This window comes from Methanosarcina sp. KYL-1, assembly GCF_024372725.1.
Lineage (GTDB): Archaea > Halobacteriota > Methanosarcinia > Methanosarcinales > Methanosarcinaceae > Methanosarcina.
Map to the genome: position 1 here is coordinate 57672 of NZ_VOUA01000001.1, position 55436 is coordinate 113107.

Genomic DNA, 55436 nt, shown 5'->3' on the forward strand with positions numbered 1-55436 from the left:
TTCTTTTTTCCCTGCTTTCCTCCCTCTCCACTTTTTACTATTTTCTCTAAATACACAATTAAAATTTTGATTATTATGGCATGAAGGTAAACTAATACCTCGATTCCAAAAGAAGCACACATATTTTGGGAAAAGTTGCCTTTCAGGTTTTGGCTGTATAATCCGAAGTTCAGGTTTTAATTCTTATCTTCAGGGATTTACTTCTGGGAAAAGCCGGCCAATTCGGGGCCGTTGAGAGCCCCGGTACCCGGAACTCAGATTGAAAACGGTTTTCAGGGACAACAGGGGGAAGGAATTCCGGTGGCAGATATTCTGGAATCATATCGCTAGCAGGTATTAAATTAGTACGGAGATAACCTTTTCCTGCGGGCGTTTTCTCAATTTCAGTTCCTGCATGAACGGGTATTTTATTTGAACTTCCGGATGTTGCATGAAAGTTTACTTTCCTGAAGTTCACTACTTCTCGATAATAAGGTATATCTAGAACAAATTATATTTATATTCAAGTTGATCTGAATTAGATAATTTATATATTTCCGGGCATATAATTCGTAACTTGCCCGGGTTAATCCAAAGTTAATTTAATAAAATTCAGAATTATAGTTGCATATATTTAATTAAATTCTTATCGGCACATATTTAATTTACATTCGGTATATTTGCTTTACTTTACCAGGTGGAACATGTCCGAAATAATAAGTGTTAGCGGCGGTCCGACAAAACCGGAAATAATTGCGGTGTCCCTCTTTAAGCTCGGGCTGCAGGATGGGGACCGGTTTGCAGACGTAGGCTGCGGCACGGGATCGGTGTCCATTGCAGCAGCCCGGATTGCCCGGGACCTGAAAATCTACGCAATCGATGCCCGTGAGGAAGCCCTTAAAGCTACCGAAACGAACTTCAGGAATTTCAATGTCGGGAATGCCAGGCTTTTTGCCGGGGAAGCCTCTGAAATCCTGGGCTCGGAAGAACTCATCGATTCAATAGACTGTGCTTTTGTCGGCGGGACGAAAAACATTGAATCCGTGCTTGAGAATCTGGTCAAAAAGAATGCCCGGAGCATTGTGGTAAACGCCGTCCGCATCGAGACCGTAGTAAGGACGATTGAAGCCATGAAAAAGCTTGGGATTTTTGATGAAGTCGTCCATGTGGCTGTTTCGAGGAGTGCGCCGATTGCCGGAGAAACCATGTTCAAGCCGGAAAACCCGGTGTACATAGTTGCAGGAAAAAAGCACTGAAAAAACAATTGCTGAAGAAACAATTGCTGAAGAAACAATTGCTGAAGAAACAATTGCTGAATATGCAAGTGTAAGAAGATAAGCGCTAAATTCATGTCCTGAATTCATGCCTTTACATTTACCTTTGATATCTATGGAGCGATAAGATGTTAATAGGAGTAGGACTTGGTCCCGGAGACCCTGAACTTCTGACCCTGAAAGCGGTTAATGTTTTGAAAAACAGCGATAAAGTATACGTGCCCGGGCGCATGGCAGAAGAGCTTGTTGCCCCTTATGCGGATGCCGAAATCCTTGAGTTCCCCATGATAAGGGATATCGAGGTCCTCAATGCCCTCTGGAAAGAAAATGCCGACAGGGTGGCAGAAGAGGCAAGGAATGGAACCGTGGCTTTCGGGCTTATAGGCGACCCTAACTTTTTCTCCACTTTCACTCACCTTAAAAAAGTTATGCGTAAGCACTACCCGGACGTCGAGGTCGCAACCATCCCCGGCATTAGTTCCATCACCTCTTTTGCCGCCAGGACTGATGTGGCGGTTGAAAGTTCCTTTGAGGTCAGCGACGGCTCGGAGATCGGGTACAAGATCCACCTGAAAGCCACGCAGCCGAAAAAGATTGTGGAACAGCTCGAAGCTGAAGGGTATACGGAGTTTGTCTTTGCAGAAAAGCTCTTTTCGGACAGCGAAGTTATAATCAGCAAAAAAGAAGAGATCCCGGAAAAAGGGAATTATTTCAGCATCATCTACGGCAAAAAATAAATGCGGCCAGATAAGGGTATCCGGAATTTGAGGTATCCTGGCAGCCAGGTTAAGCAAGAAAGCAAAGGGAATGGTCAGATGGAAAGGAAAGTTTATTTTGTAGGGGCAGGCCCCGGAAACCCCAAACTCATTACCGTGCTGGGGCGCGAAATGCTTGAAAAAGCGGACCTTGTGATGTATGCGGGTTCCCTTGTAAACCCCGAGGTCCTTAACTACGCAAAAGGAGAAACCGTGGACAGCTACGGGTTGACCCTTGACGAGACCACGAAAATAATCGCAGAAGCAGTCGATGCAGGGAAATTCGTGGTCAGGCTCCACAGTGGAGACCCCTCCCTCTACGGGTCCGTTATTGAGCAGATGGAAGAGCTGAGAAAATACGACATTGAAGTCGAAAGGGTTGCAGGCGTCTCTTCGGTTTTTGCAAGTGCAGCTGCTCTTGGTACCCAGCTGACCTTAAACGGGGTCTCCGATACCCTCATCATCACCCGCCCTGCGGGAAAGACCCTGGAAAAAGACCTCATCCCCGAGCTTTCTGCCTATAACACGACAATGGCGATTTTCCTCGGCACCCAGAAGATCCGGGAAATCATGGAGAAAGTCACCTGCCCGAAAGACACTCCTGTGGCAGTGGTTTTCCATGCTTCCTGGGAAGATGAGGAAGTTATCACAGGGACTGTAGAAGACATTGCTGATAAGGTAAAGGATGCCGGGATCACGCGCTCGGCAATGATTATTATCGGCGGGGTTGTCGACCCCAAAAACTACAGGAGGTCCTACTTATACGGAGTGCCCCAGGAACCGCTGTAATTACATTTGAAAGGAACCGGGAAATTGCTGCCCGGATAGCGGAGCATCTGGGAGCCGACCTCCTCCTTTACGAAAAGGGAATATTCGAAACGGCTTTTGAAAAGTATGGGGCAATCGTTGCGGTCTTTGCCACAGGCATCGTGGTCAGGGACATAGCCCCCCTTCTGAATAATAAGTGGTCGGACCCCGCCGTGGTCGTTGTGGACTCTAACCTGAACTTCGCAATTCCCCTTCTCGGGGGCCACCACGGGGCAAACGAAATCGCTCGAAAGCTTTCGGAACTCGGGGCAGTCCCTGTGCTCACCACTGCCACGGAAGTGCACGGGAAACCCTCGGTTGAGGGAATAGCCGACCGCCTGGGCTGTGAGATCTTCAATAAAGCCTCCACGGTAGCCGTAAACTGTGCACTCCTTGACCAGGAGGTTGAGGTCCTTGAAGTGAAAGGGCCAAGAATTGTCGTCGTGGACGAGGATGTCTCCGTGCTCATCAGGAAGCGGCAGGAGTCGGCCTGGCAGGAAAGCAACACAGATTGAAATTGATTGAAGTTAATTGAAGTTAATTGAAGTTAATTGAAGTTAATTGAAGTTATTGAAGTTAATTGAAGTTAATTGAAGTTATTGAAGTTAATTGAAGTTAATTGAAGTTAATTGAATTGATAGCTAACCGAGCCTACAGCTGCATTAAATGGCAGCAGACAGACGATTACGGATGATCATAGGAATCGGAACCCGCAGGGGCATAACAACAGAAGAAGTCGTTGAGGCTGTGAAGCAGGCGCTCGAGGAGTGCGGGGCGAGCCTTGAAGAAGTCACGGCCTTCGCCTCTGCGAAACTCAAGGAAAATGAACAGGGACTGCTGGAAGCAGGAGAACTGCTCGGCATTCCGGTTAATTTTTTGCCGGACGAAGTGCTGAACAGCTACAACCCCCCTTCCTCGTCCCAGGCTTCGCGCTTCGGGTTAAAAGGGGTTGCAGAGCCTGCGGCCCTGGCCCTCTCGGAAAAAAAAGAATTGATTTGCAGGAAGAAAGTCTATGGCAGAGTCACAATCGCAATCGCAAGATAAGGCATCCGGCGGAAAACTCTACGTTGTAGGGATCGGACCGGGCTCCGTGGAACAGCTGACCCTCAAAGCCCGGGACGTTATCCTCAATGCCGATTATGTCCTCGGGAACAGTACCTACCTTGACCAGATGGAAAGCCTTCTCGGCACCCAGGAAGTAATCCGGAGTTTCATGGGAAAAGAGGTCGAAAGGGCCAGAAAAGCCGTGGAACTTGCAAAAACCGCAAACGTGGTCATGGTCAGCGGGGGAGACACCAACGTCTACGGCATGGCAGGCATTGTGCTGGAGGTAGCTGAACACGAGAACCTTGACGTGGACATCGAAATCCTGCCCGGGGTCACGGCAGTCCTTGCCGGGGCAAGCCTTCTTGGCGCACCCGTGGTGACGGACTTTGCGGTGATCAGTTTAAGCGACCTCTTGACCCCCTGGGATGTTATTGAAAAGCGGCTTAACATGGCAGCAGACGCTGATTTTGTGATCGGGCTCTACAACCCTAAGAGCCGCAAGAGAAAATCCAACTTTGCAAGGGCAATCGAAATCATCCGCAAGTATAAGTCCGACTCCGTGCCTGTAGGGCTTGTCAAGAACGCCATGAGAGGTGAGGGCGAGGACCAGATCGTAACAACCCTCGGGGAAGTCATGGAGTACGAGGACTGGGTCGACATGAGCACCGCCATTCTCATAGGCAACGGGGAGTCCAGGATCTGGAAGTCTCCGAAAAAGGATATCATCATCACACCCAGGGGGTATCATAAGAAATATGACTACTGAAAAAAGCAGTGAAGGGAAAGCCGTGGCTCTTGAAAACCTTGAGGAGTTTACCGAGCTTACCGTGGATGTTGACCCCGAACTTGTGAGCATCTGCAGGGACTCCGGCGCAAGGACCGAAGAGGCCAAAGCCATCTACATGAAAAGCCGGACAATGATCCAGGAAATCATCGGGAACAACACCCCCGAAGACCGTTTCCGCCAGCGCTGCGTTATTGCCACCGGGGACCTCTCCGTAGCAGACATCATGCGCTTTTCTAATGACCCCATCCCTGCAGGCGTGGAAGCGATCAAAAAAGGCGCCCCTATCTTTGTGGACATCAACATGGTAAAGGCAGGGATCACCCGTGTGGGGCACAAGTCCGAAATCATCTGCGTGCTCGACGAGGACCCTGATTCCGAAATCGCTAACAAGTACGGGATTACCCGGACTTCTGCAGGTTACCTGGCTGCCAGGGACAGGCTCGAAGGAAGCATTATAGCAATCGGAAATGCTCCTTCTGCCCTCATCATGGTCTGCAAAATGATCGAAAAAGGCTTGAGGCCTGCCCTTATCATCGGGCTTCCCGTGGGTTTCGTAAATGCAGCCGAGTCAAAAGAAATGGTCCGGGACCTTAAAATCCCCATCCCCTCCATAAGCTGTGTCGGGACCAGGGGTGGGACTCCGATGGCTGTTGCCTGCGTAAACGAACTCGTGGCAATCGCAAGGGAAAGCGAGGAGTAAAATTCTCTGCTTTTCCGTTTTCTTTTTCCATTCCGTTTTTCTCTTTCTTCTTTCTTTCCGTCCTGTTTTTTTCTCTTTTTGGTCCCTTTTTCTTTCCCTTTTCCGTCCTTTTTTTTCTTTTTACGTCCGCTTTCACTATTTTAAATGAGTCATCTGAAAAGCCCTCTGAACAGGTTCTGGTAGACCATCCAGAGCCCTACAAGCACGAGGACTATCCCGGCTCCCTTCTTGAAAGCCGCATCATACCGGGAGATCAGCCTGAGTTTTGTTGAGGACAGGTGCATGGAGTAAGCCAGCAGGAGCATAGGCACGGCAAAGCCCAGGGAGTAGATGAAGAGCATAAAAGCTCCGTATGCCGCATCCCCTTCCACGGCTACCATGGTCAGGATTGAAGCCAGCATCGGGCCCACACAGGGGATCCAGAGCACGCCCAGGGAAAGCCCGAGCAGCAGGCCTGCAGTCGCTCCTTCTGCTTTCAGGTCCACAGGGAGGGGGAGCCTTGCAAAGGCGTTGAATATGTTGAGTTCAAAAAGCATTGCAAGCCCCATTATGATTATGAGAATCCCTGCAGTCAGCTTTAAATATTCGATATAGGCCCCGAAAACTGCGCCGAAGGCGGAGCTGATTATTCCCATTAAGGTAAAGGTTATGGAAACCCCGAGTACTACCGTAAGGGGCCTGAGTTTTCCTTTCCCGGCAGAAGTGGCCAGGACTGCAGGCAAAAGGGGGAGGATGCAGGGGGAAAGGACGCTCAGGACACCTGCGCCAAAGGCAGCCAGGGGAGTTATCGCTTCGTGAAACATGGTTTTCAGGGTCCGGTTTTGTCTAGATCCGCTTTTTCATTCTGAAGTCCTGTTTTCATTCCCAGCATCCTGGTTTTCATTCCTGAATTCCTGGTTTTCATTCAGGATTTCCGTTCCTGGGTTCAGTTTTTCATTCGGCAGTTTCATTTTTTTGTTCAGCTTTGTCCTTTTCAACCTGCTGGAGTGCCAGGTCCAGGCGCTCTTCGTAAGTTTCTTTGTCATGGAGTCCGATCATCCTGGCCCGGTACCTGTCTTCTGTGACGTTTCCGTCCTCCTGCATGTACCTATATTTCCCGTCCTCAAACCCCACGATTACACAGGAGTCCGGGATATAGCCCACTTTAAAATAGGCTGCAAGTTGAGGGCTTTTATCTATGTCCGCAGACATGACCGTGGCTCTTCCTTCATAGGTGACCGCCATCTCAGCCAGGATGGGTTTCATTGCCCTGCAGGGGCTGCACCATTCGGCTCCCAGTTTCAGGAAAACAGGGCCTTCGGCGAGGGCTTCGTTTATTTGCCCAAGTTCGTTTACTTCGACAACGGAGCCCTCTGGTATTTCCGGAGGGCCCGCGGGATTTTCCGCATTTTCTTCCGTACAGCCGGCCGTGAGGAGCACACCTGCAAGGAGGATTATCAGTAGGCTAATTTTTTTCATACTGCCCCCTTCTGCTTATTTCTTATTTGTTTTTCTGATCTTGTTAATTTTGTATCTTTTGTTCCTTATCCGTTAATCTGTTAATTTCTTATTTCTTCCCTTAAATGGGTATGGGCATTGTTGGTAGATTCTTTTTAGACAAATAATTTTGTTTCTCCTGCTCCCTGGGGGCGGAATTCGGCAGTTGAGTGGGAAGTTCAAATTTATTAACAAAGAAACACAGATGCTGAAATGCAAAAACTGAATAAAAATCGAAAAATCCCGGAAAGTAAAAGAACAGAATAAAAAGAAAAAATGCTGAAAAAAAGAAAAGGGAAAAATGAAAAAGATGTGGAAATGAATAAACCTTAACTGGTTTTATTCTTCCTTCAGGGTCTTTTGAATTGCATCCACAACTTTTTCAAAGTTTTTCTGCCACTCCGTGCTGTGGTCGAGGCCCTGGATGACTGTGCCTTTGTCTTCCATTTCGGCAACTTTGGGCTCGATCGGGAGTTTGGCAAGGACGGGGACGTTGAAATCGTTTGAGGCTTTTTCTACGCCGCCGCTTCCGAAGACTTCTATCAGTTCGCCACAGTGGGGGCAGACAAGGCCGTTCATGTTGTCCACGATCCCGATTACAGGGACTTTGAGCTTGTCTGAGAACCTTATTGATTTGCGGACGCTGACCAGGGCTACGTCTTGGGGGGTTGTGACAACCACGGAGCCGTCGCAGTTGGGGATGAGCTGGGCTACGCTCAGGGGTTCGTCTCCTGTGCCGGGGGGCAGGTCGATGATGAGGAAGTCAAGTTCTCCCCAGTACACCTCTTCTAAGAACTGCTTGATTGCCCCCATCTTTACAGGGCCCCTCCAGATAATGGGGGAGTCCTTATCCTCCAGTAAAAAACCGACGGACATTACCGATAGGTTGGAAAAGACCTGTATGGGAAGGATTCCGTGTTCATCTACCTCGGGCCTTTCGGACTCGAGCCCGAAGATTATGGGGACGGTCGGGCCGTGGATGTCGCAGTCAAGAAGCCCTACCTGAAACCCGCGCAGGGCCAGCCCGGCTGCAAGGTTTGCAGCAACGGTGCTCTTCCCGACTCCTCCTTTCCCGCTCATGACCATGATCTTACGTTTGATGCGCCTGAGGTTGACTACTATTTTAGGTTCCTCAGGCTTTTTTGATAAGCTTTCCAGTGGTTGAATCTTATCTGTCATTTTTAATCGCCTGTTGTGAAATCTCAGAACTTTGAAGTTATCCCCGTTTTCACGTGTCAGAATCTTCGTCCGTGTCTGTACTCTTTGCCTGGATATAGTTGCCGCCTTTTATCTCTATCGCTTTTCCCACACTCAGGGCCAGAGCTACCTTCATCCTGGCGGCTTTAAGGTCTTCCCAGAAAGCCCTCCTTGAAATCCCTACCCTGGCAGCTGCGTCTTCCTGCCGCAGGTCTTCAAGGTCCACAAGCCTCAGAGCTTCCAGCTCTTCTACGGTAAGGGACACCACTTCAAGTTCTGACAGTGGGACCCCTCTTGGCTTGAAGTACGTGACATCGGGCGTTTGTTCCACACGCCTCGGACACTTTGGTCTTCCTCTGCATTTTTTCATGGATTACTTATGCACATTGTGGAATAAATATATAATATTTTCTCTTTCAACATGAAAAACTATATATATTTATGTACAAAAGTGTGAAATTCCTCGCGGTGGCCTGAAAAAGACAAGTGATGAAAAGCAGAATCCTAAAGCCGCCACTCTTTATGTGTGCGTACTAATCCGGGGAATTACGGCATGGACTGGAATGTTAAACAGTATTCCTTAAAAATTGTCACTTCTGTACTTTTTTGGTCATTTGTGCACATTGGGGAATATATATATAAAAATTTCTATCGCTGGGTAGAAAGCTATTTATATTTTCACACAAATGTGTGAAATTGGAACTCCTTTAATCCTGGGAGTTACCCTGGGTTCAGGCGGGTGCTCAGGCACCCGTATCACCTCTCAAAATCATTCCCGAAAGTCAGGATTCTGAAATCGGAGCATAAAAAATGAAAGTTTGCATAAGTTCAACTGGAAAGGATCTTGAGTCCGAAGTGGATCCCCAGTTCGGGAGATGCGGTTACTTCGTAATCGTTGATCTGGATACAGGGTCAGTGACATCCCTCAAAAATCCCGGCCCTGAGGCTTCCGGAGGGTCCGGGATCCGGGCTGCAGAGGCAATTGTAAATTCAAAAGCAGATATCCTTTTAACGGGCAGCGTGGGCCCCAACTCTTTTTCCATTCTCTCTGAAGTAGGGGTTGAGGTCCGGGTCGGAGTCAAAGGCACGGTAGCTGATGCCCTTAAACAGTATGAGGCCGGGGACCTCTGCATTATTGACAGCCCGAATTCTTCTGCTCACAATGGTATGAAAAATAGTTAAATTAAATTCACAACTGATATTTTTATATTTCAAACATTGAGCGAAAATAAACGCGAAGTGAAAATATAATTTGAAGGTGCTTCTATGAAAGTGTGCGTACCCACAAGGGATAATAACGGCATTGAAGGAATTGTTGAACAGCATTTCGGAAAAGCTCCCACTTACACGATCCTGGACATCGATTCCAGGGAAGTTTCCGTAATCCCGAACAACAGCGAACATATGGGGGGTGTGGGCCTGCCTCCTGAGTACCTTTTCCGGAACGGAGTGGAGATTATGCTCTGCGCGGGACTTGGGTACAAAGCCCTCCAGATGTTTGAATCATACGGGATCAGGGTTTTCGTGGGAGCCGGTGGCACTGTCCGGGACACGATTGAAGCCTGGGAGTCCGGACTTCTCAAGGATGCTACGTCTGAGAATACCTGTGTCGAGCACGGGCACCACCATTAACCGAAGCATGACCTTCTTGCTTCCGCTTATTCACGGTTGAGGACGGAACCTTAATGAAAGTTGCAATAGCAAGCGGGAAAGGCGGTACCGGGAAAACCACGGTTGCGGTAAACCTGGCCCTTTCCCTGGGAGGCGTGCATCTCCTCGACTGCGACGTGGAGGAGCCCAACTGCAACCTCTTTCTGGGCCTTGAACTTGAAAAGCTGGAATATGTTACCTGCCAGGTCCCGGAAATCGACCCTGAGAAGTGTACCCTCTGCGGAAAGTGTGCTGATTTTTGCCGCTACAATGCCCTGGCTGCACTTCCTTCAAGGGTTCTGGTTTTTCCGGCCCTCTGCCACGGTTGCGGAGGGTGCGGGCTCGTCTGCACGGAAGGGGCTGTCAGGGAAAAACCAGGGATCCTTGGTATTCTCGAAAGTGCGAGGTCCGACTCTTCCCTTGAATTCTCCCGGGGGGTCCTGAACGTCGGGGAAGCCGCGGCGACCCCTCTCATCAGGGCCCTTCAGCGGCATATTGATAATAGCAGGCCTGCAATCATCGATTCCCCTCCAGGGGTGGCGTGCCCTGTCCTTGCTGTGATTGGGGCTGCAGACTACTGTGTGCTTGTTACCGAGTCCACACCATTCGGTTTCCATGACTTCAGGCTTGCCCTGGAAGCAGTAAAGGCCCTGAAGGTCCCATTCGGGGTTGTCCTGAACCGTGACGGGCTTGGGGATTCCAGGGTGGAAGAGTTCTGCGGGGCAAAAGGCATTCCTATCCTGCTCCGCATCCCGGATGACAGGAGGATTGCGCAGCTTTATTCCGAAGGTATCCCCTTCGTTGAGGAAATGCCGGAGTGGAAAGAGAAGTTTGCAGGCATGTTTTCGGCAATAAGGGCCATTATGGAAAGCGGCGAGGGAACGGAATGAAACAGTTAGCCGTAATCAGCGGAAAAGGCGGGTGCGGAAAGACCACCCTTACGGCAGCTTTTGCCTCCCTTGCAAAGGATGCAGTCCTTGCGGACTGCGATGTGGATGCCGCGGATCTGCCCCTGGTCCTTACTCCCGGGGTGCTGGAAAAAGAAGATAGCTCCGGGCTTGAGCTTGCCTCAATCGACCCTGAGCGCTGCACTGGCTGCGGGCGCTGCCTGGAAGCCTGCAGGTTCGGTGCAGTCCTTGAAAATTTCACAATAAACCCGTATAGCTGCGAAGGTTGTGCAGTCTGTACCGTTGCCTGCCCCGAAAATGCGGTGTCTATGGCTCCGAGAGTTTCAGGACAGGCAGTTTCCTCCATAACCCGTTTCGGGCCAATGGCCCATGGAGAGCTGGGTATAGGAGAAGAGGCGAGCGGAAAGCTTGTGACCCTTGTCCGGAAAAAGGCAAGGGATCTTGCGGAAACCTATGCAAAAGAGCTGGTCATCATTGACGGTCCTCCCGGCACGGGCTGTCCTGTAATGGCAGCAATTACCGGGGCCGACCTTGTCCTCCTTCTCACCGAACCCACGGTTTCGGGGCTCTACGACCTGAAACGGGCAGTCGAACTTACACAGCATTTCCGAATTCCCGCTGCAGCCTGTATCAACAGGTCCGACCTCAACGAAAAGAAGAGCCGGGAAATCGAGTTGTTCTGTGAAGAAGCCGGGGTTCCGGTGCTTGCAAAACTTCCCTACGCAGACGTTCCCACAAGGGCAATGCTCAGGGAAGAAACTGTAATTGAGTATGCTTCTCTTGTCGGGGACAAAGATGTCGTGGAATTTGCAAACCTTATCCGGGAACTCTGGACCCGGCTTGAGACCAGGCTTTCTGAGATTTCCTGGAGCAAAGGGAGCCCAAAGGCCCTTGAAATTAAGAAGTTCTGAAAGATCGAGAAGTTCGAAAGTTAGATAATGTAACAGCCTGTTAATATTATTTAATAAACAGTCGGTGAGGAAGTAATATGGATTACGCTGAAATCGCAGAGAAACTGGTCAAGTTCCTTGACCTTAGATACGAACCGGTGGCAGTGAAGGTAATCAAAAAAGGAGAACTTATCCCCGAAGGGTACGAAGTTCCGGAGAAAAACCTCCGGCACTGCCAGTCCATAATGAAAGCCAGGAAAGGAGAATCTTTCGTAATCCCGGCCGACAAGCATGCCTGCGTGGTAGGGGCTTCAAGCCTCGGGCTCATCCCTACTCCGGAGAAAGTCGCTTCAGGAGAGTTCCACCACAACCTCGGGATGTTTGACAGTGTGGAAGCTGCAGCCGAAATGGTCGCAAAGCGTCCTGCCTTTGAGCCTGAGAGCCGGATTGCAACGGTCGTAGGCCCCTTAAAGGACGCAAAAGTCGAACCTGACGTGGTAATTCTTGTGGACCGGCCCGAAACCGTTTACTGGATCATCCCTGCAAGCACCTATTTCAGGGGCGGAAGAGTAAACTTTAGCAGCGCAGCCTTCCAGGCGACCTGTGCCGACACCACCATCCTGCCGACACTTTCCGGAGATATAAACGTCTCTCTCGGCTGCTTCGGCTGCAGGAAAGCCACGGACATCGAGAATGATGAAATGCTTATAGGAATTCCCTTTAACAAAATCGAAGAAATCGTCCAGGCCCTTGAAAAGATTTATGAAGGCCCCCTGCCCAAGGCCAGGCAGAAATAACCTTTTTCAGTCCCAATCTTTTTATTTTTTTCCTTTTTCCTATTTTTCATTTTTGTTTCCCTTTTATGTTTTTTGGGCCTTTACTCATTTTTCTTACTTATTTGAGGTATTTTCAGTGCTTGAACGCCTCTATGCAAATTTTACCCCATCTCTGCAAATATTTGTATGGCTTTCATGGAAATATTTATACCCTCAAAGTTTAGTTATGATCTGTAATAGTACCTGATAGTACCTATCCACATTATAACAGCCGGGCGAAAAAATGCAGTGTGCATTGTGCAGGAATAAGGAGTGCCTGAAAGGCAAAAACTGTTCTGTTATCAAGTCGGGGCTTGAGTACAGGGGGGCGGATTTGAAATCTTTACAGGTCTCTGCCTGGCTTGAATCCGAGCCTGCGAAAAAGACAAAGCTTGAAGAGATTGCAATTTACGCAAAAAAACTGGGGTACGGTAAAATCGGGATTGCTTTTTGTATCGAATACGAAAGGGAATCCCGACTTGTCTATGAGATCCTTTCACGCTACTTTGAAGTCTTTTCGGTCTGCTGCAAGGTATGCAGCTTTGATAAAGCGAAGTTAGGGCTCAGGAAATGTGAGCATTCGGGGTTTGAACCCGCCTGCAACCCTATCGGCCAGGCCCTGCTCTTAAACGACGACAGGACCGACCTCAATATAATGCTCGGGCTAAAAACAGGTTATGACATTCTCTTTGCAGCACACTCGGAAGCTCCTTCTATTACTCTTTCGCTAAGGGAACTACCTGCCTTAAATGATTCCGGAATTGATACTATAGAATGAATTGATGCGATATAATTAATTGATATGATATAATTAATTGATATGATATAACTAATTGATAAGATAGAATGATTGGTGGATTTTTAACAAATTTTTATGCCGGAGAAAAACATGCTTGAAAATTCCGAATCCAAACGCCTCAGGATCAGGGCTCATCACCTTTTTTGTATTCAAGGTTTCCAGGGCTACGGGTACAGCCTGGCTTTTGTGGCCAATATGAGGGCTGTGATCGCAGATCTGGAGGCTTCTCCTTCCAGGCCTCTTGAACTTGTGTCCGAATGTGACGCTATATGTGTCTCGTGCCCCAGCAAAAGGGAATGTTCCGCCCAGGAATCGGTTCTCTCCCGTACAATCAGGCACATGGACCTCCTTGTGCTGGATAAACTGGAAATGGAAGAAGGGTCCGTAATCGGGGCAAATGAGGCCTTCAGGCTCATCAACGAGAATCTGAATAACGCTTCAGATATCGAAGATGTTTGCGGGAACTGCAAGTGGAGGCAGAAATGCCTCTGGTACATGCAAAGAGAAAAGTAGAATTAAGAGAAAAGTACATTTTTTACTTTTCATCTCCTTTTTCCCCGCTTTTTTCCTCAGGTTTTTTCCTATTTTTCCCCTTCAGCTTTTTTCCCCTTCCTTTTTTCCCCTCAGCTTTTTTCCTCGGGTTTTTACTTCGATTTTTACCTCAAGCCCGCACTGATTTCATAGACTTTTGCCAGGAACTCGAGATTCTGGACAGAGTTCTGTTCAATTCCGAGCTGGTCCGGGGAAAAACCGAGTGCAAGACCGAGGAGCTGGGAATAGTGGAGGACGGGGATGGAATAGTCGGTTCCGAACTTTTCATTTACTGCAAGCTGTCCCCTGTCAAACTGGAGGTGGCAGAAGGGGCATGCATTGACGATGCAGTCCACACCGGCCCGCTGGATGCATGAGAGCTTGTGCTCGAGCATTTCAAGGGACTCTTCTATATGTCCCGAGCGCACCCCGCCGCCTGCCCCGCAGCACATCATCTTGTCGGTGTAGTCCACGCTTTTTGCCCCTGTGGCTTCGACCAATTCGTCAAAGAAAATGGGTGCTTCGGATTCGCCAAGTTTCCTTTCCTTTGTGGGCTTTACCAGGTGGCATCCGTAGTGGAGGGCCACTTTCAGGTCGAGGGGGGTTGTAACGCAACTTTTGAGCTTTTCAGGCCCCATTTCAGTGTACAGCAGTTCTATGATGTGCCTTACTTCTACTGTTCCCAGGTACTCCATGCCAATACCTTTCAGGCATTTGTTTGTCTGGGCTTTCAGTTCTGGGTCTTTTTTCAGCTCGATGTTGGCATCAGCCAGGGAGGCATAGCAGCCGTTACACACGGTCAGCACATCTCTTTCCATCTTTTCGGAAAGGACAATATTCCGGCTGGCAAGGGAAAGCCAGCTTGCCTTGTCAAACGATTTGAATACCCCGGGGGCAGGACAGCAGGAGGCTCCGGGCAGGTCCACGGCATCTATGTCCAACTGCTGCAAACAGAGTTTCGTGGCTTTTTCAATTCCAGGGTAGCGGTTGGGAACAATACATCCGAGAAACAGCGATAACTTTTGCATAATCTCCACCTCTATGTTTATTTTTCAGCCACAAGTTCATCGAATTTGCAGGTTTTGAGGAGGGTCTGAATTTGTTTTAAGGCTTCAGGGTACTTCTGGACAGTTTCAGGTATGGGGTCAAGCCCGAGTTCTTCCCTCTTTTTCTTTGTTTCTTCGTCAAGGGGGACCGCGTGCCCGCATTCCATCACCATTTCCGAAACCCGCCTGTGCTCGGGCAGCATGAACCCTTCCCGGACCGCAAGTCTCCTTAGTTCAAGCAGGGCATCCGTAATCGGGATCCCCCTCGGGCAGCGCTCCTGGCAGGTATAACAGGTGGTGCAGAGCCAGAGGTCTTCATCGGAAAGGACAACCCTGTCCTTGCGCGCATCCCTGAGGATCCGCCGGGTATTGAGCCCGGTATGCCGCCCGGAGGGGCAGCTTCCTGTGCACGTGCCGCAGTGCATGCAGGCAAGCACGTCAAGCCCTGCAGCCTTCAACACTTCTAAAATTTCTTTACTCATACAGGTTCACCGGCTGATTTTTATCTGGATTCGTTCGTTTTAGAAAAACAAAGGCGAGATTAAAAGAAGACGAATCAAAAGGAAGCGCTGCAAATCAAGGCCTCGCTTCGCATTTCAGGATTAAAATTCTTTTTTCCTGGTTTACAACTTCCTGTATTATTCGTATTACTCTCATGATATTTAACATAAACTAAATCTGTTTGGGGTTGGAGTGTCCGGCCGTATCCGGGAAACTATTCTTCTTCCTCCGGGTGTACCTTTTAAAAAGTTTATTCTTTTAAAAATTTCATTTTTTTAAAAAGTTTATTTGGCCAGGTTTACGCATCCTATTTACATATATTCGTATTCTATTTATATATTATGTCATTTCTAATATAAAAACTAAGTTATAGGGGCTATATAAAAGAAAAGATAGGATTACCATAAAATAATCAGTGATGGGGTAAAGCCCGGAGCCTCAGGCTTTGGAACCTGGGCCTTTCTTCATCGGGTTTTACCCTGATCTTTCCCGTTTTGTCTCCGGGCTTCGTGTCTTATCAGGAGAAGTTTATGCCCAGGTCTTTCATTCCGTTGAGTTTTGCCAGATTGATCAGGAGAGGGGTAAGGGATTCGATTGTATTTGCGTGTTTCAGGGGGCCTCCGTCAAGGGGTTTGAGGCAGCCCATATGCCTGACCAGTTCGAAGACAACTTTTTTTGCCTCTTCGTCATCGCTACAGACCACGGAGTCATGCACAGCTTTGCACTGCACTATGTCTTTTAATTTTCCGGCTGCAATATTGTGGAAAGCTGCAACTACCTTTGTGGACTCCGGGACCCGCTCCTTTATTGCCTGAGCTGCCGAGCCTTCGGCCGGGGGCCTGTATTCAAAGAGAGGGCCTTCTTTTACCATGGGGACAACGGGAGTGACAACGATCTTGCCTTCCAGGGCCTCGCGGATTTCCTTAAGCAGGGGTTCGACGTGGGTGAAGCGGATTGTGAGAATGATAATGTCGGCTGCTTTTGCAGCTTCAAGGTTGCTGTTCCCGGTAATTGTGGTTCCGGAGGTGTCAAAACCGCAGTTCTCAAGCTCTCTGAGGGCTTCTTTTGCGGCTTCTTCTGCGGTTTCCGGGGACCTGGACCCGATGATTACCTCGTTTTTAACGCCGCCAGCCATCAGGTTCTGCAGGGCCAGCCTGAGCACCATGCCTTCTCCGATATTGCCGGTTCCTCCCAGGACCGCTATTTTAAGCTTTTCAGGATTCAATCTTACCAAGACCTCCAGTTTGCTATGTCACCCCATAACATATCTCGGGTGGTTAATATAGCTTCTCTTATTTTTAACATACTAGTATAATATCTGAAGATACACATCTACTATTTTACTTAGTTAAATCGACAACTTCCCTGAGTACTGGAGCCAGAACGTTTTAATAAATTTTGTTTTTCTCCACATCACCTGTAATTTTTCCTACAATTTCCATAGAAAAGTTTATACTGTACACTGCTCTATGTTCTTAATAATTTGAGAATTTTGGGGTGTCAAACAGGGTAACTTCGTCGATGTAACTTTGTCGATGTAACTTCGTCCATTTAATCCTTAGCTTAGTTCGTAATCAGTAACTTCGTTCATGAATGGTGGCCGGGTTCATGTTTCATAACTTTGTTCATGGTTCTGCTCTGTTTGCATCTCAACGTTAACATTTGAGCATTAACATCTGAGCATAATTGGGGGGTGGGGGTAACTGGGGAGTTACACCCGGAGAGTATCATATGTGTTTATTATAGCTGTAGCCCTGGCGGGGGTATTTTCATCTCCGGCTCTTCAGGGGCTTTCGATAGAGGATGCCGGCAGGTCTGCCGAAGGGGAAGAAGAGGGCATGCAGACGGTATACGTTTACCTTTTCCCGGATTCCGGCACTCATGTGCTCGACCCTTATGTCTGGGTTACGGAGAGGGATGAAGCCTGTGGCGTTGCCGTGGCCCTGGTGCAGGCTGATTCCCTTGCAGAACTTGTTTCCCTGGAGAAAGTCCGGGAGGTCCGACAGGTTAACCCTCCTGTCATAAGGCAGGTCCGGCCCCTGGATGGGAAGGCGTTTATCCCCTCTTTTGAAGGACCCGGGGGACTTAATCGGGCTAAGGGGAAGGGGACCGGGCTCAAGGTCGGGATAATCTCCGACGGGGTCTCAAGCCTTACCGAAGTCCAGGCTGCCGGAGCCCTTCCCGAGGACGTGCATGTCCTTGCCCCCGGAGTGGGGGACGAAGGCACGGCGATGCTTGAAATCGTGCACGGGATCGCCCCTGAAGCCGAGTTGTATTTTTACGAGGCCGGGAACAATAAGCTTGGGTTCAACAGGGCGGTCGATGCCCTCCTTGCCGAGGGGTGCAGTATCATCTGCGACGACATCGGCTGGCCCGACGAACCTTTCTTCGAAGACGGGATCGTTGCCTCCCATGTACGTGAGGCGCTGGAGAGCCGTGACCTCCTTTACGTGAGTGCGGCAGGAAACGATGCAAACCGCCACTACCAGGGCATGTTTTTCGATGACGGGTCCGGCTGGCACGATTTCAGCTCAGGGAAATCCGATTCAAAAAACATCTACGTTGACATCCCCCCCGGAGGGGAGGTGGGCATCGTGCTCCAGTGGAACGACCCATGGGACTGTTCCGGGAACAACTACGACCTTTACCTGAAAGACTGCCTGAGCGGGGAAGTCCTTGCTTCCAGCGAGCATTCCCAGAATGGGAATGGCACTCCCCTTGAGTACCTCAGGTATGAAAACCCGGGAAAAGCCGAAAGAAAAGGGATGGTCTGCGTCAAAAAATGTTCAGGGGACATAAAGGTCCTGGAACTTTATATCTATCCGGAATCCGCCTGGGACATCTATCCTGATAACCTGGTTGCGGAGGACTCGGTTTTCGGGCACCCGGCAGTCCCGGGGGTCATCTGTGTCGGAGCTGTCAATCCTGGGGGGTCGGGAGCCCCTTACATAGAGCCGTACTCCTCCTGTGGCCCGGTGAGCATCTATTTCCCCGAATATGAGCTCAGGGGAAAATCAGATATCTGTGGACCTGATAACCTTAGAGTGAAATGCCTGGAAGAAAAAGGCAGCCCCTTTGCAGGCACCAGCGCATCCGCTCCCTATGTTGCCGGGGTCGCTGCCCTTATCTGGAGCTCACACCCTGAAAAGAACGCCAGTGAAATCCGGGAAATCCTGTATTCCTCTACCGAGGACCTGGGAGATGCCGGATATGATTACGTTTTCGGGTACGGGTTGGTGGGAGTGCCTGCAGGCAGCCCGGTGAACGGCCTTTTAGACGGTCAGTTAGATGGTCAGTTAGATGGCCAGCTGGAACAGGGTGGCAATCTCTTTCAAGAGGTTGAATCCTCTCGGGAAACCCTTTCAGCCTCCGCAGAACGGCTGGCAAATCATGTCCCTTCCCATGCTCCGAAACTCAATGAAATCCTTAAAATGTATAATATCCCGGCTGGGATTTCAGGGGCTTTTGTGCATTAACTGCTTCTGTGCATTGACTGCTTCTGTGCATTGACTGCTTCTGTGCATTGACTGCTTCTGTGCATTGACTGCTTCTGTACATTAACTTGCTTCTGAGCAGCAATTTTTTCATTCCAGAAGCAGAATCCCCATGCACATTATTTTTTCCGGTTTGCAGAACTCCAGTTTGGCTCCTGCACTTTCCATTACTTTTTGCAGGTTGATCCCCACGGCTTCCGGGGCAAAGCGCCTTAGATCGGGTTTTATGCACCCTTCCAGGTGACAGGTCTCGCATTCGTTGCAGGAGCCCGGCCTTAGGAGCTGGGCGAAGATGAGGCCGTCCCTGAAAGCCTCCTGTTCGAGTTCGTACATCTTTTTGAACGAGGCTTTCCTGAGCTCTCCCCAGGCCTTGAGAACATCCACCCCGGTGGTATCGTGCTCTTCCACAAGGAGGAGCGCATTTTTATATTCCCGCAGGGCTTTTCTGAAATCCTCAACGGATAGGATGTGGGGCGGGCAGCTCAGCCTCTTCCCGTAACTCCGGCAGCCGTATGCGCATTTCAGGGCTATCCTGTTTTCTACAGGTATGTCCACTGCGTCCAGCAGATATGCTTTAAGCCCTAGGCTTGAGGCTTTTTCAATCAGGTTGCTGAAATTTTCTGACAATTCAATCCCCCTTACTTCTAAATTTTGGATTCGTGCTTGATATAGTTTGGTAACTAAGCCCTGATAACTGCTTTTCACTCCCAAGATTACATTACCCTGATAACATTACCCTGATAACATTACCCTGATTACATTACCCTGATTACATTACCCTGATTACATTTCCTGGGTTACACTTCTATAATTGGGAGCAGATAACTTAGTAAAGGGATCCACATGATTAAGAAAGTACCTTTAACTGAACTGCAAAACCGTATGAGCCGCTTCAGAACACGGATGGATGCATCAAGTCCAGATTGGGAAATCGCTGTCATCTTCAGCAAAATCAACATTTACTACTTTACCGGAACGATGCAGGACGGGATGCTAATTATCCCGAGGAACGGAGAAGCAACATTCTGGGTCCGGCGCAGCTATGAAAGGGCTCTGGACGAATCGTTATTTCCCAGTATAGCACCAATGAACAGCTTCCGGGATGCTGCAGGGGGTATGGGCAAGGCAGGTACGGCGGATAATGCAGGTAAAGCAGGCAATGAAAGCAAGTTTCAGGATTCGGTCTATCTGGAAACCGAAATTGTACCCCTGGCCCTGTACCAGCGCTTTCAAAAATACTTCCCCTTTAAGGCCGTTAAACCCGTTGACTCCCAGATTGCTGCCGTTAGAGCCGTAAAAAGTGAATATGAACTGTCCCTTCTGCGGGAATCCGGCAGGATCCACCAGCACGTGCTCGAAGACCTTGTGCCCGGCATGCTGCGGGAAGGGATGAGTGAAGCGGACCTTTCAACCGAACTGTTTTCAGTGCTGGTAGAGGAAGGACACCACGGAGCCTGCCGTTTTGGCATGTTCGATACGGAAATGATCCTGGGAAATGTCTGTTTCGGGGAAAGCTCCATTTACCCATGTTATTTCAACGGCCCCGGCGGAAAGCGCGGAATGAGCCCTGCGGTCCCCCTGCTTGGGAGCCGGGACAGGAAATTAAGGAAAGGCGACCTGGTCTTTGTTGATGTCGGGTGCGGGGTTGAAGGTTACCATACGGATAAAACCACAACATACATGTTCGGCTTATCCCTTCCGCAGTATGCCATAGATCTCCACAATAAATGCGTGGCTATCCAGAACGAAGCTGCATCGATGTTGAAACCCGGCGCTATCCCCTCGGAAATCTATAATGCCATCATGAAAGGGCTTGATGAGGAATTCCTGCAAAATTTCATGGGCTTCGGGAACCGTAAAGTAAAATTTCTGGGACACGGGGTCGGCTTGCTGATCGATGAAACCCCCGTAATTGCCGGCGGGTTTGATGAGCCCCTGGAGGAAGGAATGGTATTTGCCCTGGAACCCAAAAGGGGAATTGAAAACATCGGGATGGTGGGAATTGAAAATACCTTCATAGTAACCTCTGATGGCGGAGAGTGCATTACCGGGGATAATCCTGGCTTGATTCCTGTATTTTGAGTGGTGAAATTCAAGAATCCGGCCTGAGTATTGTAGGGATCTTGAACATCATAGAGATCTTGAACACTATAGAAAAATAGTCTGCCTGTCTCGAGAAACGCTTTCCTAGATCCTGGAAACCATTTTCAATCCAGACGTTTGAAAGTGCCCCCGCCAGCTTGCCTGGCGGCGCCTCCCATAAAAAATAATAAATAGTGGAGTAAAATTACATTTTCCGGCTGTGTTTTCTTATTTTATCTAATCCCTTACCGGTTTTTTCAGGATCTTCACCTTTTTCGGTCTCTTTTACTTTTTTATTTTTCTTTTTACTCTGCTTTTTCCCTTAATTGTTTATTCTGGAAAGGCCGGCCACCTTCGGTGTCCGGGACAAAAACGATGGGAGATGATGAATTCTGGTTGTACGGGATAAAAAATCCTTTTTCTATTCAAGGCTTTATTTTTCTGGAAATACTTATCGTTTGATGGTCTTACCAGAACATTTATTATAAATTGGTTTTAATTAGTTTATAAATTTCAAAAGAAAATTCCTGAGTTTTTTGTGTTCCTGGGGATGAGCTATTAATGAGAAACAGAACAAAATTCTTAATCGCAATTTCTTTTGTGATTTTAGCAATGGCTACATTATTTTTTACCCTGATTTATCAGCCTGGAGCAGGCACGTATGTTCGTGCGGATAAACTTCAGGATCCACCAGAGAAATACGTGGAATTCAGTTTAGCAGATCTCGAGAAATATCCCTATATCGAAGAAGCAATAAAAAATCCAGGAAAAGACATTAAGCTCCCTTTTGATCATGATGGAAATATGACTGAGTTTGCTAACATCATGTGGGGTAACAGGACTGAATATATAAAACTGAATAATGAGTATTATCATATAAGTTATTACTCTGCTGATTAAGATATGGCGACACTTTGGATAATTTTTCATTTTCTTATCAAGCACAGGTGGGGAATTCTACATGGTGATTATTGACACGCCAAATGGGACCGTGAAATCCATTGAAAAGGTGGATAAGCTGCCTGAATGGGCTCTGGGGATTGCAGAGTCCGTCGCTGTTGAATAAATTCCTCAAAATCAAAGTTCACATATTGAGCCATTTTAACAGGTCTGCTTCGAGAGCCGGGTTCACAAAATATTTCCTGGATCTGCCTTCTGTTTCGGAAAGAATGATTCTGTCGTCCCTTAAACTCTTTATATGCCAGTATGTGGTGCTTTTGTCCAGATACAGGTCCTCTGAAAGTTCCTTGTTTGTTATTTCGGGCTTTTCCAGGATCTTAAGAAGTATCTGCTTTCGTGTGCTGCTTTTGAGATGTGCTATTATTATCTTTTCACTGCTTGCGAAAACATCGGAATTTTGAAAGACCCTTGTGAATTTTCCGGCCCACATTAAGCTTATCTTATTTCCGGCTTTAAGCATTTCAAGGTGGAACCTCACAGCCCCCCGGTTAATTTCCAGGTCTCTTGAGATTTCCGAGACCGTGCACCCCGGGACCTGCCGTATGTGACGGTATATTTTCTGCCTGTTTTCATTTCCCCGCGGGATTCTTACCTTGCCCAGGATTAAGGGGACCATTTTGAGTATGGAAGCAAAGGCAGCTAGATATCCTATTATGTAAGCTATCTTGAATGATAACGGAAATTCCCAGAATGAGTACGTTCTGTCCGCCCCGCTCATGTCAACGGCATCGCCCAGCTTATCGAGTTCTTCCTGAGGCGGGCAGGGGCTAACAGTATATCTTCCAGTGTCTGCACCGGCTGTGCCTACGTTACTCAGGACCAGAATAAAAAGTAAGCTCATCTTCCACATAGCTGGTCCATAATTTCGATTAATTCAGATTGTATAATCTTCTGTCCCGGTTACCCTGTACCCGTATACCTCATACTTCCAGGTTCCCGTTTCAATTCCGTTTGGATCTTGAATATTCAGGCAAATCCTGCCGTCAATTGTCCCATCTGCATTATCATAATAAGGACCCAGCACCGAGCCGTCAGGAGTATACACCTTGAGCCGGAGTGAATCCGTCGAATCTCCCCAGTTAAGATCCACAACCAGAACGGTGAGGCCGCTACCTATGTTTTTTCCATGCAGGTTTGTCTCTCCCTGGCTTATCGTATCATAAACTGTCAGGATGCCGAGATCTTCTTCAGTTGTTTCGATTTCAGTAAAATATGCAGGTGTTACGGTATATCTGTTTGCGGATTCTGCTTTTTCCATATTTTCAGCTGTCGCTGTTGCAGTCACAGACACAAAAAATAGAATCATCAATATTAGCAGGATTGTCTTCTTCAACATTTTTGATTCCTCTATTACGTCTATATTTGCAACTTATTTAATTTTTATGTCCAAATCGTCCAACTGAAAATTAATTGTCGTATTACAACTTCTCTGTAAATCAAAGATATTGGGATAGTATAGAACTTTAAATTCACTATCTGTATGTCTTTTTCAAAAAAAATGTTCTCAAAACTCGAATCTTAATTATCTGAAAATTAGTAGTATTGCCCACTTGATAGTTTGATGATTTGGACATAAATTATTTATTATGTATGTTCGATAGAAAAGTCTGAACATCTAAGAATATGTTTGATGGAGTTCAAACGAACTTTCCAGAGCCAATTTGAACTCCACATTGCCCGGAGGCAAAGAAATGTTAGCTTTGGGAGTACTTAAGGTTTACCTGATTTGCCTCTGGAGTAAAGAAAAGAGGCAAAGAAGAAATGATTGCAAACAGAAAATTTGGAATCGGTGTGCTGCTGGCGGCAATGCTGCTTGTGAGCACGTCGTTTGTGCCGGCTGCGAGTGCTCAAATTAACAAAAATTCCAATGAAGTCAATGAAAGTAGTATAAGTTATACGAATGCAGAACTCCAATATCTGTATTGCAGGTATAATATCAGTGAAAATGATATTAAGTTTGCAAAAGGCCAACTGCCTAATTTTTTGGATGGGACAATTCTGCACAGTGATACAAGAGTTATAGTTACTGAAGATGGTAAACCGCTTGAAAGCATGAAAGAAGGTGTAGATTATGATATAATAATAAGCGAATCTGAAATGGTTAACATCATCAAAAAAGCAGAAAAAAATTACATTGAAAAATATGGTGTTGATCCATCTAATCCGAAAGTAGATATTGTAAATGGTAAAGCAATTCCAACTGAAAAAATAGAAGAACTTATAGAGAGTGGTGCCATCAAATTGACTGATATTTCTGTGCCCTCAATTATTGAGGATAGTATACTATCAGTTTCTTCTAATCCTAAAGCTGTAAATGACAAAATATATGTGCATGTCTACCCAGCGAAAGACAGTATTCATGAACCAAGTCAAAATTACTACCAAGACACAATAGATGGAAGTGAAAGATTCGAGAACTTTGGGATAGATGTATACAGAGTATGGCACTACGATATTTGGGATGCAAGTGATGAATACCCTTCATATAATGCATCGAATATTCTTGATGACCTCAAAGATGATTGTTCATCCATCAGGGACAGCGACAATGATATTGTCCTTGGATGGGTTGATCTTCTTGATCATAATGGAATTGCATACAGAGACGGAGCGTACAGTCTTTGTGCAGTTTCAGCATCTGGAGTAGATTGGCCACATGATAGTATCGTACAGCATGAGATTTCACATAACTTTGGTGCTTTAGATCAAGGGACATACATTTACGAGCACCCTGAATGTATTATGAACTATAACTGGGCATATCTTGGAACAAATGTCTGGTGTTCAGATTGCGCAAATGATGTACAGTATGGAATTGATCATTAAATTAATGGATCAATTTCCATTATTTTTTGGGGGTGATAAATTGAATCTACTTAAAGTAATAATGGCAATTATTCTAATTTTCTTTATTCTGGCAATGCTTCTTATAATGGCACCACTGGCGTTTACGACAATCGAACCACTTTATACAATTAAGAATTATGACGAACACCCACATAATGCAACAGTCAAAATCACCGGATACAATGGAGAGTATTTTGAAGAAACACATTATCAACTCAATCCGGGACAAACGGTGAGCGTAGGAAAACCAAAAAAGCTTTTGTTAAAATGGTCAAACCCTTTTAAAGACGGGTATTTGCATTATGCATCTGGAGATTATCATTACTACATTGCATCCGAGAATGCTTCAGCAACTTATTATTCAACTCCGCACCTTACAAACACTGTAATCTTCGAGCTGGTAAACGAGAGTGGAGAATTCAACGTATCGGTCATTGAATATACATGAAAATCACAGGAGGGCTGGCTTTGAGAATTTCGGGGTTGTGTCTGATTATAAAATTTTGTTGTCTGATGACGTTCTTCTTTTTGTTAATCACTGCCGGTACCGGGTCCGCAGACACAATTACGGTAGATGGCAATGGGGGAGCAGATTATACCTCGATACAGGAAGCTGTCGGTAACGCAATATCAGGCGATACGATTTTTGTCTATCCCGGCACGTATGAGGAAAATGTGAACGTGAATAAAGGGGTGACGATCAGGTCCTATTCCGGGAATCCTGATGATACGATTATCCGTGCTGCAAACTCGATGAATGACGTTTTCTATGTGACCGGAAATAATGTAAGCATCAGCGGATTTCAGATAAGCGGTGCCGATATAGATGAATATGGGGAAGATAAAGCCGGGATATATTTAGAAGGGAGCAACAGGACTGTTATAAGCGGCAATAATATTTCCTCAAACAGTTTTGGTATATTTATTCTCGAATCGTCCCACAATAGTGTTTTTGATAACAACGTATCCAAATGCAGAATTGGTATTTTTTTATGGAACTCCAGTAACAACAAGTTGAATAATAATATTTTAAACCTGAATAATCATGAGGGCATACTTCTCTATGAATTCTGCAATAACAATGAATTGAGCAACAATACTGAAAATCGTGCAGGGTCTGGAATCGGGCTGGAGTTTTTCTGCAATAACAATACGCTTGTTAATAATACTGCATCAAATAACCTTTTAGGTATTCTTCTAAGAAAATCAAACCATAACTCCCTTATTGACAACTCTGCAAACTCAAACGAGGGGAGCGGCATCACTCTCGATGACAGCAGCAACAACGTCCTGTTTAACAATACTGCAAATTCCAATACCTACAGTGGTATATTTTTGATAGGTTCTTCTGACAATAAACTGGATAGCAATAACGCTTCTAACAACCCGGGTTATGGAATAAACGTCAACAATTCCAGCAGGAACAACGTTTTGGTGAACAACGTCGCAAATTCAAACGGCAAAGAAGACATCATTTTTGCTGACCCTGAAAACAACACGATAAAAGGGCCGGTAGAGGATGTTCCGTTTCCGGGTTTTGCGCTGGCAGTTGCTGTGGTTTTGCTTGCATCTTTAATTTTTGGCAGAAAAATGCGTGGGAAATCAGGCAAAATTACACAAATGCGGAAGTCAAAAAAGCACAAAAAAGAATGAAATAAAGATGAAGCCCAAAGCTTCACCTTTCAAGTTTCCTGTAATTTTATTCAGGTTTTTATTCCTGTTTCCTTGCCATCTTTTTCTTTGCAAGCTTCTCGATAATGCCGAGGTTAAGCTCGCCGCCGCCTACACTCAGCTTCCCGCTGGCAACCGCGCTTTCCAGGAGGTGCTGTCCTACAAGGGTGCGGACGATCAGGGTGGTGTAGCCGTTCGGGCTTCCAACCGCGCCTGCGGAGATGTCGGCTTTGAAAGTGGTAAATCCAGTTTCATGATCTTGTTTTTATTTGGAGAATCTGACGACAGTAGTTGTCAGATATATTAAATTTCTGGTCAAAGTATCAAACTATTTATCATACAAAGTAATACTGCTGGAAAAAATGATCATAAATCTAACCTCTTTCTCGATAGTTTGATGATATGGTCAGAAAACTTATAAAGAGTTGATTAAAAGTAGTTTATGGAGTTCAAACGAACTTTCCAGAGCCAATTTGAACCCCACTTTGCCCGGAGGCATGAGTTAGTGTTAGCTTTGTGAATATTTAAGGCTTGCTTGATCCTGCCTCCTGGGAAATGAACAGGAGTGAGTATGAAATGAAGACGAAATTTGGAATAGGAACACTGCTTTTGGCAATATTTCTGGCAGGAATGGCTTTTGTGCCGGCTACAAATGCTGAGACTGAGAAGAACTCTAATGAAGTTTCAATAGAAAACAGTATAACTTATACTGATGCAGAATTGCAAGATTTGTATATCAAATACAATATAAGTGAAAATGATATAAAGTTTGCAAGAGGTGAGCTGCCTAACTTCTTGAACGAAACAATTCTAAATGGTGATATAAAGGTCATAGTTACTGAAGATGGTAAACCACTCGAGAATATGAAAGAAGGAATAGATTATGATATGATAATAAGTGAATCTGAAATGCTTAGTATCGTTAAACAGGCAGAAAAGGATTACTTTGATAAATATGGTGTTGATCCGTCAAATCCAAAAATAGATATTGTTGATGGTAAAGCAATTCCAACTGAAGAAATAAAAATACTTGTAGAGAACGGTGATATTGAGTTGTCTGACTCATCTATGTCATCAACTGTTACAGACTGCTTAGTACGCTCAGTTTCTTGGAATCCTAAAGAAGTAAACGACAGAATATACGTGCATATCTATCCAGCAATTGATAGTTTTCATGAACCAAGTCAAAACTACTATCAAGACACAATAGATGGAAGTGAAAGATTCGAGGACTTTGGAATAGATGTATATCTAGTATGGCATTATGACATTTGGGATGCAAGTGACGAGGTCCCTGCATATAATGCATCAAATATTCTTGAGGATCTAATGGATGATTGCTCATATATCAGAGATAGTGACAATGACATTGTTCTTGGATGGGTAGATCTTCTTGATCATAATGGAGTTGCGTACGGAAACGGACCATACAGTCTTTGTGCAGTTCAAGCATCAGGAGTGGATTGGCCACATGATAGCATCGTGCAGCATGAGATCTCACATAACTTTGGTGCTTTAGATCAAAATTCTCCACTTCATCCTACTTGCATAATGAATTATGCATACGCATATGGAGGTACCAATATCTGGTGCACTTCCTGTGGGAATACAGTAAATAATGGCATATACAACTGAGTCTTCAGTTCTATGTGAGCAAATCCCAAAATTCAATATTCGACTCAAAATATCCACTTCCAAATAATAATTTAAGTTCCTTATCTTGGAAATGGTTCTGAAATTCTTATTGAGATGGGAACAAAATTGGTTTTGGGATAATCTCTGTATAAAAATGCTGATTGATCGTACTCCAAAATTGCCAATCAATAGTATGCGAGAAATCAACAGGAATATATTCGCAGAGTAACAAAAATTATCCACAAAACGAATACTGGCTAAGAAGGAGATTTACTAATCTCCTTCTGTTATAGAGGGATTTCAAATGCAAAATATCAGAAAAATACTTTTCATCTTGCTGATCATACCTATAATTGCAATTGTGGGTTATTATGCATTGATATTTCTTCTGGGCGGTCCGGCTTTACCTAATTTTTTTGAATTAACAAATCATGATGTCAGGACCCATGAAATATCTGTTGAAATATTGGATTCTGATAATGAATCTGTATTCAAAGAATCATACAAGCTACATCCAAACGAATCAGTATCAAAAGAAAAACCGTCTAATCTGAGAAATTCTTTTGAATCGAAAGAGTATACATTTAGAATTATATTAGACAACGGTTTTGCAGAGGAAACAACTTCAGTATCTCTGAATCGCTGGAGCACCGCTATTATACATCTATATTGGGATCATGAGACTCCGATAATTATAGGGACAATTGTTGTTTAAACCCAGGTTAGTACTATTTTTTATTTTTATCTGGAAAGGCCGGAAACCTTCGGCGTCCAGGACAAAAACGATGGAAGATGACGAATTCAGGTTGTATGGGGTAGAACTTCCATTTCCGGGTCCTGCGCTGGCAGTTGCTGTAGTCCTGATAGCATCTTTATTTTTTGGCAGAAAAATGTATGAGAAATAACAGGCAAAACTACACAAATGCGGAAGTCAAAAAAGCACAAAAAACGCACATGAAATTCTTGGAATAACATGCCCCAAAAATGAAAGTGCATTTCAACCTACCTTTTTTTACTTATTAATACATCTTCATCTGGGGCAGGAAGGTTGCATTCATTTTGGTTCTTTACTCCTTCAGCTTGTTATAGGAATTATCTAAGTTACAAAATCTCTATATTGAGATCAAGATTTGGAAATTCCAAAGCTGAATGTGTATTGAAGCCGTGAAAAAACTAACCAGTGAATTGCCAATCGAAGGCACAAGTGTGACTTTGACCACGGATGCTAAATTGGCCTTCGAGGCAATCACACTGCCCATATAAAAATATGGAGTAATCTAAATTGTCAGAAATAGTAAACAAATCTTGCGGTTTAGATATCCACAAAAGTTTTTTCATCGCCACAATTCTTAGCCGATCTGATGAAAAACAACAATTCCGCCTTAACAGAGATGATGATGGAATTTTAACTCTTAAAAACATAGTTCTCTCCGAAAAATGTGATGTTGTTGCATGTGAATCAACAAACGACTTTTGGGTTCCAATCCATGATTTACTGACAAAACATGTACGTGTTATAGTCGGAAATGCACGTGATATGAAGGCATTTACACACAGAAAGACGGATAAGATTGACTCTGAGTTCATTGCAAAACTCGCATTGAATGGGATGATTCAGCCTTCAAGAGTCTTTACAAAAGAGCATAGGGACTTTCGTTCGTTGGTTCGTCGTCGTCATAAATTTGTTGGGAAGAGAACTGATATTAAAAATGAAGCTCATTCTATTCTCTCATCTGAAATGATACCTCTTAAAGGTATACTTTCAGACATTTTTGGGAAAAGCGGAAAAAAGATATTATCAGGAATTACTTCTGGCAAGAACCTTGATGACATTATAGCAGGCTTGCCCGCAAATGTCCGCAAAAAAAGCGATCAGATAAGAGAAGTTCTTGACAGAGAAATCTCCCAAAGCGCTATGATAAGACTTCAGTCATGTCTAAATCTAATACAACAATTTGATGATGAAATCAAAAAATTAGAGACACATATTTTCAATTATGTTTACAGCAAGCATGAACATGAAATGAAAATTTTGATGTCTATGCCAGGTATTGGTGAACTTAGCGCAGCCACTTTAATTGCTGAAATCAGCGATTTCAGTGATTTTCCATCGGGAGATAAACTTGCTTCATGGCTTGGAATTGTTCCAAATGTGCATCAATCGGCGGATAAATACTACAGTGGAAGAATAACCAAGAGAGGTTCAAAAGTAGCTCGATGGATTCTAACCCAAATTGCTCAGGCAGCGGCAAGGAAAAATGGTAGCAAGTTAAAAGAGTTCTTTGACCGGAAGAAAAAGTCGATTGGACATTCAAAAGCAATTATTGCCCTGGCAAGAAAAATGGCAACAATAATGTGGCACCTAATCAAAAAAGATGAAATGTATGAAGATGAAATGGGTTATGCGAAGGGAGAAATTCTAAGGAGAAAGATTGTTGAGAGTGAACCATTTTCAATTAATGAATGCATCTCAATAATCAGTGGAATTTCCGCCATTGTGTATAAAAAAGAGGGTGATGGAACTTGAAGATGTAGCAACATTCCGGACCCTGATCATTCAAATTTATGGGGCAAAAACCCCATATAAACTTCTAATATCACCACGAATTCTTAGAGAGGGTCCTGATAGTGAAATGGATGGCACTTTCATGCCAAATGAAATAAAGATGAAGCCCAAAGCTTCACCTTTCAAGTTTATTCTATAATTTTATTCCTGTTTTCTCGCCATCTTCTTCGTGGCAAGCTTCTCGATAATCCCCAGGCTGACCTCGCCGCCTACGCTCAGCTTCCCGCTGGCAACTGCGCTTTCCAGAAGGTGCTGTCCGACAAGGGTGCGGACTACAAGGGTGGTGTAGCCGTCGGGGCTTCCCACTGCGCCTGCGGAGATGTCGGCTTTGAGAGCGGCAAATACAGTTTCATGATCTTGTTTTTTATTTGGTAAATCTGGCGGCAATAGTGGTCAGGTATATAATATTTCTGTTCAAACTATCAAACTGTTTGTCATATAAAGTAATATTATTGGAAAAAATGATTATAAATATTGCCTCATTCCTGATAGTTTGATGGTTTGGCCCGAAAACTTATACAGTTCTGGTTAAAAGTAATTTATGGAGTTCAAACGAACTTTCCAGAGCCAATTTGAACTCCACATTGCCCGGAGGCAAAGAAGTGTTAGCTTTGAAAGTACTTAAGGTTTGCTTGATTCTGCCTCGGGAACAAATGTACGAGGTAAAAATAAATGGTAACAAAAAGTAAATCAGGAATAGGAGCGCTGCTTTTCTCAATGTTGCTAATTGGTATGATGGTATTTGTGCCGGTGGTGAGCGCCTCTTTTGAAAAAGCAAATGAACAACAGATGCCAGAAAAAGTAAAAGAATGGATTGAAGAAAATACGGTGGATGAAGCAACAAAAATTTGGAGAGGAGAACAAGCTGAACAATGGATGCAAGATCATACTATATATGTAACATCAACTACAACTTACAAATACTGTAATGGGCAACTTGAAATAAAAGAAGTTTATACGAGTAAAGATCCGGAAAATAAAGCTAAAATTAATGATTTTACAAAAACAAGTAAAATCCCAATAAGCACGAAAGATAAAATCACGACTTTAAATGGTGAGTCCTTCACTCTTGAGGAAGGAAACAAGAAAGTTCTCGTGACTGAAAAAGCAGTAGTAATAACAAGCCAAACTGATCCATATCCCTGGTGGGATTATGGATATCAATATCCACAATGGACATGGTCAGAAGATAATGGACAATATGCCAGAGAAGACCCAATAAATCTTGCGTGGGAATGTACAAATCTCAATACTGTAAAGTCTGTGATTTTAGACCATGGATGGAAGGATAACATTTTCGAATATACTTATTATGTGTCAGATCCAGTATATGGCTGGATTGAAGATGATGGTGTTGCCACTGACGAGGAACGTTATTTTGGTGGTTATCACACAAGGTTATTTGAATTGAATAATGGAGATGTCGTGGGTGGTGCTCATCATGATGATCCATTCCCTCATGAAGCAGATGAATTTGAAACTGCTGAAGATGTTGTTGCTGAGTTCTTTGACGGCAATGTGAATAACTGGTGGGTATTATATGACCATCGAGAGCTTGATAATGAAGTAGGAACTCCCAACATAGAACCATGGAATGATGGAAAAGCCACTTGTATATATAACGTAGGAAGTTAAGTAATCAACGTACTACAAATGTATATCAAACGGAAGGTGACGGAAAAATCACCTTCCTTACTTTTAGGGGGTTTAAACATTAATTTTAAAAGAAAATTAGTTCAGCCTTTGATAATCTCTTTTATAGTTGTTTTCATTGTAGTTGGTCTTGAAACTGTAGATCTGTATAGGATGTTTGGAACTTATGGGGAGAGATTTGAGACCGTTGTTAATTTACTTATTTTTCCTGTAACTCCGATTATTTATGGATGGATTGTAAAAGATAAGATCGGGGCAGTTATAGTTGGAGCAGTCCCAATTTTCATTATTTTGTTTTTTGGAAATTTATTTTTTGGAAATCTGATCTATACCAACGGTCTCAGTATCAGCCGGTTTTTTACTATTCTTCTCTATGCGGTAAGTTTGGCAACTCTTGGTAGTTTAGCCGGATATTTTGCATCAAAGAAAGAATTTAAGTACCTTGTTATCTCTATTTTTTTTGGAATAGTGTGGATTTCAGTTTTCTTCAGTGGAATCGATTGATCTTAAAGTCAATCTGATTATATAATTTGAAGATTTAGCTAGGAAAACCTCTGAAGAGCTGATTAAAAGAAGAGCTGATTAAAAGTATCGAAGTTAAAGATAGTTATGGTACTGTACTTGCAAGAAGGGCCGTCCACCTTCGGTATCCGGCACAAGAATGAAATAAAGATGAAGCCCGAAGCTTCACCTTTCAAGTTTTCTGTAAGTTAATTTCTGTTTTGCAAGTTTTATTTCTGCTTCCGCTCGAGCTTCTTTGTGGCCAGCTTCTCGATAATCCCCAGGCTGACCTCGCCGCCTACGCTCAGCTTCCCGCTGGCAACTGCGCTTTCCAGAAGGTGCTGTCCGACAAGGGTGCGGACGATCAGGGTGGTGTAGCCGTCAGGGCTTCCAACTGCGCCTGCGGAGATGTCGGCTTTGAGGGCTGTAAAGTCCGTGCAGACGTGGCAGCCGGGGCGGACGGTGTCCTCAAGCTCGGCAAGTGGGATCACATACTGGGTCCCGTTGTCGAGGGTGATTTCGAGCTTGCCCTTGACGTCGATGCGGCAGACTTTCATGGGTTCGAGGGCGTACTCGCTTTTCAGCTTGCCTGCAATCAGCTTTTCGTAGTCGAAGCTTTCGGTACAGAAGAGCCCGAGCACGAAGCGGATGGATTTCTTGTAGGGGCTGACAAGCTGGTGGTCGGACTCAAGCATCTTGCGGACTGCCTGGACGACACAGGGGACTCCCACAACTGCAATGTTCCTGTACTTCCGGGTCACAACGGCTTCCTTAAGCGCCGAGACCAGGGGGACCCACCAGTTGTAGCGGCTTCCGGCCTGTCCAATGAGGGCTTCGCTCCTGGTGATTACCATGGAGTGCGGCTTAAGGGTCCAGGGGTCTTCGGTGACCGTGACCACTGCGTCCACAAGGCCGGTGTCCAGGGCGTTTGCAAGGATTGCTGTAACGGCTCCTCCGCTCTGCTTTCTCGGGATGTCGAATTCTGCCTTTCCGGCAGTGATCTCCAGGTAGTCCCCGAGCAGGCTTGAAGGCTGTTCATCGAGCCTCGGGCAGACCTCGTAGCAGGCCCCGCAGGGCACGTCATCAACGGCGGCTTTGCAGTAGCCGTTGCTCTTCGGGGTTGCGGAATCGCCGCCGGTTTCGAAGTACAGGGCGTCAGCAGGGCAGACTGCAATGCAGGCCCCACAGCCTGAGCAGAGGCCGGTGTCCCAGACTTTTGATTTAAGGTCAAGGTAAGTCTTGCTTATTGGTTTCTTTTCTGCCATCTCTGATCACTCCCAGACGTATTTGCTTGCAAAAGGCCGGCTGCTTGCAGGTCCGATCCTTGTGTAGTTGGTGTCCAGGAACTCTGCGGGGTCATACCCGAACTGCTCGCAGAAGCTCTTTATGGTCGGGGCGATGCGTTCCAGGTCAGCTTCCGTAAACTCGAATTTCTTGGCTCCGACTCCGAGCAGGTAGTCATCCACTTCCCCGCGTATGATGATTTCTCCGCCGTGGATCCCGCTGCCTATGCCCCTGTCGGTCATGGTTTTTTCCTTTCCGATTCCGAGCACCAGCACAAGGCCTCCTGCCATGTACTCCCCAAGGAAAGAGTGGGCTGTCCCGCCTATGACAAGTATGGGCCTGGCTTCCACTTCATACTGCTTCATGTGAATGCCGCCGCGGTACCCGATGTTATTCTTAATGAAGACCTTTCCTCCCCTCATCCCGTGGGCTACGGCATCTCCTGCACTCCCGTGAATTACGAGCATGCCGCTGTCCATGGTGTTTCCGGGAGCGTGTTCAGCGTTCCCTTTTATTATGCAGGTGGGCCCGCTCATGAACATCCCCAGGTCTCCTCCGGGGACTCCGTTGATTATGATGCGGACATTGCCCCTTAACCCGTCTCCGATAAAGCGCTGCCCGAGCACGTTGTCGAGGACGATCTCCTCGGCTCCTTCCGCAACTGCAGCCCTTATCTTCTGGTTTAAGGGGGTGTAGTGCATGCCTTTAGCGTCAATTCTTACCGTCTTCATGTTCAGGCCCCCGCCGGGAGTACGTCCAGGATTTTAAGCATTCCTTCGTCCAGCATGTATCCGCGCAGGCGGTCCCTGTTTCCGCGCAGGCTTTCGATACTGTTGATGCCTGCAGCACCCATAAGTTCGCTGAGTTCCAGGGTCCAGCCGTGTATCAGGTTTGAGACCTGTGCTGCTCCAGCTTCGGGGTCAATCCTGCTCACAAGGTCAGGGCGCTGGGTAGCAATGCCCCAGGGGCAGAGGTTCCTGTAACAGTTGCCGCAGACCCTGCATCCCAGAGCGACCAGGGCTGCAGTCCCGACATAGACCGCGTCCGCCCCAAGGGCAATGGACTTTGCAAGGTCGGCGCTGTTCCTGATGCCGCCGCTTGCGATGATTGAGATTTCGTTCCTTACGCCCTGGTCCCTGAGTTTCTGGTCAACGCTTGCGATTGCAGCTTCGATGGGGATTCCCACATGGTCCCTGAAGACCTTGGGGGCTGCTCCGGTCCCTCCGCGGAACCCGTCAATGACCACTGCGTCTGCAGAGGAACGGGCAATGCCTGCGGCGATGGGAGCCACATTGTGCACGGCTGCAATCTTCACAAAGACCGGCTTCTTCCATTCGGTAGCTTCTTTCAGGCTCCTGATTAGCTGGACCAGGTCTTCGATGCTGTAAATGTCGTGGTGCGGGGCCGGGCTGATTGCGTCACTGCCCAGGGGAATCATACGGGTCTTGGAGACTTCTTCGTTTACCTTTTCTCCGGGGAGGTGGCCTCCTATGCCCGGCTTTGCTCCCTGTCCGATCTTGATCTCAATAGCAGCGCCTCTTTCCAGGTAGTCGATGTTCACACCGAAGCGGCCTGAAGCGACCTGGACGATCATGTGGTCCTGGTAGGGGTAAAGCGCCTTGTGCAGCCCTCCTTCCCCGGTTCCCATGAAGGTCCCGGTTTCGGCTACGGCTTTTGCCATGCTGAGCTGGGAGTTCAGGCTGATGGCTCCGAAACTCATGTGCCCGATCATTATCGGGGTGTCGAGCTTCAGGTTGGGGGCAAGTTTTGTTTCCAGCTCGACGTCTCCACTCTCGGTTTTCCTGAAATTGAGCTTTGAAGGCTTCTTCCCGATGTAGGTCCTGAGCTCCATGGGTTCTCTCAGGGGGTCGATACTGGGGTTTGTGACCTGGCAGGCGTCCAGGAGGAGCCGGTCGTAGATGATTGGAAGGTCTCTGGCGTTTCCCATCCCTGAAAGGATGATCTTTCCGCTGCGGGCCTGGTTGATGATATCTTCCCTGGCTTCCCGGGTCCAGACGGGGTGGGAACGGTAGTCTACGGGTTTTTCCGTAAGGGTGATTGCGTCCCTCGGGCACATTGCAACACAGCGGAGGCAGGCCGTACATTTCCTGGATTCGATCAGGATCTTGTCGCCTTCTCTTCTGTATACGCCGTAGGAACAGTTTTCAATGCAGCGGCCGCAGTCCATGCACTGGTCGCGGTCGATGCTGACTTTGAATTTTGGGGGTACGCTTCCGAGCGTCATTCGATAAACCTCCCGATGATGGGTTCTCCTGCCCTGGGAGTGTAGATATTCTTGACTTCGGGGTCAAGGGTCCTTATTGCTGCCTCTTCACTGGATATGTAGAGGCGGTCTCCGTTTTCGCCCACCACGAGGGGGCGCAGCTTGATCCTGTCAGTGAAGCCCACTATTCCGTCTTCAGTTCCGACAACGATTGCAAAGGGCCCGTTCATCAGGGCAGACCCGTAGGTCAGGCGGACCGCTTTGTTAAGTTCGGATTCTTTTGCAGGCATGCGGTCGATATCGTCCCAGAATGGGGGGGCAAGGGCCTTGACAACCATCTCATGTGACAGTTCATGCTGCCTTCCGAGCAGGTCAAAAAGGTAAGCTACAACCTCTGTGTCGGTAAGTGCAGTGCATTTGTATCCGTACTCTTCGACATAGCGCTGGTTTGTGCCGTATGAGGTGATTTCTCCGTTGTGCACCACTGACCAGTTAAGCAGGTTGAAGGGGTGAGCTCCTCCCCACCAGCCCGGAGAGTTTGTGGGGTAGCGGTTGTGGGCAAGCCAGATGTAGCCTTTGTAGTCCTCGATCCTGTAAAAGTTTGCAACGTCCTCGGGCCAGCCAGAAGCCTTGAAGACTCCCATGTTTTTCCCTGAAGAAAAGATCGTGGCCCCGTTCACATAGGCATTTACCTGCATGACAATGTGCATGACAACGTCGTTTTCCGAAGCCATTCTTCCTGCCATAAGGTCCTCGGAGGGCTTGAAAAAGTATCTCCAGGGGATATGGACCTTTTTGATGCCTGGCTGTGGGGTGGTCGGGATTTCTTCCTGGTGGACGATTTCTCCCCACTGCTTGAGGATTTCGTCAACCTTTGCTTTTGGTTCTGCCATGTTGTCGAAGAAAACATGAAGAGCATAACAGTCTGCATATTCGGGGTAAATCCCGTATGCAGCATAGCCTGCCCCGTCTCCACTGCCTCTTTCGTTCATGAGACTGAGGGCGGCTTTTATGCTCGACCCGTCCATTCTGGACTTTGTTCGATCTATAAAGCCTATTATTCCACACATTTTTGATCACTCTAGAAATGAACGTAATGGATTTTTGTTAACAACTTCTTGAATGATTTCCGCGGCTTATTTTTGAAAAGTAGTTCAAAAAGCTTGCCTTTTTAAGAAACCGGTCACCGGGGATTCCGGTGGTTTTGAATTTTTGTAAATTCCGAATTTTTGTAAATCGGGGGTTCTGTGGGATCTCACAGGTAATTATCTTCATCGTTATTATGTTTATAATGTGTATATTTTGCGGCACACTCCCTCCCGTATCTGCTTCTTCTTCCGGGGTTGAGAGGGTCACCACTAAGGGAAGTAAGTAATTTAGTACCTATTTGACAATATATATATGTTTCTTTTTCCCGGCCGAAGCTGTCCGTGAAGAAGTGCGGTGAAGCACGGCTTTTTTCCCCTCCCCATTCTTTTTTTGCAAAAGGTCCTTTAGTATCGAGTGGGGTTCGAGATTCCGTAATTACAGGGGGGACTCTTCCATTTTTTTCTTCCCCGTGTTTGCTATATGGGGGTTTTAGGTACTTACTGACTGCAAGTCTTTCATCTTCCTGTATTTTCAGCTTCTTGCCGGCTAACCCTTTAAGCCGAAATCTTTCCCGGTTTTCGTTGGGGGAGAAATAAAAAAGTAATAAGGAAAAAAAATTCCTTTCTAAAAAATTCCTTTCTAATGGAATTTTCACATCTTTTCCCGGGCTTAAGTGGATAGGAAATTTGCCATTTATGGCTACTTAATGGATCCGTAAATGGGGATGTACCTGCCTTTAAAATATGCGCATCATAGTTTTTCCGGGGAAAACTCCCCTCCCGGAAATCGGCCGCATCAAGTTTTTCTGGCAGGTACGCAGTGTACTGGGAGGACTGTCCGATGCTTACAGCATGTGGAGGTAACGTTCAAGTTCCCAGGGGTGGACCATGGCTTTGTATTCGTCCCATTCTGCGGTTTTTGCGCAGAGGTAGTTTTCAAAGACGTGGGATCCGAGCACTTCCTTTACGAATTCGCTCTTTTTCATCTCATCCACTGCTTCTTTGAGGTTTGCAGGGAGGGAAAGGATACCTTTTTCCAGGCGCTCTTTTTCCGTGAGATGGAAAATATTTACGTTGGTCGGCTCTGCAGGCTCGATCTTGTTCTTTATCCCGTCAAGGCCGGCTCTCAGCATAAGTGCGAAGGCCAGGTAGGGGTTGCAGGCCGGGTCCGGGCACCTGAGTTCAACCCTGGTCCCGTTACCGCGGGTTGCAGGAATCCTTATCAGAGAACTCCTGTTGCTGGCGGACCAGGTGATATAAACGGGAGCTTCATATCCGGGCACTATTCTCTTATAGGAGTTTACTACCGGGTTTGTAACGGCTGCAAATTCCCTTATGTGCTTCAGCAGCCCTCCTATGTAGTACATTGCTTCCTGGGATAGCTGGTTCGGGGTGTTGGGGTCGTAAAAGGCATTTTTCCCGTCCTTAAAGAGGGACTGGTTGCTGTGCATTCCCGAGCCGTTTACGCCGAAGAGGGGTTTTGGCATGAAGGTTGCATAGTAGCCTTTGTGGTAGGCAATGGACTTAACCACATATTTGAAGGTTACCACATTATCGGCAGTGTTGAGCACGTCGCTGAACCTGAAGTCGATTTCATGCTGGGAGGGGGCGACTTCATGGTGGGAGGCTTCGATCTGGAATCCCATGTGCTCAAGGGCATAGTCAATGTCCCTGCGCACGTCCTGGGCGCGGTCAAGGGGTGCGAAGTCGAAGTATCCGCCCTGGTCGGTAAGTTCGGTGGTTGGGTTTCCGTTTGCGTCCAGCTTGAACAGGAAAAATTCAAGTTCCGGCCCGACGTTCATTGAATAACCCATTTTTTCGGCTTCTTTGATTGCGCTTTTCAGGACATATCTGGGGTCTCCCTGGAAGGGTTTTCCGTTAGGGAGGTAGACATCTCCGAGAATCCTTGCAACTGCTCCGGTTGCAGGCCTCCATGGAAGAATCCTGAAACTGGATGGGTCAAGCACGAGTTTCATGTCGGACTCTTCGATCCTTGTAAAACCCTGGATGGAAGATCCGTCAAACATGACACCGTTTTCAAAAGCTTCTTCGAGTTGTTCTGCGGGAATTGCCCAGCTTTTGATGATGCCAAGTGTATCCGTAAACTGTGTCCGGATAAACTTTACGTCTCGTTCTTTAACAGCCTCTAACACATCTTCCTTTGTAGTACACTTTTTCATCTGCACCATTTGATTTCATCCTCACTAGGCATTAGGTAACCATTTACCTATCTTATGTTATATATAGTTTTCTATACCTCGTATGGAATTAACTATTTTGAAGGTTCTGGCAAAAGCCCAGTGAAACTAGTAGAAACAGTTTATAGGCTTCATCCCCACGTTTATATTTCCAACCTAATGTATATATAATTCATTAAGGAAAATTCCCGGTAAAACCCCTCCAATCCCGAATTTCCATTGCCCGGAGCTTCAATGCCGGACGGTGTCTCCTTCCTTAGCCCTGAAATCCCGGCCGGGATGCAAAAGGCTTTTTCTCATCCCAAGTTTAACTCTCATCCCAAGCTTAATTAACTCCCGGGTACATATTTTTCCTCTGGGGATATATGCTTCGGGAAGTAAACAAATTCCGGCTTATTGTTTCGATACTGCTCTGCCAGCTTGCAGGTGCTCTTGGGTCCCTATACACGGCATCATCCCTCGAGATCTGGTATGCCGTGCTTGAAAAGCCTGCTTTTAACCCTCCTTCCTGGGTCTTTTTCCCGGTCTGGGTCACACTTTATACGCTTATGGGAATTTCCCTTTACCTGGTCTGGGAAAAGGGGCTGCAGCAAAAAGAAGTCAAGGTAGGGATAGTCCTCTTCGGAATCCAGCTGGGCCTCAATACCCTCTGGTCTTTCCTCTTTTTCGGGCTCAGGTCTCCTTACTATGCCTTTATTGAGATCCTTTTCCTCTGGCTTGCTATCTTCCTGACGATAGTTCAGTTCAGCAGGATTTCAAAAACAGCTTCTATTTTACTGGTTCCCTATATCCTGTGGGTCAGTTTTGCAGCCCTGCTTAATTATCAGATCTGGGTCCTGAACCCATGAAGTAATCGGATTTTGAATTTATGGATTCCGAATTTATGGATTCCGAATTTATGGATTCCGAATTTATATCAATTAAATTAAAAAAGAATGTATAGAGCCAAATGCAGGTACAGGCTCGTTAAAGGGCTCCGCAGCCGCAGCTCCGGCCCAGGAGGGTTGATATCCTGTGCTTCAGGTGGTGGATGTCGTCTTCTGACATTTTTTCAAGGTCATCTTTGTGCTCCTCTTCTATATGGTCGAGCATCTCTTTTTCAACCTTTTCAAGTTCACTGCCGACTGCCATAAAACTGCACTTGAATCCCAGATCGCCGCACTTGACTATTTTCATAAGATCTCTTCTCCAAACACAATACTGACTACAAAATATTGACTATCAATTAATTTATCAATTCTCTGTCAGTTCTTTATCAATTCTCTTTAAATTCGCTACCAATTCTAACAAAATATAATAAAAATTAATAGGATATAAAATTAAGTTTTTCCGGAGTTTTCTTTCCCGGATGCGGCTCATTTTTCTTTATTCTATGGGGATGGTTCTTGCACACATAAATCCCCCTTTATAGGGGACCTTGATGGTAAGCATCCCATTATTGTTTACTGCAATGGCCCTCTCCGGGTCCACAGGCCCGTCCAGGAAAAAAGACCCGAGGTATTCCACACTATCGCTGAAGGCCTTCAGGTAAAAACTGTTTTCGTGCATCACAAGGGTTATGTGATCGTCTCTCACGTCGGGAAGTTCTAACTCAATAGTCAGGTTTTCATGTTTGTCATCGTGATACATGGCGATGACCGGAGTTTTTATTATCTTGGGTAAAGGATTTTCCATAATTGCCCCCCGAGAAACTAGGTATGCGGATTTGATGTCCTTGCATATTTGATTTTTAATCGATTTTCACGTCCACAGCACCTTCAAAAGGCTGCTGGTAGGGCACCGTAACTTTCAGGATCCCGTTTGAATATGTAGCAACAGCTTTATCGGGATTTACGGGACAGCATGTTGAATAGCTGTCAACGTACTCAACTCCTTCTTTGCTTGCTTTCACGTAAAAGCCGTCTTCGGTGATCTTGAAAGATATGTTTTTCTTTTCGATCCCCGGAAGAATTATTTCAATTTTCAGGTTTTCGTATGCATCGTCCGGATATGCCCAGATAGCCGGTGATAATCTCAAAACGTCCCCCATAATATTCACCCCAAATAACATCATCAACTAACGTATTTATAGATATCTTACTCATATCTGATAAATATTCGAGGTATCTTTCTCAGTATTCGGAGTTTTTGGAGCCCGGGTCATATCTGTTCCGGGTATGGTGTGGGCTGGAATTTTTAATTGGGGACGTGGGCAATAAAAAGTAATAATGAAGTGACAGCCGGGAACTAATTAAAGCTGCAGAAATCTTTTCTTGAAAAATGTAGAAATAAGAATCTGTAAAAGTGAAAAAAGGTATGAACTGCCGTTTGAAATAGGTGCGGCAGTTTTTTAGAGTTTCAGGACGCCCAGGTCAAGGCTTAGGGATACGATTATGGCAATCACTGAGAACACCGTGATGACCATGTAGTTTGCGCGTTCCTTTGAGACTGAAATGCTCCATAGTAGATAATAAAGCCCTTCAAGGTCTTTTTCTGAAAGCTGCTTCCGGCCCCTCACTTTCTCAAGCAGGCCCAGGTCCCTTATGACACTGAACCTCCTCTTCGCTATGTGGTGCCTGTGCATGAAGAACCAGAGGTATCCTGTGACCCCGAGATACCAGATAGCTTTTGCCCAGAAAGTGCTGTAATGATCTGCTATTATTATGGCCCTCAGCAGGACTGCAGAGACAAGCCCTACCCAGAAGTAAAGCTTGATCACGGACATATTATATCCCCGGGGGATTTCAAAGGTCGAAGCTTCCGGTTTGAACTCGGTTAATAAGGGTTCTGACTTGAACTCACTTAATAAGGGTTCTGATTTGAACTCGGTCATTATGGATACCTGCTTGGTTTTAGAATCTCTTTTGGTAGTTTGATGATTGGTTTGATAGGATTGGTTTGATGGGATTGGTTTGATAGGATTGGTTGATAGGATTGGTTTGATAAGGTTGATTTGGTAGGGTTGGTTTAATGGATAAATGCTAATTTGGGACGGAAAGGCCAAAAAGAGAAAGATAAAAATGGAGATGCTGTTAGAGCGCATCCCCGTCTCTTTCTCCGGTCCTTATCCTAACTACGATTCCAACAGGGATGATGAAGATCTTTCCGTCTCCTATCTCTCCTGTGAACGCAGTACTCTGGATCACATTTATGACTTCTTCCACTTTGTCTTCCGAAGTCACGATTTCGATTTTTGTTTTGGGAAGAAGGTCCACGCAGTATTTTTTACCTCTCCACTGCTGTACGATCCCTTTCTGCTGGCCGCGCCCTTTTACATCGGTCACAGTCAGGCTCGGAAACCCGGCTTCTTCAAGGGCATCCTTTACCTGGTGCAGTTTCAGGGGTTTTATGATTGCTTCTACCTTGAACATTTGAGTCATTTTAGTCCTCCCTCATCAGGTACTCGGGGTATGCCCTGATTCCGTGCTCGCAGATGTCCAGGCCCATGATTTCTTCTTCTTCGGAGACCCTAAGTCCGATTACAGCATCGAGGATCTTGAAGATTATGAACGAGAGCCCAAAGCCCCAGACGATGGTTGCTATGACTGCCACGAGCTGGATCAGCAGCAGGCTGATTCCTCCTCCGTAGAAGAGCCCTGGCACCTCAGCAGCGTATGCTGCGTCTGCAAGGATTCCGTTTCCGATCCCTATGGAGAAGAGCCCCACAGAGAGCAGGCCCCAGCTTCCGCAGTACCCGTGCACTGCAATTGCGCCCACCGGGTCGTCCAGTTTCAGCTTGTTTTCGTTGAACATGACGCCTACGTAGATGATTATTCCGGCAATGGCCCCGATGACAAGGGCTGCCCAGTTGTTAACCGAGCCGCAGGGGGCGGTGATTGCAACAAGCCCTCCGAGGAGCCCGTTTGCACTGAGGGACGGGTCAGGCTTTCCGGTCTTCATCCAGGTGATAAGCATGGTAACAACAGCTCCGGCAGCTCCTGCCAGGAAGGTGTTGACTATTACCAGGTTCATGTAGGCGTCGTTTCCGTCAAGGGTACTTCCACCATTGAACCCTATCCAGCCGAGGGCCAGGATCAGGGTGCCCAGGAAGGCAAAGGTCAGGTTGTGACCGGGAATCGGTATTGCTTTTCCGTCCCTGAACTTTCCTATCCTTGCGCCCACCAGGAGCACGCCTGCAAGGGCGGAATATCCTCCGATCGAGTGTACGACCCCGGAGCCTGCAAAGTCGTGGTGTGCTACTCCTATTGCCTTTACGATCGGGCTTTCGGCTCCGGTAAGGAGAGCCATGTCAGCCCCGCTCCAGACCCAGTGTCCGTATACAGGGTAAATGACTGCAACCATCAGGATACAGTAAACGAGGTAAGCCTTGAAGTTGGTCCTCTCGGCCATTGCTCCCGAAACGATAGTTGCTCCGGTGGCAGCGAAAACCATCTGGAAGAACCATCCGTTCCAGAGTGCGTTGTCCGCACCTGCCAGGAAGAACTGGTTGGTCCCTATAAGTCCTGCCGCATCGGCTCCGTACATGACGCCCCAGCCCACGGCCCAGTAGACCAGGATGCCGAGGATAACTGTCATGAAGTTTTTCATCAGGATGTTAGCAGTGTTTTTGCTTCTCGTAAGCCCCGTTTCCACGAGGGAGAAGCCTGCATGCATAAAGAATACAAGTCCACTTGCTATAAGCAGCCACACGAAAGTCAGTGCGGTCTGCACTCCTTCTATGGATGCTGCGTTTTCCTCCGGCGTTACGGCAAGTGCCGGCGAAGACAGCGCCATAAGTATTACACAGGTAATTAGCAATAATTTTCCAATCTTTTCCATATTTTTTAACATACCGTTCATCTGCCTCCTTTGTACTCGGCAACCGGTAAATGACTGTAGATTCAATAATATATAAAGTTAACTCAAAAATCCCGAAAAATGAAAATATTCAATTAGTTATAATTTACAGGGTCGAGGGCAAAATCACAATCTTGCAAAACTGTCATTTATTATATTCACAGAACTCCCTCCCTCTCTAACTCCCTTCTTTTTCTCACTTTTTCTCTTCATTCCGGTTAATCCCGGGAACTTTTCCCTCCCCTTGGGAACTTCCCTCACTGTCCCCGCAAAATACCCCGGAGTTGCAAACTTCCGTTATCCTGTTTATCTTCACTCTACCTTCACTCTGAAACCACATTTTAGTCCGCTTGAGGGAGCGCAGCGACCGAAACGGACAGCGCACTGCAGAGCCGCAACTCTGCTGGCTCAACTCTGCTGGCTCAACTTTGCTGGCCCAACCCGGCTGGTTTGGCAGGGTTTTCTGCTTTTCCGGCACCAGAAGTTTTAAATATTTTATTATTTATTTTATTTTTACTAAATACTAAAAATAGTAAATAATGCTAAAATTAGTAACTGGAACTAAATGACCTTTCATGGATGAAATTGACAGAGAATTCATTGCCTTCTATCAGAACGTAGGCAAAGCCTATGGGATGGACAGCCTGATGGCAACCATCTTTGCCCGGGTTTATGTTGAGCCCGGGGAGATGGGCATGAGTGAGCTTGCTGAAGAGACCGGTTACTCCCTTGCTTCGGTGAGCAATAAGATCCGGCAGCTTGAACCTTCGGGCTTAATAACTCGAAATACAAAGCCTGGCACCAGGAAGGTCTATGTTCATTCTGACAAGGATATACTGAGAATTGCTCTTGGGCAGCTGGTCCGGACAAGGGCTAGTGAAACCCAGCCTGCAGCTATTGAAATTCCTCGTATGATAGAACGCTTTGAAAAGGAAGAGTTGAGTGAAAAGCAGCAGGAGAAGCTTGAGATTCTCAGGCGCTACCATCGGGATATGCTCAAGCTTGATTCCCTGCTTGAGGAAATGCTTGAAAAACTTGAAAAGCTCAGCCGGCAAGCCTGAGTTTTCTGTTGCATGCCGGCTGCTTTATGCCTGCGAGGGGTGAAAATGCCAGAACAGAATCCGAACACCAGAGTTGCTTCCTTTGATAATCAGGGAAAATTACTGTTCCTTCCACTTTCCGGTGGTTCCCGAAAGCTTGCAAGGCTGCTTTCCAACGAAACTTCCCTGAGGGTCCTTGACATGCTCGGCAAAAAAAGCATGTCTGCAGGAGACCTTTCGGAGTCCCTGGGAATCCGGCTTAATACCCTGAAATACAACCTTGATGCCCTGGAGGAATCGGGCCTTATCAGGGTCCAGCAGATTAAGTGGAGCCGGAAAGGGAGGGAAATAAAAATGTATATGGCAGTGGAGCAGCTTATCGTGCTGGTCCCCGGGAAAAGTGCCGACCCTTCTTCGGTCCTCGGAATTTTGAATAGTTATTCTTCAGCCTGACACTTAAAGCATAAAAGCCAGAACAACCCCATATTGTATGGGCTGAACTGGCTGATGGTGCGATCAAAGGTGCATCTTACTATATTACTAAATTCAACGTGTGAAAAAACAGCGGAGAGGACATGGAAACTAAAGAATCCGATGCTGAGTTTTCTGAAGCCGGGTTTTTGAATCAGGAGAAGGAAAACGGGATTTCCGGGCCTGAAAAAAAGGAGCTTTCCCCCAAAAAAAGGGATTCTACCTTAGATGATAGGTCGGATGAAGAATCCTTCGTATGCGAGGTGCCCCGTTACAGACGTGGAGCAGACGGAGCTCGGGGCAGGAAAGCCGGAACCCCGGTTATCGAGGTCATCAATGTTAAAAAGAGCTACATGCTGGGAGGCCAGGAGGTCCCCATCCTTAGCGACATCAACCTTACAGTCCTGGAAGGGGAGTTTCTTGCCATTATGGGCCCATCGGGTTCGGGGAAGAGTACGCTCATGAACCTCATAGGCTTCCTTGACAGGCCCACGGAAGGGAAGATAATAATTAAGGGCCTGGACATCAACAAACTTTCCGACAAGGAAGTTGCCCGGCTCAGGGGGCTTGAGATAGGTTTCATCTTCCAGACCTTCAACCTTATTCCACGTCTTACTGCTCTTGAAAACGTCGAGCTTCCCACCTACGCCAACTCAAGGAGCGGCGTAAATTCCCGTAAAAGGGCCGAAGAACTCCTTACATTGGTGGGGCTTGAAGACCGCATGCGCCACAAGCCTAGCGAGCTTTCGGGAGGTCAGTCCCAGAGGGTGGCAATCGCCAGGGCGCTTATAAACGACCCGACGATCCTTCTTGCTGATGAGCCTACAGGGAACCTGGATTCGAAAACCGGGTGTGAAATCCTGAACATGTTTACTAAACTTAATGCTGAAGGCAGGACCATCGTGATGATCACACACGACCCCGAAATTGCAAAATATGCGGACAGGGTCGTGCTTGTAAAAGACGGATCAATTCAGAATAGTTCCGACCAAATCTCAGATTAAATCTCAGATTAAATCTCAGATTAAATCTCAGATTAAATCTCAGATTAAATCTCAGATTAAATCTCAGATTAAATTTCCGAATAATCAAGTCACTAACATTCAGGCTTACCAGGGTGAACTGAGAATGACAAAAATGAAAAACCTGACAATTCCTTTTGTGCTGTCTTTGCTTTTGATTTCTTCTATTTTTGCGGCTCCTGCTTCTGCAGCTGTTGCGGGTGCAAACCTGAAAGTAACGATTATTGAAATAAACCCCTATCCTGCTCAGATAGGGCAGTACATGGACCTTACCATACAGGTGGAAAATGTCGGAAGGGACCGGGCGGATGACGTTTCCATAGAAGTTGTCCCGGAGTATCCTTTCTCCCTTGATTCCCCTACAAACGCCGTGCAGAATGTAGGGGCTCTTGCTCCCGAGAAGGTTGCATCTAAAGAGTTCCATCTTTTCGTGGACAAAAACGCCCAGAAAGGGGTTCGCTCGATTGACATCCGGACCCAGGCGGACAGGGACAGCCCCTGGAGTAAGGAAACATTTGACATCAGGGTTGGCACCGAGACCTTTGACAGCAAAGGCACTGTAGAACTTGCGGAGATTGTCTCGGACCCCGGGGTCTTCATGCCCGGAGACAGGGGGACTGTCACCGTGACCCTCAAAAACACCGCAACGGCACCTACGGTTACCATAGACGGAGAGGACTTCGATACCAATGCGAGAATTCAGGCTGCAACCCTGGTGCCTTTAACGGATGGAATAACAGTTACAGGTGTTCCTTTTAGTGAAATGGGTCTTCTGGGTCCGGGGGACAGTATTGACCTGACATTCAATGTCGAGGTTTCAGAAGAAGTAAGGGACGGGACGTACAACCTCGAACTTGCACTGGAAGGAAATTCCTTTGACTACAACAGCCGGAAGAACATCCCTCTTGATGTGGACTCTTCGAATGTGAAGGTGATCCCTTCCAAACCCTTAAAACTGGTTAACGGCGAGGCAACCCTCGAGTTTGATGTGGCAAACACCCACCCCAACGAATTTAGCTCCGTGAGCATCAGGCCCGAGGCTGAAGGAGTTGAATTCTATCCTCTGGAGTACTTTATAGGGCCAATGGACCCGGACGAACTTTTCACTATCGAGTTCGATGCCGTGACTGACGTGCCTGCAGGAGAAAATGGGGATGCCTTGGAACCCATAAACCTCACCCTTTCCGCAAGTTACAGTAACGGCATTAACAAGCATGAAAACCTGGTAAGCAACCTTCCGCTCAGGAACGTCGTGGAGACTCAGGGAAGCAGTTCGACTTCTATAATAGTCGCTGTAATGCTTGTAGTCCTGGTTGCCGCCGGGGTGCTGATCTACAGAAAGAAAAAGCAAAGTAAGTGATTTGCAGAAAGAAAAAGTAAAGCAAAAAATGAAAATGTTCGAAGGCCGGAAATATTCCGGCAGAGCTAATTTTTTCAGGGGTTTGAAAGATGGTCCAGTTTAAACAGGCCTTCCGGATTGCTGTGGGAAGTATAGGCAGTGCCAAATTGCGCTCTGCCCTTACAACCCTGGGCATTGTAATCGGGATTGCGGCGGTAATCACCAATGCGTCCCTCGGGGCCAGTTTCAACCAGTTTTTCACTGATGAGGTTTCTTCCGTGGGCTCGAATTTCGTCATTGCGTACAGCAAGCAGCCCAACCTCTTCTTTGACAACGAGTATGAGCTTGTAAAGAACACTCCGGGAATTACCGGGGTTTCCCCGCGGAAATGGATGAGCGGGGAACTCAGTTACCTTTCAGAAACAAAAAACGTGGACATTGCCGGGGTCAGTGAAGACTTCCGGGAAATCCAGAACCTTCAGCTTGAGGAGGGAAGTTTTCTCACTGACAAGGACAGCTATTCCGCAGTGCTCGGGTATGACCTGGCTAATGAGGAGTTTGACCGGAAGATCTCCGACAGGGGCACCGTGGATCTCGCTTTTCGGCTTGAAGACGGAAGCGTTGTGAGAAAAACCTTTAAGGTAAAGGGAATTCTTGAGAATTCAAAGGAGACGATCATCGGTGGGAACGGTGATACTGATTCTATGGTCTTCATCCCGGTTTCCACCATGAACGAAATGCTCGGGGAAAAAGACTACGGGGCTTTTTTTGCCATGGCAAGCAGCCCGGAAAGTGTCAGTGAAGTCTCGGATGAGGTGGATGAGCGGCTCGCCAGAAACTTCGGGATTCCCAGGCGAGACCTTGAAGATGAGGATGCAAAGCCCTACGGGGTTGTCGATCAGGCCGAAATCCTTGAACAGACCGGGCAGATGGGAGACGCTCTCGGTTCTTTCCTCCTCGCCGTGGCCCTGATCTCCCTTCTTGTGGGTTCTATCGGGATTATGAACATCATGCTTGTCACTGTCACGGAACGCACCCGGGAAGTTGGGATCCTGAAATCCCTGGGGTATACCAATTCCGGAGTCCTTTCCCTTTTCCTCCTGGAATCCGTCCTTGTCAGCCTTTTCGGTGGCATCCTGGGCACAATGCTGGGAGGGCTCGGGGCATATGCCCTGGAAACGGCCCTGAAACTTCCGCCTGTTTTCCCTTTCAGGTTGATTGAGATAGGATTCCTGGTCTCGGTCCTTGTGGGAGTGGTTGCAGGCGTCTACCCTGCACGGAAAGCGGCAAGAATGAACCCTGTAGACGCTTTAAGGTACGAATAAATCCTGCAGGTGTGAATAAGTCATATATAATAACAGGTCAGGCATCAGGGCCTGGCCCCTGGAATGTTGCTCTCCGCCCTTCCTTTTCGTCCCTTCCTTTTCTTATGAAGGTGAGGATGGGGAGTCCGGTCGGCTGCCCGGGATTCCCGTACTCTTTTTCTGCATATCGGGCCGGGATTCAGGTCCTAATGGCCGTGAATTCCCTATTCCTTTTTCTTCTTTCCGGAAGGGGGGACCTCACGCTTTACGGCCTGGTGCAGGATCTTTTTCTTTCTCCAAATGTGCAAAGTCCTGCATTTTTTCAGGGATAGTTACGGTAAACGTGCTTCCTTTACCCGGCTCGGAGTCAACCCTGATCTCGCCGCCGTGAAGATCTACAAAATTTTTTACAATGTATAACCCAAGGCCCACTCCTTCATATTCTTTCGCAGAGGAGGAGTCTTCCTGTACAAAGGGATGGAATACCTTTTCCTGGTTTTCTCTGGATATTCCTATTCCGTTGTCAGTAACTACAATCTCAAGCATGCCATCTTTTTTGCACGCACTCACAGTGACAAGTCCCTTTTTGGGAGTGAATTTTATGGCGTTGCTCAAGAGGTTGTAAAGAATCTGCTTGAATTTTGCCCTGTCGGCCCAAATGCTTCCGGGCGCCGGGTCGAGCCTGGTTTTTATTGCAATTTTTTTGTTGGACGCGAAGGGGATAAGGGCCAGCCGTACCTCGTCGACAAGGTCGGCAACGTCCACTTCTTCATAGTTCAGGTAATCCTCTCCGGCTTCGAGCCTGGAGATGTCCAGAAGGTTGTTGATAATCTCAAGCAGGTGTTTTCCGCTTCTCAGGATGTTGTTTACGTACTGTGATTGTTTTGTGTTCAGCGTTCCGAAAGTCCCTTCCAGCAGCAGGTCTGAAAAACCTATGACAGAGTTGAGGGGGGTCCGCAGTTCGTGACTCATGTTGGCTATGAACCCATCTTTGATCCTGTTGGCTGCTTCGGCATCTTTTTTTGCCTTGAGGAGGGTTTTTTCGAATTCCTTCTGTTCATTTATGTCCCAGACAATCCCGAGCAGCACGGAATCTTCTTCCGAAGGCCCTTTGAGGACGACTTTATTAAATATTACCCTGTGAATTGTGCCGTCAGGGTATCCCATGGAGGCTTCGTACACTTCTTTTCCACGCTTTTTGATCAGTTCCAGATCCCTTAAATGGTGCTTCTCATGGATTTCCCGTTGGCCGAATTCGCACATAGTCTTTCCGATAATCTCCTCTTTCTTTTTCCCCATTAGCTTTTCAAAAGCCAGGTTGCAGCCTATGTACTTCCCTTTCTCGTCCTTGTAATAAACAGGAGTCGGAATGGCATCGACCATGTTTTGCAGGAAATTCATCTTTTCTTGCTGCAGGGCTTCCATTTTTTTCCTTTCGGAAATGTCCCTGGCAAAGGAAAGTATTGCCTGCTTTCCTTCATATTCTATTATTCGGTTGCTGACTTCACAGGGGATGACTGTGCCGTCCTTATGGAGACACTCGATAACGAATACCGCATTTCCGGCCTGGCGTATCAGTTCCCTGTGCTCTTTGATTTTTTCCTGGTATTCCGGGGTTTTTAATTTCCATATGGGCATTTGCATAATTTCTTCGCGGGTGTACCCCAGGGTTCTGCAGGTGATCTCGTTTGCTTCCAGAATGTTGTTTTCCAGGTCAAAAATGACGATTGCATCGTTGGAATGGTCGAATAAGTTCCTGAACTTTTCTTCCGAACTTTTAAGATTTTCTCCATTCTGTCCGATATATCCCCACTTTCCCCTTCTTTTGATTATGGCAGCCTCGCTCCTTTCCATAAGGTCAAGAAGTTCGGAAGCTGAGAGCTTTTCCAGGGCCAGTGTGCAGAGGACAAGGGGGCTTTTTTCCGAATCTAACTTTTTGAGGGCTTTCCTGCATTTTTCAAGGCCTTGCATCAGGGAGCTTCCGGGCTTTTCACTGGCAGGGCTGCTTTTTTCAAGCTCAAGATTGGTCCGGAATCCTGTAAACCCGTCGGAAAGGGCTTTTTTATACCCGGTTTCTGCGGTTTCCGCCACTTCTGATGCAAGCAAAGCCGCATCTCCGGGGAGGGGCTTTGCAGGCAGAAACTCAAGCTGGGTTGACAGAAGCCCGGGCTCAATATCCACTCCCGAATTTTCGAGTTCTTTTTTTGCTCTGTCAGCAGGCAGGGTATTGCCTGTAACCCATAAGCAGCGTTCTCCCTTTTCAATACCTTCCTTAAAATAGGCAACAAGTAGTTCGGTCAGCTCTTCGGCCCCGCTGTAGACGGCAGTTACCTGGGGGCTACGCGAGGTTTTTGAAAAAAGGCCGGTATCAATTTTTATATTTTTTTCCTGAATTTTTTCCCCCTCCATACATTTTGCAACCAGTCCTATTTTAATAAACAAAAACTGGGTGACAGGGTTAGATTTGGTATAAAGGAAAATCTGGAGTAATTTTGAAGCCTTATTAACTTTCGATTTATTTTATAATTATCTCTTACATATTTGTATTATTTTCCATACCTTGGTTTTTCTATATACTCCCCAACATATATAAGAAATATTCTAATTTACGATGTTTCACTGGGGCCGGAAGCTTCCTGTGGCATAAACTGTCCAGGAATCCCTCCTATTAGGGGTTTCATATTTAGGGTACAAAAGGAACCGATGTCAATAAATTTCTTTGAGATCTTACTTTTTATATATCTAATACATTATAGTTTTATAGGATCTCAGGGGAATGCAGTTCTGCTGCAGGGGCGAAGAATGAGGGTTTCAATCAGTATCATATGCTATAACTACTTCCGGAAGCTTTAGGTTTCCTTCTCTCCTTCTTGATAAATCCCTGCTTGAAAAAGCCGGGGTTTCGGTAACAAGTTCATCTGCAAAAGGTGGGGTTTCGGTAACAAGTTCATCTATAAGGAGGGGCTCCGGCAATAAGTTCATCTGCAAAAGATGGGGCTTCTTGAAAAAAGCCATCCGGGGGAGGTGGAGGTTCTTGTGTTGAGGCTCAGGGAGGCTGTCAAAATCTCTCTCGGGAGCATATGGAGCTCAAAGCTTCGCTCGGGCCTGACAACCCTCGGGATCATAATCGGGATTGCAGCTGTAGTTGCAAACGTCTCCCTGGGGGAGAGTTTCAACGTCTATTTTGCGGAGGAGATCAATGCCCAGGGATCTAATTTCATTATTATTTACAGTCAGGAACCTAACCTCTTTTACACCGATGAGCTTGAACTAATTGATAAAACCCCTGGAGTTAGCGGGGTTTCTCCTATAAAAGAGCAGTTGGGAGAGGTAACTTACTTTTCACAGACTAAAAACATCAATGTTGTGGGAGTAACCGGGGACTACGAGGATACTGCCAACATCATTATGGAAGAAGGCAGCTTCATAAGTGACCAGGATACTTTTTCTGCGGCTATCGGGTCCGAGGTGGCAAATGAAAAATTCAACAGGAATATTTCCACCCGCAGCACCATAAATGTTTCCTTTCGTCTTGAAGGAGGCAGAATTGTGACCCGGAAGTTCAAGGTAAAAGGTATTATTGAAAGCCCCGGTGTCTCTTTTGTAGGAGGGGGGATTGACCGGGATGTGAGCATTTTTATCCCGGTTTCCACCATCAACCAGATGCTCGAGGAAGATGATTTCTCGGCTTTCTTTGCAATGTCTGACAGTCTCGATGACCTTGAAGAAGTCTCGGATGAGGTGGATAAAAGGCTTGCCCGGAACTTCGGGGTCTCGTCCAGAGACCTGGAAGACGAGGACGCAAAACCCTACCGGATCTTCAATCAGGCAGATGTCCTTGAGCAGACCAATCAGCTTGCAGATACCCTGCGGAATTTCCTGGTTGCAGTGGCCCTGATCTCCTTGCTTGTGGGGTCCATCGGGATCATGAACATCATGCTGGTTACTGTTACGGAGCGCACCCGGGAAATAGGGATCATGAAGGCGCTTGGTTATTCAGGTGCCGATATTCTTTTGCTCTTTCTGATTGAATCCGTTATTCTCAGCCTCTTCGGAGGTCTTCTGGGGGTAGGGGTGGGGATCGGAGGGGCTTATGCCGTCACAAACTTCCTGAACCTGCCCTTCCTGTTTTCCCCTTACATCTTTGAGGCCGGGTTCCTGGTTGCGATAATCGTGGGTGTTGCCGCAGGGGTTTATCCCGCAAACAAAGCAGCTAAAATGGCTCCTGTGGATGCTTTGAGGTACGAATGACTTGCCCCTGACGGTTCAGGCAGGTGGCCGTTCAGGTTTTTTCTTCCCCCCTGCCCTGTTTTTGCTCTCCTTCTCTTCTTTGCTTCCATATATTTTTCTTCTACAACACTATTTTTATGCCCTGATTATTTGAGGGCATTTATATTCTGCAGAATTATATCTTAATTTATATATCCTTAAAAACCGGAATACTAATTATGGTCCGGGGGACATACAGGTTATGAGAATAATCTTTCATTGTGTTTCTTCGGCCCATTCGCTGCCCGGAGATCACAGAACTTCAGGTCAGAATTTTCGTTTATGGAACCTTTAAGGAGGATGAGAGGACGGACGTGACGGACACAACGGGCATAGTTATTAAAAAAGCCATAGGAGCCAGGAGTTTCCTTTACCCAATGCCCACAACCCTTGTGGGGGCCAATGTGAACGGGAAGCCGAATTACCTGACCATTGCATTTTGCGGGATCGTGCAGGCAAGCCCTCCCATGATTGCGGTGACCCTTGGGAAAATGCACTACACAAACGAAGGGATCAGGGAAAACCGCTGCTTCAGCGTGAATATCCCTTCGCGGCACATGGTGGAACTTACGGATTACTGCGGGATCGTCTCAGGGAAAAAGGTGGACAAAAGCGGGTTTTTCGAAACTTTCTACGGAAAACTGGAATCCGCCCCGATGATCCGGGAATGCCCTGTAAACCTCGAGTGCAAACTGGTTGATACCCTGGACTTCGGGGGGACAAACGAGGTCTTCATCGGGGAGATCGTAGAGAGTTATGCCGAAGAGCACTACCTCTGCAACGGCATCCCTGACATCGAAAAGATCGAGCCTATAGTATTCTCCATGTACGACAACAACTACTGGGGAGTGGGCGCTCACCTGGGAAAAGCCTGGTGCATAGGTAAAAAACTCGGCGAAACCAGAACCGAAGAAAAGAATGAAAATGATGAACAGAAGGCAAAAAATCTTCTTTGCAAATGTTAAATCCTCGTCAGATTTATGTGCAGAAGTAATTCGGATTGGTAGGATGTATGTGCAGAAATAATTCAGATTGGTATGGCCCGGATGCATTTGGATAAAATTTCTGATATTTCTTGGATGTGTGAGCAAGGGGAGTTGTGTGTTCAGGGAGAGTTTTAAGGGGGAATTTGATGAAGATAACTGCTTTTAGTGGGAGCCATAAGGGCAGGGAAGGAAACACCATGCTTATGGTGGAAGAATTTTTAAAAGGGGCAGAAGAAGCCGGGGCAGAGACGGAAAATATCATCCTTACCGAAAAAAACATCAGGTCATGTAAGGGAAAATTTGAATGCTGGCTCAAGACTCCGGGAAAATGTACGATCAGGGACGACATGGACGACCTGCTCCCCAGGTTCATGGCTTCGGATATTGTTGTGTTTGCATTCCCTGTCTATCTCGAAAATGTGCCGGCGGTCATGAAAACCTTTCTCGAAAGGTTGATCCCTGTCCTTTTGCCCCATTTCGAAGAGTTTGAAAAAGGGGAGTACAGGCATGCAAAGCGTTTCGAGAAATACCCGAAAATCGTGGTAATTTCAAACTCCGGGCTTCCGGGGCAGGCCAATTTTCAGGTGATAAGCCTCTTTTTCAGGCGCCTTGCGAGGCACTTCCACACCGAAGTCATCGCTGAAATTTACAGGGGAGAAGGGGAAATTTTGGGCGTAAAAAACCTTCTTGCAAAGCCCCTGGTTTCAAAGTACAAAAAGCTCCTCCGCTCTGCTGGTGGGTCGGTTGTGGAAAATCTGGAAATTTCCGAAGAGCTCCGGGAAAAACTTGAAAAGCCCATCATCCCGCCTTCAATATACATAAAGTATGGGAATGAAGAATTCGACCGCATTCTTGGGGATCTCG

At 46.6% G+C, this 55436-nt stretch carries 63 protein-coding genes (2 of these 63 cut by a window edge); 35 read left to right on the plus strand and 28 right to left on the minus strand.

Going from position 1 to position 55436, the window contains the following annotated elements:
- Positions 1–122, minus strand: partial view of a hypothetical protein gene (locus FTO70_RS00275; RefSeq protein WP_255333691.1) — the beginning only. The gene continues 193 nt to the left of window position 1, outside the view; the window shows 122 of its 315 coding nt (coding positions 1–122); it begins with the start codon at positions 120–122; its stop codon lies beyond the left edge, outside the window.
- A gap of 561 nt (positions 123–683) precedes the next feature.
- On the opposite strand from FTO70_RS00275, the gene cbiT reads away from it, so the two are divergent.
- The 7 genes from cbiT (at position 684) to FTO70_RS00310 (ending at position 5349) form a co-directional block, all read left to right on the plus strand.
- Positions 684–1235, plus strand: a complete 552-nt coding sequence (gene cbiT / locus FTO70_RS00280; protein WP_255333692.1) for a precorrin-6Y C5,15-methyltransferase (decarboxylating) subunit CbiT — start codon at positions 684–686, stop codon at positions 1233–1235.
- A 146-nt stretch (positions 1236–1381) separates the two neighbouring features.
- A complete protein-coding gene (locus tag FTO70_RS00285; RefSeq protein ID WP_255333693.1) occupies positions 1382–1990 on the plus strand; it encodes a cobalt-factor II C(20)-methyltransferase in 609 nt (202 codons plus the stop codon).
- Between the two features lie 78 nt (positions 1991–2068).
- Positions 2069–2797 (plus strand): cobalt-precorrin-4/precorrin-4 C(11)-methyltransferase, encoded by a 729-nt coding sequence (locus FTO70_RS00290; RefSeq protein WP_255333694.1) that lies wholly within the window; start codon positions 2069–2071, stop codon positions 2795–2797.
- An 80-nt stretch (positions 2798–2877) separates the two neighbouring features.
- Entirely contained in the window at positions 2878–3330 is a 453-nt protein-coding gene (locus tag FTO70_RS00295; protein ID WP_255334018.1) for a cobalamin biosynthesis protein CbiG, read from the plus strand.
- Positions 3331–3481: 151 nt separating this feature from the next.
- A complete protein-coding gene (locus FTO70_RS00300; protein WP_255333695.1) occupies positions 3482–3859 on the plus strand; it encodes a cobalamin biosynthesis protein in 378 nt (125 codons plus the stop codon).
- Positions 3828–4628, plus strand: coding sequence for a precorrin-3B C(17)-methyltransferase (gene cobJ / locus FTO70_RS00305; RefSeq protein WP_255333696.1), 801 nt, complete (start codon positions 3828–3830; stop codon positions 4626–4628). The genes FTO70_RS00300 and cobJ overlap by 32 nt, the downstream gene beginning before the upstream one ends.
- A complete protein-coding gene (locus FTO70_RS00310) occupies positions 4618–5349 on the plus strand; it encodes a precorrin-8X methylmutase (RefSeq protein WP_255333697.1) in 732 nt (243 codons plus the stop codon). Before cobJ ends, FTO70_RS00310 begins: the two co-directional genes overlap by 11 nt.
- A 149-nt stretch (positions 5350–5498) precedes the next feature.
- Here FTO70_RS00310 and FTO70_RS00315 read toward each other — a convergent pair whose 3' ends face one another.
- From FTO70_RS00315 to FTO70_RS00330, 4 genes are all read right to left on the minus strand, one after another.
- Positions 5499–6152, minus strand: coding sequence for a cytochrome c biogenesis CcdA family protein (locus FTO70_RS00315; RefSeq protein ID WP_255333698.1), 654 nt, complete (start codon positions 6150–6152; stop codon positions 5499–5501).
- Between the two features lie 130 nt (positions 6153–6282).
- Positions 6283–6807: a thioredoxin gene (locus tag FTO70_RS00320; RefSeq protein ID WP_255333699.1), complete on the minus strand. Its 525-nt coding sequence runs from the start codon at positions 6805–6807 to the stop codon at positions 6283–6285.
- Between the two features lie 357 nt (positions 6808–7164).
- The gene (locus FTO70_RS00325) at positions 7165–8004 is read right to left on the minus strand and encodes an Mrp/NBP35 family ATP-binding protein (RefSeq protein ID WP_255333700.1); all 840 of its coding nucleotides are present in this window, start codon (positions 8002–8004) and stop codon (positions 7165–7167) included.
- A 49-nt stretch (positions 8005–8053) separates the two neighbouring features.
- Positions 8054–8392 (minus strand): DUF134 domain-containing protein, encoded by a 339-nt coding sequence (locus FTO70_RS00330; RefSeq protein ID WP_255333701.1) that lies wholly within the window; start codon positions 8390–8392, stop codon positions 8054–8056.
- 440 nt (positions 8393–8832) lie between these two features.
- Between FTO70_RS00330 and FTO70_RS00335 the strand changes: the two genes are divergently transcribed.
- The 7 genes from FTO70_RS00335 (at position 8833) to FTO70_RS00365 (ending at position 13597) form a co-directional block, all read left to right on the plus strand.
- The gene (locus FTO70_RS00335) at positions 8833–9204 is read left to right on the plus strand and encodes a NifB/NifX family molybdenum-iron cluster-binding protein (protein ID WP_255333702.1); all 372 of its coding nucleotides are present in this window, start codon (positions 8833–8835) and stop codon (positions 9202–9204) included.
- Positions 9205–9288: 84 nt separating this feature from the next.
- Positions 9289–9654, plus strand: a complete 366-nt coding sequence (locus tag FTO70_RS00340) for a NifB/NifX family molybdenum-iron cluster-binding protein (protein ID WP_255333703.1) — start codon at positions 9289–9291, stop codon at positions 9652–9654.
- Between the two features lie 53 nt (positions 9655–9707).
- Positions 9708–10562 carry an ATP-binding protein gene (locus FTO70_RS00345; protein WP_255333704.1) on the plus strand — a complete coding sequence of 285 codons (855 nt, stop codon included), beginning with the start codon at positions 9708–9710 and terminating at the stop codon, positions 10560–10562.
- Positions 10559–11491, plus strand: coding sequence for an ATP-binding protein (locus tag FTO70_RS00350; RefSeq protein WP_255333705.1), 933 nt, complete (start codon positions 10559–10561; stop codon positions 11489–11491). The genes FTO70_RS00345 and FTO70_RS00350 overlap by 4 nt, the downstream gene beginning before the upstream one ends.
- Before the next feature lie 77 nt (positions 11492–11568).
- Positions 11569–12267, plus strand: a complete 699-nt coding sequence (locus tag FTO70_RS00355) for a DUF169 domain-containing protein (RefSeq protein WP_255333706.1) — start codon at positions 11569–11571, stop codon at positions 12265–12267.
- A 262-nt stretch (positions 12268–12529) separates the two neighbouring features.
- The gene (locus FTO70_RS00360) at positions 12530–13063 is read left to right on the plus strand and encodes a DUF1847 domain-containing protein (protein WP_255333707.1); all 534 of its coding nucleotides are present in this window, start codon (positions 12530–12532) and stop codon (positions 13061–13063) included.
- Positions 13064–13174: 111 nt separating this feature from the next.
- Positions 13175–13597 (plus strand): DUF1284 domain-containing protein, encoded by a 423-nt coding sequence (locus FTO70_RS00365; protein WP_255333708.1) that lies wholly within the window; start codon positions 13175–13177, stop codon positions 13595–13597.
- A 143-nt stretch (positions 13598–13740) separates the two neighbouring features.
- Here FTO70_RS00365 and hdrB read toward each other — a convergent pair whose 3' ends face one another.
- The 3 genes from hdrB to npdG all read right to left on the minus strand — a co-directional run bounded on the left by hdrB (position 13741) and on the right by npdG (position 16387).
- A complete protein-coding gene (gene hdrB, locus FTO70_RS00370) occupies positions 13741–14643 on the minus strand; it encodes a CoB--CoM heterodisulfide reductase subunit B (RefSeq protein WP_255333709.1) in 903 nt (300 codons plus the stop codon).
- Between the two features lie 17 nt (positions 14644–14660).
- Positions 14661–15143, minus strand: a complete 483-nt coding sequence (gene hdrC / locus FTO70_RS00375) for a CoB--CoM heterodisulfide reductase subunit C (RefSeq protein WP_255333710.1) — start codon at positions 15141–15143, stop codon at positions 14661–14663.
- 536 nt (positions 15144–15679) lie between these two features.
- Positions 15680–16387, minus strand: a complete 708-nt coding sequence (gene npdG / locus FTO70_RS00380) for an NADPH-dependent F420 reductase (RefSeq protein ID WP_255333711.1) — start codon at positions 16385–16387, stop codon at positions 15680–15682.
- 508 nt (positions 16388–16895) lie between these two features.
- Here npdG and FTO70_RS00385 point away from each other — a divergent pair.
- Positions 16896–18638 (plus strand): S8 family serine peptidase, encoded by a 1743-nt coding sequence (locus FTO70_RS00385; RefSeq protein WP_255333712.1) that lies wholly within the window; start codon positions 16896–16898, stop codon positions 18636–18638.
- A 108-nt stretch (positions 18639–18746) separates the two neighbouring features.
- Here the strand turns inward: FTO70_RS00385 and FTO70_RS00390 are convergent, their stop codons facing one another.
- Complete coding sequence (locus FTO70_RS00390; protein WP_255333713.1) at positions 18747–19283, minus strand: DUF2284 domain-containing protein; 537 nt, start codon at positions 19281–19283, stop codon at positions 18747–18749.
- 216 nt (positions 19284–19499) lie between these two features.
- On the opposite strand from FTO70_RS00390, the gene FTO70_RS00395 reads away from it, so the two are divergent.
- Together FTO70_RS00395 and FTO70_RS00400 are read left to right on the plus strand one after the other, a co-directional pair.
- Positions 19500–20738 (plus strand): Xaa-Pro peptidase family protein, encoded by a 1239-nt coding sequence (locus FTO70_RS00395; protein ID WP_255333714.1) that lies wholly within the window; start codon positions 19500–19502, stop codon positions 20736–20738.
- 561 nt (positions 20739–21299) lie between these two features.
- Positions 21300–21638, plus strand: a complete 339-nt coding sequence (locus FTO70_RS00400) for a hypothetical protein (RefSeq protein ID WP_255333715.1) — start codon at positions 21300–21302, stop codon at positions 21636–21638.
- Between the two features lie 184 nt (positions 21639–21822).
- Here FTO70_RS00400 and FTO70_RS00405 read toward each other — a convergent pair whose 3' ends face one another.
- Positions 21823–22539 (minus strand): winged helix-turn-helix transcriptional regulator, encoded by a 717-nt coding sequence (locus FTO70_RS00405; RefSeq protein WP_255333716.1) that lies wholly within the window; start codon positions 22537–22539, stop codon positions 21823–21825.
- Between the two features lie 33 nt (positions 22540–22572).
- On the minus strand, positions 22573–23034 hold the full coding sequence (locus tag FTO70_RS00410) for a hypothetical protein (protein ID WP_255333717.1): 462 nt from the start codon (positions 23032–23034) through the stop codon (positions 22573–22575).
- 425 nt (positions 23035–23459) lie between these two features.
- Between FTO70_RS00410 and FTO70_RS00415 the strand changes: the two genes are divergently transcribed.
- From FTO70_RS00415 to FTO70_RS00425, 3 genes are all read left to right on the plus strand, one after another.
- Positions 23460–24524: a M12 family metallo-peptidase gene (locus FTO70_RS00415; protein WP_255333718.1), complete on the plus strand. Its 1065-nt coding sequence runs from the start codon at positions 23460–23462 to the stop codon at positions 24522–24524.
- 40 nt (positions 24525–24564) lie between these two features.
- Positions 24565–24993: a hypothetical protein gene (locus FTO70_RS00420; RefSeq protein WP_255333719.1), complete on the plus strand. Its 429-nt coding sequence runs from the start codon at positions 24565–24567 to the stop codon at positions 24991–24993.
- A gap of 80 nt (positions 24994–25073) precedes the next feature.
- The gene (locus tag FTO70_RS00425) at positions 25074–26198 is read left to right on the plus strand and encodes a nitrous oxide reductase family maturation protein NosD (RefSeq protein WP_255333720.1); all 1125 of its coding nucleotides are present in this window, start codon (positions 25074–25076) and stop codon (positions 26196–26198) included.
- Positions 26199–26256: 58 nt separating this feature from the next.
- Here FTO70_RS00425 and FTO70_RS00430 read toward each other — a convergent pair whose 3' ends face one another.
- Positions 26257–26439, minus strand: coding sequence for a Coenzyme F420 hydrogenase/dehydrogenase, beta subunit C-terminal domain (locus FTO70_RS00430; protein WP_369694309.1), 183 nt, complete (start codon positions 26437–26439; stop codon positions 26257–26259).
- Positions 26440–26792: 353 nt separating this feature from the next.
- On the opposite strand from FTO70_RS00430, the gene FTO70_RS00435 reads away from it, so the two are divergent.
- From FTO70_RS00435 to FTO70_RS00450, 4 genes are all read left to right on the plus strand, one after another.
- Positions 26793–27851, plus strand: a complete 1059-nt coding sequence (locus FTO70_RS00435; RefSeq protein ID WP_255333721.1) for a zinc-dependent metalloprotease — start codon at positions 26793–26795, stop codon at positions 27849–27851.
- Positions 27852–28155: 304 nt separating this feature from the next.
- Positions 28156–28566, plus strand: coding sequence for a hypothetical protein (locus tag FTO70_RS00440; RefSeq protein WP_048128003.1), 411 nt, complete (start codon positions 28156–28158; stop codon positions 28564–28566).
- Positions 28567–29133: 567 nt separating this feature from the next.
- Entirely contained in the window at positions 29134–30378 is a 1245-nt protein-coding gene (locus FTO70_RS00445; RefSeq protein ID WP_255333722.1) for an IS110 family transposase, read from the plus strand.
- Positions 30368–30556, plus strand: coding sequence for a hypothetical protein (locus tag FTO70_RS00450; RefSeq protein ID WP_255333723.1), 189 nt, complete (start codon positions 30368–30370; stop codon positions 30554–30556). The genes FTO70_RS00445 and FTO70_RS00450 overlap by 11 nt, the downstream gene beginning before the upstream one ends.
- A 2-nt stretch (positions 30557–30558) precedes the next feature.
- On the opposite strand, the gene FTO70_RS00455 is transcribed toward FTO70_RS00450, so the two are convergent.
- Positions 30559–30804 (minus strand): Coenzyme F420 hydrogenase/dehydrogenase, beta subunit C-terminal domain, encoded by a 246-nt coding sequence (locus FTO70_RS00455; protein WP_255333724.1) that lies wholly within the window; start codon positions 30802–30804, stop codon positions 30559–30561.
- 285 nt (positions 30805–31089) lie between these two features.
- Here FTO70_RS00455 and FTO70_RS00460 point away from each other — a divergent pair, with 285 nt between their 5' ends.
- Both FTO70_RS00460 and FTO70_RS00465 read left to right on the plus strand, forming a co-directional pair.
- The gene (locus tag FTO70_RS00460) at positions 31090–32052 is read left to right on the plus strand and encodes a hypothetical protein (RefSeq protein ID WP_255333725.1); all 963 of its coding nucleotides are present in this window, start codon (positions 31090–31092) and stop codon (positions 32050–32052) included.
- A gap of 36 nt (positions 32053–32088) precedes the next feature.
- Positions 32089–32574: a hypothetical protein gene (locus FTO70_RS00465; protein ID WP_255333726.1), complete on the plus strand. Its 486-nt coding sequence runs from the start codon at positions 32089–32091 to the stop codon at positions 32572–32574.
- A gap of 227 nt (positions 32575–32801) precedes the next feature.
- Here FTO70_RS00465 and FTO70_RS00470 read toward each other — a convergent pair whose 3' ends face one another.
- The 6 genes from FTO70_RS00470 to glnA all read right to left on the minus strand — a co-directional run bounded on the left by FTO70_RS00470 (position 32802) and on the right by glnA (position 39356).
- A complete protein-coding gene (locus tag FTO70_RS00470) occupies positions 32802–33836 on the minus strand; it encodes a Coenzyme F420 hydrogenase/dehydrogenase, beta subunit C-terminal domain (RefSeq protein ID WP_255333727.1) in 1035 nt (344 codons plus the stop codon).
- 6 nt (positions 33837–33842) lie between these two features.
- The gene (locus tag FTO70_RS00475; protein WP_255333728.1) at positions 33843–34586 is read right to left on the minus strand and encodes a hypothetical protein; all 744 of its coding nucleotides are present in this window, start codon (positions 34584–34586) and stop codon (positions 33843–33845) included.
- Positions 34587–34588: 2 nt separating this feature from the next.
- Entirely contained in the window at positions 34589–36100 is a 1512-nt protein-coding gene (locus FTO70_RS00480) for a glutamate synthase-related protein (protein WP_255333729.1), read from the minus strand.
- Positions 36097–37149 (minus strand): glutamine amidotransferase family protein, encoded by a 1053-nt coding sequence (locus FTO70_RS00485; protein ID WP_255333730.1) that lies wholly within the window; start codon positions 37147–37149, stop codon positions 36097–36099. The genes FTO70_RS00480 and FTO70_RS00485 overlap by 4 nt, the downstream gene beginning before the upstream one ends.
- A 185-nt stretch (positions 37150–37334) precedes the next feature.
- Complete coding sequence (locus FTO70_RS00490; protein WP_255333731.1) at positions 37335–37823, minus strand: hypothetical protein; 489 nt, start codon at positions 37821–37823, stop codon at positions 37335–37337.
- 189 nt (positions 37824–38012) lie between these two features.
- Entirely contained in the window at positions 38013–39356 is a 1344-nt protein-coding gene (glnA, locus tag FTO70_RS00495; protein WP_255333732.1) for a type I glutamate--ammonia ligase, read from the minus strand.
- A gap of 374 nt (positions 39357–39730) precedes the next feature.
- On the opposite strand from glnA, the gene FTO70_RS00500 reads away from it, so the two are divergent.
- Positions 39731–40213, plus strand: a complete 483-nt coding sequence (locus tag FTO70_RS00500; RefSeq protein ID WP_255333733.1) for a TspO/MBR family protein — start codon at positions 39731–39733, stop codon at positions 40211–40213.
- Positions 40214–40331: 118 nt separating this feature from the next.
- Here the strand turns inward: FTO70_RS00500 and FTO70_RS00505 are convergent, their stop codons facing one another.
- The 7 genes from FTO70_RS00505 to FTO70_RS00535 form a co-directional block, all read right to left on the minus strand.
- Positions 40332–40541 (minus strand): DUF1059 domain-containing protein, encoded by a 210-nt coding sequence (locus tag FTO70_RS00505; protein ID WP_255333734.1) that lies wholly within the window; start codon positions 40539–40541, stop codon positions 40332–40334.
- A gap of 189 nt (positions 40542–40730) precedes the next feature.
- A complete protein-coding gene (locus FTO70_RS00510; RefSeq protein ID WP_255333735.1) occupies positions 40731–41039 on the minus strand; it encodes an Hsp20/alpha crystallin family protein in 309 nt (102 codons plus the stop codon).
- 55 nt (positions 41040–41094) lie between these two features.
- Positions 41095–41394: an Hsp20/alpha crystallin family protein gene (locus tag FTO70_RS00515; RefSeq protein ID WP_255333736.1), complete on the minus strand. Its 300-nt coding sequence runs from the start codon at positions 41392–41394 to the stop codon at positions 41095–41097.
- 300 nt (positions 41395–41694) lie between these two features.
- On the minus strand, positions 41695–42177 hold the full coding sequence (locus FTO70_RS00520; RefSeq protein ID WP_255333737.1) for a hypothetical protein: 483 nt from the start codon (positions 42175–42177) through the stop codon (positions 41695–41697).
- Between the two features lie 199 nt (positions 42178–42376).
- Positions 42377–42715 carry a P-II family nitrogen regulator gene (locus tag FTO70_RS00525; protein ID WP_255334020.1) on the minus strand — a complete coding sequence of 113 codons (339 nt, stop codon included), beginning with the start codon at positions 42713–42715 and terminating at the stop codon, positions 42377–42379.
- A gap of 10 nt (positions 42716–42725) precedes the next feature.
- Entirely contained in the window at positions 42726–44135 is a 1410-nt protein-coding gene (locus FTO70_RS00530) for an ammonium transporter (protein WP_255333738.1), read from the minus strand.
- 132 nt (positions 44136–44267) lie between these two features.
- A complete protein-coding gene (locus FTO70_RS00535) occupies positions 44268–44402 on the minus strand; it encodes a hypothetical protein (RefSeq protein WP_255333739.1) in 135 nt (44 codons plus the stop codon).
- 314 nt (positions 44403–44716) lie between these two features.
- Between FTO70_RS00535 and FTO70_RS00540 the strand changes: the two genes are divergently transcribed.
- The 5 genes from FTO70_RS00540 (at position 44717) to FTO70_RS00560 (ending at position 49338) form a co-directional block, all read left to right on the plus strand.
- On the plus strand, positions 44717–45202 hold the full coding sequence (locus tag FTO70_RS00540; protein ID WP_255333740.1) for a GbsR/MarR family transcriptional regulator: 486 nt from the start codon (positions 44717–44719) through the stop codon (positions 45200–45202).
- Between the two features lie 45 nt (positions 45203–45247).
- A complete protein-coding gene (locus tag FTO70_RS00545; protein WP_255333741.1) occupies positions 45248–45634 on the plus strand; it encodes a transcriptional regulator in 387 nt (128 codons plus the stop codon).
- A 122-nt stretch (positions 45635–45756) separates the two neighbouring features.
- Complete coding sequence (locus FTO70_RS00550) at positions 45757–46656, plus strand: ABC transporter ATP-binding protein (protein WP_369694304.1); 900 nt, start codon at positions 45757–45759, stop codon at positions 46654–46656.
- Between the two features lie 124 nt (positions 46657–46780).
- Positions 46781–48034 (plus strand): COG1361 S-layer family protein, encoded by a 1254-nt coding sequence (locus FTO70_RS00555; RefSeq protein WP_255333742.1) that lies wholly within the window; start codon positions 46781–46783, stop codon positions 48032–48034.
- Positions 48035–48123: 89 nt separating this feature from the next.
- A complete protein-coding gene (locus tag FTO70_RS00560; protein ID WP_255333743.1) occupies positions 48124–49338 on the plus strand; it encodes an ABC transporter permease in 1215 nt (404 codons plus the stop codon).
- A 237-nt stretch (positions 49339–49575) separates the two neighbouring features.
- Here FTO70_RS00560 and FTO70_RS00565 read toward each other — a convergent pair whose 3' ends face one another.
- Positions 49576–51726, minus strand: a complete 2151-nt coding sequence (locus tag FTO70_RS00565) for a PAS domain S-box protein (protein WP_255333744.1) — start codon at positions 51724–51726, stop codon at positions 49576–49578.
- 402 nt (positions 51727–52128) lie between these two features.
- Positions 52129–52332 carry a hypothetical protein gene (locus FTO70_RS00570; protein WP_255333745.1) on the minus strand — a complete coding sequence of 68 codons (204 nt, stop codon included), beginning with the start codon at positions 52330–52332 and terminating at the stop codon, positions 52129–52131.
- A 21-nt stretch (positions 52333–52353) separates the two neighbouring features.
- On the opposite strand from FTO70_RS00570, the gene FTO70_RS00575 reads away from it, so the two are divergent.
- The 3 genes from FTO70_RS00575 to FTO70_RS00585 form a co-directional block, all read left to right on the plus strand.
- On the plus strand, positions 52354–53568 hold the full coding sequence (locus FTO70_RS00575; protein ID WP_255334022.1) for an ABC transporter permease: 1215 nt from the start codon (positions 52354–52356) through the stop codon (positions 53566–53568).
- 332 nt (positions 53569–53900) lie between these two features.
- Positions 53901–54551: a flavin reductase family protein gene (locus tag FTO70_RS00580; RefSeq protein ID WP_255333746.1), complete on the plus strand. Its 651-nt coding sequence runs from the start codon at positions 53901–53903 to the stop codon at positions 54549–54551.
- Between the two features lie 167 nt (positions 54552–54718).
- Positions 54719–55436, plus strand: the 5' portion of a protein-coding gene (locus tag FTO70_RS00585; RefSeq protein WP_255333747.1) for a flavodoxin family protein. 11 nt of this gene lie beyond the right edge of the window; 718 of the gene's 729 nt are visible here — the first part of the coding sequence; it begins with the start codon at positions 54719–54721; its stop codon lies beyond the right edge, outside the window.

What these genes read in the sequence shown, in the direction of transcription:
- cbiT (WP_255333692.1), top strand. Translation starts at nt 684, where the DNA reads ATGTCCGAAATAATAAGTGTTAGCGGCGGTCCGACAAAACCGGAAATA.
- FTO70_RS00285 (WP_255333693.1), top strand. Translation starts at nt 1,382, where the DNA reads ATGTTAATAGGAGTAGGACTTGGTCCCGGAGACCCTGAACTTCTGACC.
- FTO70_RS00290 (WP_255333694.1), top strand. Translation starts at nt 2,069, where the DNA reads ATGGAAAGGAAAGTTTATTTTGTAGGGGCAGGCCCCGGAAACCCCAAA.
- FTO70_RS00300 (WP_255333695.1), top strand. Translation starts at nt 3,482, where the DNA reads ATGGCAGCAGACAGACGATTACGGATGATCATAGGAATCGGAACCCGC.
- cobJ (WP_255333696.1), top strand. Translation starts at nt 3,828, where the DNA reads ATGGCAGAGTCACAATCGCAATCGCAAGATAAGGCATCCGGCGGAAAA.
- FTO70_RS00310 (WP_255333697.1), top strand. Translation starts at nt 4,618, where the DNA reads ATGACTACTGAAAAAAGCAGTGAAGGGAAAGCCGTGGCTCTTGAAAAC.
- FTO70_RS00315 (WP_255333698.1), bottom strand. Translation starts at nt 6,152, where the DNA reads ATGTTTCACGAAGCGATAACTCCCCTGGCTGCCTTTGGCGCAGGTGTC.
- FTO70_RS00320 (WP_255333699.1), bottom strand. Translation starts at nt 6,807, where the DNA reads ATGAAAAAAATTAGCCTACTGATAATCCTCCTTGCAGGTGTGCTCCTC.
- FTO70_RS00325 (WP_255333700.1), bottom strand. Translation starts at nt 8,004, where the DNA reads ATGACAGATAAGATTCAACCACTGGAAAGCTTATCAAAAAAGCCTGAG.
- FTO70_RS00330 (WP_255333701.1), bottom strand. Translation starts at nt 8,392, where the DNA reads ATGAAAAAATGCAGAGGAAGACCAAAGTGTCCGAGGCGTGTGGAACAA.
- FTO70_RS00335 (WP_255333702.1), top strand. Translation starts at nt 8,833, where the DNA reads ATGAAAGTTTGCATAAGTTCAACTGGAAAGGATCTTGAGTCCGAAGTG.
- FTO70_RS00340 (WP_255333703.1), top strand. Translation starts at nt 9,289, where the DNA reads ATGAAAGTGTGCGTACCCACAAGGGATAATAACGGCATTGAAGGAATT.
- FTO70_RS00345 (WP_255333704.1), top strand. Translation starts at nt 9,708, where the DNA reads ATGAAAGTTGCAATAGCAAGCGGGAAAGGCGGTACCGGGAAAACCACG.
- FTO70_RS00350 (WP_255333705.1), top strand. Translation starts at nt 10,559, where the DNA reads ATGAAACAGTTAGCCGTAATCAGCGGAAAAGGCGGGTGCGGAAAGACC.
- FTO70_RS00355 (WP_255333706.1), top strand. Translation starts at nt 11,569, where the DNA reads ATGGATTACGCTGAAATCGCAGAGAAACTGGTCAAGTTCCTTGACCTT.
- FTO70_RS00360 (WP_255333707.1), top strand. Translation starts at nt 12,530, where the DNA reads ATGCAGTGTGCATTGTGCAGGAATAAGGAGTGCCTGAAAGGCAAAAAC.
- FTO70_RS00365 (WP_255333708.1), top strand. Translation starts at nt 13,175, where the DNA reads ATGCTTGAAAATTCCGAATCCAAACGCCTCAGGATCAGGGCTCATCAC.
- hdrB (WP_255333709.1), bottom strand. Translation starts at nt 14,643, where the DNA reads ATGCAAAAGTTATCGCTGTTTCTCGGATGTATTGTTCCCAACCGCTAC.
- hdrC (WP_255333710.1), bottom strand. Translation starts at nt 15,143, where the DNA reads ATGAGTAAAGAAATTTTAGAAGTGTTGAAGGCTGCAGGGCTTGACGTG.
- FTO70_RS00395 (WP_255333714.1), top strand. Translation starts at nt 19,500, where the DNA reads ATGATTAAGAAAGTACCTTTAACTGAACTGCAAAACCGTATGAGCCGC.
- FTO70_RS00400 (WP_255333715.1), top strand. Translation starts at nt 21,300, where the DNA reads ATGAGAAACAGAACAAAATTCTTAATCGCAATTTCTTTTGTGATTTTA.
- FTO70_RS00405 (WP_255333716.1), bottom strand. Translation starts at nt 22,539, where the DNA reads ATGAGCTTACTTTTTATTCTGGTCCTGAGTAACGTAGGCACAGCCGGT.
- FTO70_RS00410 (WP_255333717.1), bottom strand. Translation starts at nt 23,034, where the DNA reads ATGTTGAAGAAGACAATCCTGCTAATATTGATGATTCTATTTTTTGTG.
- FTO70_RS00415 (WP_255333718.1), top strand. Translation starts at nt 23,460, where the DNA reads ATGATTGCAAACAGAAAATTTGGAATCGGTGTGCTGCTGGCGGCAATG.
- FTO70_RS00435 (WP_255333721.1), top strand. Translation starts at nt 26,793, where the DNA reads ATGAAGACGAAATTTGGAATAGGAACACTGCTTTTGGCAATATTTCTG.
- FTO70_RS00440 (WP_048128003.1), top strand. Translation starts at nt 28,156, where the DNA reads ATGCAAAATATCAGAAAAATACTTTTCATCTTGCTGATCATACCTATA.
- FTO70_RS00450 (WP_255333723.1), top strand. Translation starts at nt 30,368, where the DNA reads ATGGAACTTGAAGATGTAGCAACATTCCGGACCCTGATCATTCAAATT.
- FTO70_RS00460 (WP_255333725.1), top strand. Translation starts at nt 31,090, where the DNA reads ATGGTAACAAAAAGTAAATCAGGAATAGGAGCGCTGCTTTTCTCAATG.
- FTO70_RS00470 (WP_255333727.1), bottom strand. Translation starts at nt 33,836, where the DNA reads ATGGCAGAAAAGAAACCAATAAGCAAGACTTACCTTGACCTTAAATCA.
- FTO70_RS00475 (WP_255333728.1), bottom strand. Translation starts at nt 34,586, where the DNA reads ATGAAGACGGTAAGAATTGACGCTAAAGGCATGCACTACACCCCCTTA.
- FTO70_RS00480 (WP_255333729.1), bottom strand. Translation starts at nt 36,100, where the DNA reads ATGACGCTCGGAAGCGTACCCCCAAAATTCAAAGTCAGCATCGACCGC.
- FTO70_RS00485 (WP_255333730.1), bottom strand. Translation starts at nt 37,149, where the DNA reads ATGTGTGGAATAATAGGCTTTATAGATCGAACAAAGTCCAGAATGGAC.
- glnA (WP_255333732.1), bottom strand. Translation starts at nt 39,356, where the DNA reads ATGGTGCAGATGAAAAAGTGTACTACAAAGGAAGATGTGTTAGAGGCT.
- FTO70_RS00500 (WP_255333733.1), top strand. Translation starts at nt 39,731, where the DNA reads ATGCTTCGGGAAGTAAACAAATTCCGGCTTATTGTTTCGATACTGCTC.
- FTO70_RS00505 (WP_255333734.1), bottom strand. Translation starts at nt 40,541, where the DNA reads ATGAAAATAGTCAAGTGCGGCGATCTGGGATTCAAGTGCAGTTTTATG.
- FTO70_RS00510 (WP_255333735.1), bottom strand. Translation starts at nt 41,039, where the DNA reads ATGGAAAATCCTTTACCCAAGATAATAAAAACTCCGGTCATCGCCATG.
- FTO70_RS00515 (WP_255333736.1), bottom strand. Translation starts at nt 41,394, where the DNA reads ATGGGGGACGTTTTGAGATTATCACCGGCTATCTGGGCATATCCGGAC.
- FTO70_RS00520 (WP_255333737.1), bottom strand. Translation starts at nt 42,177, where the DNA reads ATGACCGAGTTCAAATCAGAACCCTTATTAAGTGAGTTCAAGTCAGAA.
- FTO70_RS00525 (WP_255334020.1), bottom strand. Translation starts at nt 42,715, where the DNA reads ATGTTCAAGGTAGAAGCAATCATAAAACCCCTGAAACTGCACCAGGTA.
- FTO70_RS00530 (WP_255333738.1), bottom strand. Translation starts at nt 44,135, where the DNA reads ATGTTAAAAAATATGGAAAAGATTGGAAAATTATTGCTAATTACCTGT.
- FTO70_RS00540 (WP_255333740.1), top strand. Translation starts at nt 44,717, where the DNA reads ATGGATGAAATTGACAGAGAATTCATTGCCTTCTATCAGAACGTAGGC.
- FTO70_RS00545 (WP_255333741.1), top strand. Translation starts at nt 45,248, where the DNA reads ATGCCAGAACAGAATCCGAACACCAGAGTTGCTTCCTTTGATAATCAG.
- FTO70_RS00550 (WP_369694304.1), top strand. Translation starts at nt 45,757, where the DNA reads ATGGAAACTAAAGAATCCGATGCTGAGTTTTCTGAAGCCGGGTTTTTG.
- FTO70_RS00555 (WP_255333742.1), top strand. Translation starts at nt 46,781, where the DNA reads ATGACAAAAATGAAAAACCTGACAATTCCTTTTGTGCTGTCTTTGCTT.
- FTO70_RS00560 (WP_255333743.1), top strand. Translation starts at nt 48,124, where the DNA reads ATGGTCCAGTTTAAACAGGCCTTCCGGATTGCTGTGGGAAGTATAGGC.
- FTO70_RS00565 (WP_255333744.1), bottom strand. Translation starts at nt 51,726, where the DNA reads ATGGAGGGGGAAAAAATTCAGGAAAAAAATATAAAAATTGATACCGGC.
- FTO70_RS00570 (WP_255333745.1), bottom strand. Translation starts at nt 52,332, where the DNA reads ATGGCTTTTTTCAAGAAGCCCCATCTTTTGCAGATGAACTTATTGCCG.